This is a genomic window from Luteibacter sp. (assembly GCF_051958795.1).
GTDB lineage: Bacteria > Pseudomonadota > Gammaproteobacteria > Xanthomonadales > Rhodanobacteraceae > Luteibacter.
On sequence record NZ_JBQCFT010000249.1, the window covers coordinates 1 to 52,641 of the forward strand.

General features: G+C 66.0%; 59 protein-coding genes and 1 pseudogene (1 of these 60 only partly in view). 33 read left to right on the forward strand and 27 right to left on the reverse strand.

The window, feature by feature from the left end; translation table 11 throughout:
* The 6 genes and pseudogenes from ACTHLF_RS12545 to glmU all read left to right on the forward strand — a co-directional run.
* Nucleotides 1–535, forward strand: a pseudogene (locus ACTHLF_RS12545) (F0F1 ATP synthase subunit alpha); the annotation flags it as partial.
* A 62-nt stretch (nucleotides 536–597) separates the two neighbouring features.
* Nucleotides 598–1,506: a F0F1 ATP synthase subunit gamma gene (gene atpG / locus ACTHLF_RS12550; protein ID WP_440327683.1), complete on the forward strand. Its 909-nt coding sequence runs from the start codon at nucleotides 598–600 to the stop codon at nucleotides 1,504–1,506.
* A gap of 73 nt (nucleotides 1,507–1,579) precedes the next feature.
* A complete protein-coding gene (atpD, locus tag ACTHLF_RS12555) occupies nucleotides 1,580–2,992 on the forward strand; it encodes a F0F1 ATP synthase subunit beta (RefSeq protein ID WP_440327684.1) in 1,413 nt (470 codons plus the stop codon).
* Between the two features lie 43 nt (nucleotides 2,993–3,035).
* On the forward strand, nucleotides 3,036–3,461 hold the full coding sequence (locus ACTHLF_RS12560; RefSeq protein ID WP_440327685.1) for a F0F1 ATP synthase subunit epsilon: 426 nt from the start codon (nucleotides 3,036–3,038) through the stop codon (nucleotides 3,459–3,461).
* 102 nt (nucleotides 3,462–3,563) lie between these two features.
* Nucleotides 3,564–4,646, forward strand: a complete 1,083-nt coding sequence (locus ACTHLF_RS12565; RefSeq protein WP_440327686.1) for a hypothetical protein — start codon at nucleotides 3,564–3,566, stop codon at nucleotides 4,644–4,646.
* 88 nt (nucleotides 4,647–4,734) lie between these two features.
* The gene (glmU, locus tag ACTHLF_RS12570; protein ID WP_440327687.1) at nucleotides 4,735–6,108 is read left to right on the forward strand and encodes a bifunctional UDP-N-acetylglucosamine diphosphorylase/glucosamine-1-phosphate N-acetyltransferase GlmU; all 1,374 of its coding nucleotides are present in this window, start codon (nucleotides 4,735–4,737) and stop codon (nucleotides 6,106–6,108) included.
* 112 nt (nucleotides 6,109–6,220) lie between these two features.
* Here glmU and ACTHLF_RS12575 read toward each other — a convergent pair whose 3' ends face one another.
* The gene (locus ACTHLF_RS12575) at nucleotides 6,221–7,207 is read right to left on the reverse strand and encodes a pteridine-dependent deoxygenase (protein WP_440327688.1); all 987 of its coding nucleotides are present in this window, start codon (nucleotides 7,205–7,207) and stop codon (nucleotides 6,221–6,223) included.
* A 177-nt stretch (nucleotides 7,208–7,384) separates the two neighbouring features.
* Between ACTHLF_RS12575 and ACTHLF_RS12580 the strand changes: the two genes are divergently transcribed.
* From ACTHLF_RS12580 to ACTHLF_RS12595, 4 genes are all read left to right on the forward strand, one after another.
* On the forward strand, nucleotides 7,385–7,657 hold the full coding sequence (locus tag ACTHLF_RS12580) for a phosphopantetheine-binding protein (protein ID WP_440327689.1): 273 nt from the start codon (nucleotides 7,385–7,387) through the stop codon (nucleotides 7,655–7,657).
* Between the two features lie 63 nt (nucleotides 7,658–7,720).
* Entirely contained in the window at nucleotides 7,721–8,029 is a 309-nt protein-coding gene (locus ACTHLF_RS12585) for a hydroxymyristoyl-ACP dehydratase (RefSeq protein WP_440327690.1), read from the forward strand.
* Nucleotides 8,026–8,970, forward strand: coding sequence for an LpxL/LpxP family acyltransferase (locus ACTHLF_RS12590; protein ID WP_440327691.1), 945 nt, complete (start codon nucleotides 8,026–8,028; stop codon nucleotides 8,968–8,970). Before ACTHLF_RS12585 ends, ACTHLF_RS12590 begins: the two co-directional genes overlap by 4 nt.
* Nucleotides 8,963–9,418 carry an ApeP family dehydratase gene (locus tag ACTHLF_RS12595; protein ID WP_440327692.1) on the forward strand — a complete coding sequence of 152 codons (456 nt, stop codon included), beginning with the start codon at nucleotides 8,963–8,965 and terminating at the stop codon, nucleotides 9,416–9,418. The genes ACTHLF_RS12590 and ACTHLF_RS12595 overlap by 8 nt, the downstream gene beginning before the upstream one ends.
* 7 nt (nucleotides 9,419–9,425) lie before the next feature.
* Here the strand turns inward: ACTHLF_RS12595 and ACTHLF_RS12600 are convergent, their stop codons facing one another.
* From ACTHLF_RS12600 to ACTHLF_RS12615, 4 genes are read right to left on the reverse strand one after another with little or no spacing between them, the layout of a single operon-like run.
* On the reverse strand, nucleotides 9,426–11,021 hold the full coding sequence (locus ACTHLF_RS12600; RefSeq protein WP_440327693.1) for an NAD(P)/FAD-dependent oxidoreductase: 1,596 nt from the start codon (nucleotides 11,019–11,021) through the stop codon (nucleotides 9,426–9,428).
* 23 nt (nucleotides 11,022–11,044) lie between these two features.
* Nucleotides 11,045–11,806 (reverse strand): glycosyltransferase family 2 protein, encoded by a 762-nt coding sequence (locus tag ACTHLF_RS12605; protein WP_440327694.1) that lies wholly within the window; start codon nucleotides 11,804–11,806, stop codon nucleotides 11,045–11,047.
* Nucleotides 11,803–12,603, reverse strand: coding sequence for a beta-ketoacyl synthase chain length factor (locus ACTHLF_RS12610; protein ID WP_440327695.1), 801 nt, complete (start codon nucleotides 12,601–12,603; stop codon nucleotides 11,803–11,805). Before ACTHLF_RS12610 ends, ACTHLF_RS12605 begins: the two co-directional genes overlap by 4 nt.
* Nucleotides 12,600–13,790: a beta-ketoacyl-[acyl-carrier-protein] synthase family protein gene (locus tag ACTHLF_RS12615; protein WP_440327696.1), complete on the reverse strand. Its 1,191-nt coding sequence runs from the start codon at nucleotides 13,788–13,790 to the stop codon at nucleotides 12,600–12,602. The genes ACTHLF_RS12610 and ACTHLF_RS12615 overlap by 4 nt, the downstream gene beginning before the upstream one ends.
* Before the next feature lie 129 nt (nucleotides 13,791–13,919).
* Between ACTHLF_RS12615 and ACTHLF_RS12620 the strand changes: the two genes are divergently transcribed.
* Complete coding sequence (locus tag ACTHLF_RS12620) at nucleotides 13,920–14,621, forward strand: YdcF family protein (RefSeq protein ID WP_440327697.1); 702 nt, start codon at nucleotides 13,920–13,922, stop codon at nucleotides 14,619–14,621.
* Between the two features lie 89 nt (nucleotides 14,622–14,710).
* The gene (hemF, locus tag ACTHLF_RS12625) at nucleotides 14,711–15,613 is read left to right on the forward strand and encodes an oxygen-dependent coproporphyrinogen oxidase (RefSeq protein ID WP_440327698.1); all 903 of its coding nucleotides are present in this window, start codon (nucleotides 14,711–14,713) and stop codon (nucleotides 15,611–15,613) included.
* On the opposite strand, the gene ACTHLF_RS12630 is transcribed toward hemF, so the two are convergent.
* The gene (locus ACTHLF_RS12630; protein ID WP_440327699.1) at nucleotides 15,610–16,278 is read right to left on the reverse strand and encodes a hypothetical protein; all 669 of its coding nucleotides are present in this window, start codon (nucleotides 16,276–16,278) and stop codon (nucleotides 15,610–15,612) included. The genes hemF and ACTHLF_RS12630 overlap by 4 nt on opposite strands.
* A 144-nt stretch (nucleotides 16,279–16,422) precedes the next feature.
* On the opposite strand from ACTHLF_RS12630, the gene gpmA reads away from it, so the two are divergent.
* Both gpmA and ACTHLF_RS12640 read left to right on the forward strand, forming a co-directional pair.
* Nucleotides 16,423–17,163, forward strand: coding sequence for a 2,3-diphosphoglycerate-dependent phosphoglycerate mutase (gene gpmA / locus ACTHLF_RS12635; RefSeq protein WP_440327700.1), 741 nt, complete (start codon nucleotides 16,423–16,425; stop codon nucleotides 17,161–17,163).
* Between the two features lie 182 nt (nucleotides 17,164–17,345).
* A complete protein-coding gene (locus tag ACTHLF_RS12640; protein WP_440327701.1) occupies nucleotides 17,346–17,897 on the forward strand; it encodes a DUF1453 domain-containing protein in 552 nt (183 codons plus the stop codon).
* Between the two features lie 8 nt (nucleotides 17,898–17,905).
* Here the strand turns inward: ACTHLF_RS12640 and glnK are convergent, their stop codons facing one another.
* Nucleotides 17,906–18,244: a P-II family nitrogen regulator gene (glnK, locus tag ACTHLF_RS12645; protein WP_440327702.1), complete on the reverse strand. Its 339-nt coding sequence runs from the start codon at nucleotides 18,242–18,244 to the stop codon at nucleotides 17,906–17,908.
* A gap of 176 nt (nucleotides 18,245–18,420) precedes the next feature.
* Here glnK and ubiK point away from each other — a divergent pair, with 176 nt between their 5' ends.
* Both ubiK and ACTHLF_RS12655 read left to right on the forward strand, forming a co-directional pair.
* Nucleotides 18,421–18,675 (forward strand): ubiquinone biosynthesis accessory factor UbiK, encoded by a 255-nt coding sequence (gene ubiK / locus ACTHLF_RS12650; protein WP_440327703.1) that lies wholly within the window; start codon nucleotides 18,421–18,423, stop codon nucleotides 18,673–18,675.
* Nucleotides 18,676–18,857: 182 nt separating this feature from the next.
* Nucleotides 18,858–20,357, forward strand: a complete 1,500-nt coding sequence (locus tag ACTHLF_RS12655; protein WP_440327704.1) for a YifB family Mg chelatase-like AAA ATPase — start codon at nucleotides 18,858–18,860, stop codon at nucleotides 20,355–20,357.
* 246 nt (nucleotides 20,358–20,603) lie between these two features.
* Here the strand turns inward: ACTHLF_RS12655 and ACTHLF_RS12660 are convergent, their stop codons facing one another.
* The 3 genes from ACTHLF_RS12660 to aceB all read right to left on the reverse strand — a co-directional run bounded on the left by ACTHLF_RS12660 (nucleotide 20,604) and on the right by aceB (nucleotide 24,142).
* Nucleotides 20,604–21,002 carry a DUF6338 family protein gene (locus tag ACTHLF_RS12660; protein WP_440327749.1) on the reverse strand — a complete coding sequence of 133 codons (399 nt, stop codon included), beginning with the start codon at nucleotides 21,000–21,002 and terminating at the stop codon, nucleotides 20,604–20,606.
* A gap of 229 nt (nucleotides 21,003–21,231) precedes the next feature.
* Complete coding sequence (gene aceA, locus ACTHLF_RS12665) at nucleotides 21,232–22,521, reverse strand: isocitrate lyase (protein ID WP_440327705.1); 1,290 nt, start codon at nucleotides 22,519–22,521, stop codon at nucleotides 21,232–21,234.
* A gap of 22 nt (nucleotides 22,522–22,543) precedes the next feature.
* Complete coding sequence (aceB, locus tag ACTHLF_RS12670) at nucleotides 22,544–24,142, reverse strand: malate synthase A (RefSeq protein ID WP_440327706.1); 1,599 nt, start codon at nucleotides 24,140–24,142, stop codon at nucleotides 22,544–22,546.
* A gap of 136 nt (nucleotides 24,143–24,278) precedes the next feature.
* On the opposite strand from aceB, the gene ACTHLF_RS12675 reads away from it, so the two are divergent.
* Nucleotides 24,279–25,319, forward strand: coding sequence for a LysR family transcriptional regulator (locus tag ACTHLF_RS12675; RefSeq protein ID WP_440327707.1), 1,041 nt, complete (start codon nucleotides 24,279–24,281; stop codon nucleotides 25,317–25,319).
* Here the strand turns inward: ACTHLF_RS12675 and ACTHLF_RS12680 are convergent, their stop codons facing one another.
* The 3 genes from ACTHLF_RS12680 to arfB form a co-directional block, all read right to left on the reverse strand.
* Complete coding sequence (locus tag ACTHLF_RS12680) at nucleotides 25,320–25,766, reverse strand: hypothetical protein (RefSeq protein ID WP_440327751.1); 447 nt, start codon at nucleotides 25,764–25,766, stop codon at nucleotides 25,320–25,322.
* 190 nt (nucleotides 25,767–25,956) lie between these two features.
* On the reverse strand, nucleotides 25,957–26,547 hold the full coding sequence (locus tag ACTHLF_RS12685) for a lysophospholipid acyltransferase family protein (RefSeq protein ID WP_440327708.1): 591 nt from the start codon (nucleotides 26,545–26,547) through the stop codon (nucleotides 25,957–25,959).
* The gene (arfB, locus tag ACTHLF_RS12690) at nucleotides 26,544–26,966 is read right to left on the reverse strand and encodes an alternative ribosome rescue aminoacyl-tRNA hydrolase ArfB (RefSeq protein ID WP_440327709.1); all 423 of its coding nucleotides are present in this window, start codon (nucleotides 26,964–26,966) and stop codon (nucleotides 26,544–26,546) included. The genes ACTHLF_RS12685 and arfB overlap by 4 nt, the downstream gene beginning before the upstream one ends.
* A gap of 154 nt (nucleotides 26,967–27,120) precedes the next feature.
* Here arfB and ACTHLF_RS12695 point away from each other — a divergent pair, with 154 nt between their 5' ends.
* Both ACTHLF_RS12695 and ACTHLF_RS12700 read left to right on the forward strand, forming a co-directional pair.
* Complete coding sequence (locus tag ACTHLF_RS12695) at nucleotides 27,121–27,624, forward strand: hypothetical protein (protein WP_440327710.1); 504 nt, start codon at nucleotides 27,121–27,123, stop codon at nucleotides 27,622–27,624.
* 8 nt (nucleotides 27,625–27,632) lie between these two features.
* Complete coding sequence (locus ACTHLF_RS12700; RefSeq protein WP_440327711.1) at nucleotides 27,633–27,923, forward strand: type II toxin-antitoxin system RelE/ParE family toxin; 291 nt, start codon at nucleotides 27,633–27,635, stop codon at nucleotides 27,921–27,923.
* Between the two features lie 4 nt (nucleotides 27,924–27,927).
* Here ACTHLF_RS12700 and ACTHLF_RS12705 read toward each other — a convergent pair whose 3' ends face one another.
* From ACTHLF_RS12705 to ACTHLF_RS12725, 5 genes are read right to left on the reverse strand one after another with little or no spacing between them, the layout of a single operon-like run.
* Entirely contained in the window at nucleotides 27,928–28,641 is a 714-nt protein-coding gene (locus tag ACTHLF_RS12705; protein ID WP_440327712.1) for a pseudouridine synthase, read from the reverse strand.
* Between the two features lie 8 nt (nucleotides 28,642–28,649).
* Nucleotides 28,650–30,299 (reverse strand): ubiquinone biosynthesis regulatory protein kinase UbiB, encoded by a 1,650-nt coding sequence (ubiB, locus tag ACTHLF_RS12710; RefSeq protein WP_440327713.1) that lies wholly within the window; start codon nucleotides 30,297–30,299, stop codon nucleotides 28,650–28,652.
* On the reverse strand, nucleotides 30,296–30,964 hold the full coding sequence (locus ACTHLF_RS12715; protein ID WP_440327714.1) for a ubiquinone biosynthesis accessory factor UbiJ: 669 nt from the start codon (nucleotides 30,962–30,964) through the stop codon (nucleotides 30,296–30,298). The genes ubiB and ACTHLF_RS12715 overlap by 4 nt, the downstream gene beginning before the upstream one ends.
* 51 nt (nucleotides 30,965–31,015) lie before the next feature.
* Nucleotides 31,016–31,480, reverse strand: coding sequence for a tRNA (cytidine(34)-2'-O)-methyltransferase (locus ACTHLF_RS12720; protein WP_440327715.1), 465 nt, complete (start codon nucleotides 31,478–31,480; stop codon nucleotides 31,016–31,018).
* Between the two features lie 7 nt (nucleotides 31,481–31,487).
* Nucleotides 31,488–31,697 carry a hypothetical protein gene (locus ACTHLF_RS12725; protein ID WP_440327716.1) on the reverse strand — a complete coding sequence of 70 codons (210 nt, stop codon included), beginning with the start codon at nucleotides 31,695–31,697 and terminating at the stop codon, nucleotides 31,488–31,490.
* A 39-nt stretch (nucleotides 31,698–31,736) separates the two neighbouring features.
* On the opposite strand from ACTHLF_RS12725, the gene ACTHLF_RS12730 reads away from it, so the two are divergent.
* From ACTHLF_RS12730 to ACTHLF_RS12740, 3 genes are all read left to right on the forward strand, one after another.
* Nucleotides 31,737–31,868 (forward strand): hypothetical protein, encoded by a 132-nt coding sequence (locus tag ACTHLF_RS12730; RefSeq protein ID WP_440327717.1) that lies wholly within the window; start codon nucleotides 31,737–31,739, stop codon nucleotides 31,866–31,868.
* Nucleotides 31,869–32,082: 214 nt separating this feature from the next.
* Nucleotides 32,083–34,950 (forward strand): M16 family metallopeptidase, encoded by a 2,868-nt coding sequence (locus ACTHLF_RS12735; RefSeq protein ID WP_440327718.1) that lies wholly within the window; start codon nucleotides 32,083–32,085, stop codon nucleotides 34,948–34,950.
* 93 nt (nucleotides 34,951–35,043) lie between these two features.
* A complete protein-coding gene (locus tag ACTHLF_RS12740; protein WP_440327719.1) occupies nucleotides 35,044–35,463 on the forward strand; it encodes a DUF4156 domain-containing protein in 420 nt (139 codons plus the stop codon).
* 1 nt (nucleotide 35,464) lies between these two features.
* Here ACTHLF_RS12740 and ACTHLF_RS12745 read toward each other — a convergent pair whose 3' ends face one another.
* The gene (locus ACTHLF_RS12745; RefSeq protein WP_440327750.1) at nucleotides 35,465–36,376 is read right to left on the reverse strand and encodes a LysR family transcriptional regulator; all 912 of its coding nucleotides are present in this window, start codon (nucleotides 36,374–36,376) and stop codon (nucleotides 35,465–35,467) included.
* A gap of 116 nt (nucleotides 36,377–36,492) precedes the next feature.
* Between ACTHLF_RS12745 and ACTHLF_RS12750 the strand changes: the two genes are divergently transcribed.
* Complete coding sequence (locus tag ACTHLF_RS12750) at nucleotides 36,493–37,236, forward strand: SDR family oxidoreductase (protein WP_440327720.1); 744 nt, start codon at nucleotides 36,493–36,495, stop codon at nucleotides 37,234–37,236.
* Between the two features lie 27 nt (nucleotides 37,237–37,263).
* Complete coding sequence (locus ACTHLF_RS12755; RefSeq protein ID WP_440327721.1) at nucleotides 37,264–38,157, forward strand: SDR family oxidoreductase; 894 nt, start codon at nucleotides 37,264–37,266, stop codon at nucleotides 38,155–38,157.
* Between the two features lie 111 nt (nucleotides 38,158–38,268).
* Here ACTHLF_RS12755 and ACTHLF_RS12760 read toward each other — a convergent pair whose 3' ends face one another.
* The 3 genes from ACTHLF_RS12760 to ACTHLF_RS12770 are packed head-to-tail and all read right to left on the reverse strand — an operon-like array spanning nucleotide 38,269 to nucleotide 41,129.
* Nucleotides 38,269–38,772 carry a cytochrome P460 family protein gene (locus ACTHLF_RS12760; RefSeq protein ID WP_440327722.1) on the reverse strand — a complete coding sequence of 168 codons (504 nt, stop codon included), beginning with the start codon at nucleotides 38,770–38,772 and terminating at the stop codon, nucleotides 38,269–38,271.
* The gene (locus ACTHLF_RS12765) at nucleotides 38,769–39,845 is read right to left on the reverse strand and encodes an alpha/beta fold hydrolase (RefSeq protein ID WP_440327723.1); all 1,077 of its coding nucleotides are present in this window, start codon (nucleotides 39,843–39,845) and stop codon (nucleotides 38,769–38,771) included. The genes ACTHLF_RS12760 and ACTHLF_RS12765 overlap by 4 nt, the downstream gene beginning before the upstream one ends.
* Nucleotides 39,846–39,857: 12 nt before the next feature.
* Complete coding sequence (locus ACTHLF_RS12770; RefSeq protein ID WP_440327724.1) at nucleotides 39,858–41,129, reverse strand: epoxide hydrolase family protein; 1,272 nt, start codon at nucleotides 41,127–41,129, stop codon at nucleotides 39,858–39,860.
* Nucleotides 41,130–41,352: 223 nt separating this feature from the next.
* Between ACTHLF_RS12770 and ACTHLF_RS12775 the strand changes: the two genes are divergently transcribed.
* Nucleotides 41,353–41,997 (forward strand): dihydrofolate reductase family protein, encoded by a 645-nt coding sequence (locus ACTHLF_RS12775; protein WP_440327725.1) that lies wholly within the window; start codon nucleotides 41,353–41,355, stop codon nucleotides 41,995–41,997.
* A gap of 17 nt (nucleotides 41,998–42,014) precedes the next feature.
* Here ACTHLF_RS12775 and ACTHLF_RS12780 read toward each other — a convergent pair whose 3' ends face one another.
* From ACTHLF_RS12780 to ACTHLF_RS12790, 3 genes are read right to left on the reverse strand one after another with little or no spacing between them, the layout of a single operon-like run.
* Nucleotides 42,015–42,902 carry an alpha/beta fold hydrolase gene (locus ACTHLF_RS12780; protein ID WP_440327726.1) on the reverse strand — a complete coding sequence of 296 codons (888 nt, stop codon included), beginning with the start codon at nucleotides 42,900–42,902 and terminating at the stop codon, nucleotides 42,015–42,017.
* A gap of 40 nt (nucleotides 42,903–42,942) precedes the next feature.
* Nucleotides 42,943–43,440, reverse strand: a complete 498-nt coding sequence (locus ACTHLF_RS12785; RefSeq protein WP_440327727.1) for an SRPBCC family protein — start codon at nucleotides 43,438–43,440, stop codon at nucleotides 42,943–42,945.
* A complete protein-coding gene (locus ACTHLF_RS12790) occupies nucleotides 43,424–43,816 on the reverse strand; it encodes an ArsR/SmtB family transcription factor (protein ID WP_440327728.1) in 393 nt (130 codons plus the stop codon). The genes ACTHLF_RS12785 and ACTHLF_RS12790 overlap by 17 nt, the downstream gene beginning before the upstream one ends.
* 102 nt (nucleotides 43,817–43,918) lie before the next feature.
* On the opposite strand from ACTHLF_RS12790, the gene ACTHLF_RS12795 reads away from it, so the two are divergent.
* The 4 genes from ACTHLF_RS12795 to ACTHLF_RS12810 are packed head-to-tail and all read left to right on the forward strand — an operon-like array spanning nucleotide 43,919 to nucleotide 47,773.
* Nucleotides 43,919–44,410 carry a MarR family winged helix-turn-helix transcriptional regulator gene (locus ACTHLF_RS12795; protein ID WP_440327729.1) on the forward strand — a complete coding sequence of 164 codons (492 nt, stop codon included), beginning with the start codon at nucleotides 43,919–43,921 and terminating at the stop codon, nucleotides 44,408–44,410.
* Nucleotides 44,411–44,422: 12 nt separating this feature from the next.
* Nucleotides 44,423–46,555 (forward strand): FUSC family protein, encoded by a 2,133-nt coding sequence (locus ACTHLF_RS12800; RefSeq protein ID WP_440327730.1) that lies wholly within the window; start codon nucleotides 44,423–44,425, stop codon nucleotides 46,553–46,555.
* Entirely contained in the window at nucleotides 46,545–46,742 is a 198-nt protein-coding gene (locus ACTHLF_RS12805) for a DUF1656 domain-containing protein (RefSeq protein WP_440327731.1), read from the forward strand. The genes ACTHLF_RS12800 and ACTHLF_RS12805 overlap by 11 nt, the downstream gene beginning before the upstream one ends.
* A gap of 11 nt (nucleotides 46,743–46,753) precedes the next feature.
* Nucleotides 46,754–47,773, forward strand: coding sequence for an efflux RND transporter periplasmic adaptor subunit (locus tag ACTHLF_RS12810; protein ID WP_440327732.1), 1,020 nt, complete (start codon nucleotides 46,754–46,756; stop codon nucleotides 47,771–47,773).
* 101 nt (nucleotides 47,774–47,874) lie between these two features.
* On the opposite strand, the gene ACTHLF_RS12815 is transcribed toward ACTHLF_RS12810, so the two are convergent.
* Nucleotides 47,875–48,459 carry a GNAT family N-acetyltransferase gene (locus tag ACTHLF_RS12815; RefSeq protein ID WP_440327733.1) on the reverse strand — a complete coding sequence of 195 codons (585 nt, stop codon included), beginning with the start codon at nucleotides 48,457–48,459 and terminating at the stop codon, nucleotides 47,875–47,877.
* Nucleotides 48,460–48,473: 14 nt separating this feature from the next.
* The gene (locus ACTHLF_RS12820) at nucleotides 48,474–48,680 is read right to left on the reverse strand and encodes a YdcH family protein (RefSeq protein WP_440327734.1); all 207 of its coding nucleotides are present in this window, start codon (nucleotides 48,678–48,680) and stop codon (nucleotides 48,474–48,476) included.
* A gap of 104 nt (nucleotides 48,681–48,784) precedes the next feature.
* On the opposite strand from ACTHLF_RS12820, the gene ttcA reads away from it, so the two are divergent.
* From ttcA to ACTHLF_RS12840, 4 genes are all read left to right on the forward strand, one after another.
* Nucleotides 48,785–49,657, forward strand: coding sequence for a tRNA 2-thiocytidine(32) synthetase TtcA (ttcA, locus tag ACTHLF_RS12825; protein WP_440327735.1), 873 nt, complete (start codon nucleotides 48,785–48,787; stop codon nucleotides 49,655–49,657).
* 33 nt (nucleotides 49,658–49,690) lie between these two features.
* A complete protein-coding gene (locus ACTHLF_RS12830) occupies nucleotides 49,691–50,878 on the forward strand; it encodes an amino acid aminotransferase (RefSeq protein WP_440327736.1) in 1,188 nt (395 codons plus the stop codon).
* A 76-nt stretch (nucleotides 50,879–50,954) separates the two neighbouring features.
* Nucleotides 50,955–51,863 (forward strand): recombination-associated protein RdgC, encoded by a 909-nt coding sequence (locus ACTHLF_RS12835; protein WP_440327737.1) that lies wholly within the window; start codon nucleotides 50,955–50,957, stop codon nucleotides 51,861–51,863.
* Nucleotides 51,864–51,935: 72 nt separating this feature from the next.
* Nucleotides 51,936–52,641, forward strand: partial view of a M48 family metallopeptidase gene (locus ACTHLF_RS12840; RefSeq protein WP_440327738.1) — the 5' portion only. 62 nt of this gene lie beyond the right edge of the window; 706 of the gene's 768 nt are visible here — the first part of the coding sequence; its start codon is at nucleotides 51,936–51,938; its stop codon lies beyond the right edge, outside the window.

Consider the following 52,641-nt stretch of genomic DNA (forward strand, 5'->3'; position numbering starts at 1 on the left):
CGTCTCGGCCTTCGTGCCGACCAACGTCATCTCGATCACCGACGGCCAGATCTTCCTTGAAACCGATCTGTTCAACGCCGGTATCCGTCCGCCCGTCAACGCCGGTATCTCGGTGTCGCGCGTCGGTGGTGCCGCCCAGACCAAGATCATCAAGAAGCTCTCCGGCGGCGTGAAGCTCGCGCTCGCGCAGTACCGCGAGCTGGCTGCGTTCGCGCAGTTCGCTTCCGATCTCGATGCCGCCACCCGCGCGCAGCTGGACCGTGGCCAGCGCGTCACGGAACTGATGAAGCAGCCGCAGTACGCGCCGCTCTCCATCGGCGAGCTGGGCCTGTCGGTCTACGCTGCCGAGAAGGGCTACCTCGATGACCTGCCGGTCAACAAGGTGCTGGCGTTCGAGAAGGGCCTGCACGCGTTCTTCCGCCAGAACAACGCCGATCTGATGAAGAAGATCGACGAGACCGGCGACTGGGACAAGGACATCGAGGCCACCTTCAAGGCGGGCACCGACGAGTTCAAGAAGACCGGTAGCTGGTAAGCGATACCCACGCGGGGCGGTTCCGCCGCCCCGCTGCGTCACCCCTTAAAGACGAGTAAGCCATGGCAAGCGGCCGCGAAATCAAAACCAAGATCAAGAGCACGCAGAACATGCGCAAGGTGACGCGTGCGCTCGAAATGGTCTCGGCGTCGAAGATCCGCAAGGCGCAGGACCTGATGAAGGCCTCGCGCCCGTATGCGCGCCTGATGCGCAAGGTCATCGCCCACGTCGCCCAGGCCAGCACGGATTTCACCCATCCGTTCCTCACCGAGCGCGAGAACGTCGCGCGCGTCGCGTTCATCGTCGTCTCGACCGATCGCGGCCTGGCCGGTGGCCTCAACTCCAACCTGTTCCGCCGCATGCTCACGGCCATCCGTGAGTGGCAGGGCAAGGGTGTCGAGGTCGATGTGGTGGCCGTGGGCCAGAAGGCCGTGCAGTTCTTCCGCCGCATCAAGGGCGTGAACCTGATCGGTTCGGCCACGCACCTCGGTGAAAAGCCGAAGCTCGAAGACCTCATCGGCGTCATCAAGGTCGTCCTCGATGCCTACACCGACAACAAGCTCGATCGCGTTTTCCTGACCTACAACGATTTCGTGAACACGATCGTGCAGAAGCCGGTCATCGAGGCGCTGCTGCCGGTCTCGCTCGTCGCGAAGGAACTGGAAGACGCCAAGGGTGCGGCTGCGGAAGGCGTGAAGGTCGAGCAGACCCACGACTGGGATTACATCTACGAACCGGATGCGCGCACGGTGCTCGAGCACCTGATGACGCGTTACATCGAGTCCGTGGTGTACCAGGCGGCGCTGGAAAACCTGGCCTCCGAGCATGCCGCGCGCATGGTCGCCATGAAGGCCGCGTCCGACAACGCCACCAAGGTCATCGGCGAGCTCACGCTCAGCTACAACAAGGCCCGCCAGGCCGCGATTACCCAGGAAATCTCGGAAATCGTGGGCGGCGCCGCCGCGGTCTAACCCAACACGCCATGGCGACGCGTTCCGCGGCGCCGCTACAGAACCTACTTAAAGATTCATCCGGAGCACATCCATGAGCCAGGGTAAAGTTGTCCAGATCATCGGCGCGGTCGTCGACGTCGAATTCCCGCGTGACCAGGTCCCCGAGATCTACGACGCACTGAAGGTCGAAGGCACCGAGATCACCCTCGAAGTGCAGCAGCAGCTCGGCGACGGCATCGTCCGTTGCATCGCCCTCGGTTCCACCGATGGCCTGCGCCGCAACCTCGTCGCCGTGAACACCGGCGCCGGCATCAAGGTGCCGGTCGGCAAGGCCACCCTCGGCCGCATCATGGACGTGCTCGGCAACCCCATCGACGAAGCCGGCCCGATCGGCGCGCAGGACGCGTGGGAAATCCACCGCGAAGCCCCGTCGTACGACGACCAGGCCGCGGCCAGCGAGCTGCTCGAAACCGGCATCAAGGTCATCGACCTGATGTGCCCGTTCGCCAAGGGCGGCAAGGTCGGCCTGTTCGGCGGCGCCGGCGTCGGCAAGACCGTCAACATGATGGAGCTCATCAACAACATCGCGAAGGCGCACTCGGGTCTTTCCGTGTTCGCCGGCGTGGGTGAGCGTACCCGCGAGGGCAACGACTTCTACCACGAGATGAAGGACTCCAACGTTCTCGACAAGGTCGCGATGGTGTACGGCCAGATGAACGAGCCGCCGGGCAACCGCCTCCGCGTCGCACTGACCGGCCTGACCATGGCCGAGTACTTCCGCGACGAGAAGGATGAGTCGGGCAAGGGCAAGGACGTGCTGCTGTTCGTCGACAACATCTACCGCTACACGCTGGCCGGTACCGAAGTGTCCGCGCTGCTTGGCCGTATGCCGTCGGCCGTGGGTTACCAGCCGACCCTCGCCGAGGAAATGGGCGTCCTGCAGGAGCGCATCACCTCGACCAAGTCGGGCTCGATCACCTCGATCCAGGCCGTCTACGTGCCCGCGGATGACCTTACCGATCCGTCGCCGGCCACCACCTTCGCGCATCTTGACGCGACCGTGACCCTGAGCCGCTCGATCGCCTCGCTGGGTATCTACCCGGCCGTGGATCCGCTCGACTCGACCAGCCGCCAGCTCGATGCCAGCGTCGTCGGCGAAGAGCACTACAACACGGCCCGCCGCGTCCAGCAGACCCTGCAGCGCTACAAGGAGCTGAAGGACATCATCGCCATCCTCGGCATGGACGAGCTGTCGCAGGAAGACAAGGAAGCCGTGTCGCGCGCCCGCAAGATCGAGCGTTTCTTCTCGCAGCCGTTCCACGTGGCCGAAGTGTTCACGGGCTCGCCGGGCAAGTACGTCCCGCTCAAGGAAACCATCCGCGGCTTCAAGATGATCGTGGACGGCGACGTCGACCACCTGCCGGAGCAGGCCTTCTACATGGTTGGCGGCATCGACGAAGCCATCAAGAAGGGCGAGGAGATGGGTGCGAAGAAGGCCGCGTAAGCGCCTCCTTCGTCCCCCTCAACCAAGCACGGAATAGAAGCCCATGACCCATACCATCCGCGTCGACATCGTCAGCGCCGAAGCCGAGATCTACTCCGGCGAAGCCACGCTCGTGGTCGCCACCGGTGAGCTTGGCGAGCTGGGTATCGCGCCGCGCCACGCACCGCTCATCACCCGCCTGAAGCCGGGCCACGTGGACGTGGTCGGCACCAACGGCGAGCGCCAGCAGTTCTACGTCTCCGGCGGCATCCTCGAGGTGCAGCCGCAGGTCGTCACGATCCTCGCCGATACGGCTGCCCGCGCGGCCGACCTCGACGAGGCCGCAGCCCTGAAGGCGAAGGAAGAGGCGGAGGCCGCCCTGGCCAACCGTGGCGAGCAGCTCGACGTGGCCGAGGCCCAGGCCAAGCTGGCCGAGGCCCTGGCGCAGCTCCAGGCGCTGGAGCGCCTGCGCAAGACGCTTAAGCACTAAGCGTCGCCCGCACCGCTTCGAAAGAAACCCCGCCAGCCGGCGGGGTTTTTTTGTGCCCGGCCTTCATCCCGCGATGACCTTGCCCATTTCACACTGCCGGATATGCATGTTCGCTACCGCCGCAGCCTGTGGGTACTCCTCGCCGTCGCGATCGTCCTGGTCGTGGCGCGGATCGCGTTGCCTTACATCGTGCTCAACCAGCTGAATGCGCGACTGGCGCGGATGGGTTCGTACGCCGGGCATATCGAGGATATCGATATCCATTTGTGGCGGGGTGCCTACTCCCTCGACAGCCTGCGCATCACCAAGGTGGACGGGAAAATCCCCGTGCCGCTTTACGACGCCCGCCGCACCGACATCTCGCTAAGCTGGGTGGCCCTGACCCGTGGCCACCTGCGCGGCAAGGTCGAGTTCATCGAGCCCACCCTGAACTTCGTCGACGGCAAGGGCGAGGGCGATACCCAGACCGGTAAGGGCGTCGACTGGCGCGCCCAGCTGCGCGCGATCGTGCCCACGCGGATCGACGAGCTCCGGGTCGTCGATGGCACGGTCACGTTCCACAACTTCGTATCGAGCCCAAAGGTCGATCTGAAGATGACCGCGGTGAACGGTACGGTCACCAACCTCACCAATGTGGAACGGAAAGGTGGCTCGCGCGTCGCCCATCTCGACGCGACGGCGCGGATCCTCGGCGATGCCCCGTTGCAGACGAAGGCGGAGTTCGACCCGCTCACGGAAGCGGGCGACTTCAGCTACGAGCTCACCGTGCGCAACATCAAGCTGGTGCGCACCAACGATCTTGTGCGCGCCTATTCCGGCCTGGATTTCGCCGGCGGCGAAGGCGACTTCGTGATGGAACTCCAGGCGAAGGATCGCAAGCTCAACGGCTACGCCAAGCCCCTGTTCCACGACCTCAAGATCTTCAGCTGGAAGCAGGATGTCGTGCAGGAGAAGAAGAACCCGCTGAAGCTCGCTTACGAGGCCGTGGCCGAGGGCGTCACCAAGGTCTTCAAGAACCAGTCGAAGGACCAGTTCGCGACGCGAGTGCCCATCTCCGGCACGATCGACAGCCGCAACATGTCCGTCGGCCAGGCCATTGTCGGCATCCTGCACAACGCGTTCGTGGAAGCGTACAAGCCGAATCTCGAGCATCTCACCGAGCGTCCGAAGGACGACAAGGACTGACCTGCAACCGGTTAGTGCGGACGGCGGACTTGGCAGGGCGCCCCGAAACGCGCGACAGTGCGCCCCTGGCAAACTGGCAGGCAAGCCCATGACCCCACCGCTGCACGTCCTGATCCTCGCCGCCGGCGAGGGCAAGCGCATGAAGTCCGCATCCGCCAAGGTGTTGATGCCGCTCGCTGGCAGGCCGCTTCTTGCCCATGTCATCGAGGCTGCACGCGCACTGGGCCCGGCGGGCGTCCATGTGGTCTACGGCCACAATGGCGAGCAGGTGCGCCGCGCCTTCGCCGCGGATACCGCGCTGGGCTGGATCGAACAACGCGAGCGGCTGGGCACCGGCCACGCCGTGCGCACGGCGCTCGAAGCCCTGCAGGCCGACGGCAAGCTCGAGGGCCGCGTGCTCGTGCTCTACGGCGACGTGCCGCTCATCCGCAGCGAAGTCCTCTCTGCCCTCGTGGCGGGTGACGCGGGACTCGCGATGCTCGCCACGCGTCTGCCGAATCCGGCGGGCTATGGCCGCGTCGTGCTGGACGCCCAGGGCAAGGTGCGCCACATCGTCGAAGAGAAGGACGCGAGCGCGGCGCAGCGCGCCATCGATGTGGTGAACACCGGCATCGTGGCGGGCGACGCGGAGCGCCTGCTCGACTGGACGCAGCGTCTCGGCAACAGCAACGCGCAGGGCGAGTATTACCTCACCGATATCTTCGAGATGGCCGCCGCCGAGGGCGCGCCGGCCGCCTGCGTCGACTGCGACCCCGTCGATGCCTCGGGTGCCAACGATCCGTGGCAGCTGGCTGGCCGGGAGGCGATGTACCGCGAGCGCATGGCCCGGCGGCTGGCTGTCGCCGGGGTACGCATCGCGGATCCGTCGCGGATCGATATCCGCGGCAAGGTCACCACGGGTACCGATGTGGAGATCGATGTGAACGTCATCCTCGAGGGTGACGTGGAGCTCGGTAACGACGTGCGCATCGGGCCGTTCACGCGCGTGCGTAACGCGACGCTAGCCGCCGGCACGGTGGTGCTCGCGCATTGCGATCTGGATGGCGTGGTGACGCACGGCCCCTGCACGATCGGACCCTTCGCGCGCCTGCGCCCGGGTACTGATCTGGCGGAGGGCGTGCACATCGGCAACTTCGTCGAAACCAAGAACGCGGTGATCGCGGCGGGCTCGAAGGCTAACCACCTCTCGTACCTGGGCGACACGGTGATCGGCAGCAAGGTGAACATCGGCGCCGGCACCATTACCTGCAACTACGATGGCGTGAACAAGAGCCGCACGACCATCGAGGATGGCGTGTTCGTGGGCTCCAACAGTTCGCTCGTTGCGCCCGTCACCCTGGGGGCCGGCTCGACCATCGGCGCCGGCACGGTGGTTACCCGCGACGCCCCCGCCGGCGAACTCACGCTCGCCCGCGCACGCCAGACCACCATTGCCGGCTGGCACCGTCCGACCAAGAAATAACCAGCCCATCCTGCGAGCAGAATCTTGTGGGAGTGAGCTTGCGAGCGATGCTCTACCGCGATCCCGTCGTTCGCAAGCTCACTCCCACAGCTTGCCGGACACAGGTTTCGCGTCAGCGGTAACGCCAGCCGTCGATCTCGACGAGCAGTTCTTCGCGGCAGATGTCGCCGTGGACCACGACCAGGGGCGCATCCGGCCAGTGGGCGTCGGCAAAGGCCTTCACTTCTGCCGCATCCGCAGGATGGCGCACATACGCCTTGAGCGGCGCGCGCGCGTCGAATCCTTCGGGAATGCCGCCGTTTGCCAGCAGCGCATCGCGGTTCCGGCGCGTCTCAGCCAGCTGCGCGGCGAGATCGCCGGCGTGCGCGGAGGCATGTCCGACGACCGCGGCGGTACCCGAGATGGCAAGCAGGTCGTCCGCGGGCAGCAGCGTGCCGCGGGCGAAGCTGGGCGGCGTGCGGCCGTACTGGCGGGGATACTGCCAGGCGCTCACCTGGCGCGGGTTCTCGACGCGGGTGCCCGGGCGGTCGGTTGCCAGCAGGTAAACCTGGAGCAGGCCTTCACTCGCGTGGTGTCCGATCGCCGAGGCGGCCGGAAAGCCCTGGGCAAACGCCTCGCCCATGCCGGCGATGCGGCCGTTGCAGAACAACTTGTAGCGCTCATCGTCCCCGGCGCCCGCATTGATCGCGCCGAGGTAATTCCAGATGCGCTGCACGTGGCATTCCGGCCCGCGTGAGACGAAAGCGGACAACTGGCGATAGGCATGCGCTGCCGCGCCTTCCGGACCGCCGTGGTCCGCCTCGTCGCACTCCACGGCGGCATACAGCCAGCCGCCGCCGCGCGACCAGCGCAGGTCGCCGTCACGGCCGTAGGTAACGTCCGCATCCACGGTCCAGACTTCGACGGGCGCCTCGCCCAGCGGCTCCAGCGCGACGCCGAGCCAGCGCGGATCGTCGATCGCGCGAGCCGCGCGGCCGAAGCCAAACGCGGCCAGGGTGCGCGACGGCAGCGGGCCAGCCGGCGGCTCGCGGTAGGTGACGGTCGGTGAAGGGCGGGCGGCGAGCGGGGCTCGCTCGCGCATGTCGCTGGCTGGGCGCATCGAGGCTTCCATGTAAACGCTGGGCCCCATCATATCCTGCGACCGGCCACGCGTTCGTGGCCGCGTCTTCACGTGGCTGAATGTAGGCTCGCCAGGGCATGAAAAGCCCTGTGTTACACTCCGCCGCCGCTGCCATCCGGGGGGAGGCAGGCATGATCCGGGGACCTGGAAACACCAATGGCAACGCAGACCGAAGCACAGAAAGAACTCGCAGAACTGATCGTCACCAGCCTGAACCTGGAGAGCGTGAAGCCGGCCGATATCGACCCGGAAGCGCCTCTGTTCGGTGGCGACCTCGGGCTGGATTCCATCGACGCGCTGGAAATCGCCCTCGCGGTGTCCAAGCGTTACGGCTTCCAGCTGAAGTCGGATAACCCCGACAACCGCACCATCTTCACGAGCCTGCGCACCCTGTCCGAGCACATCGAACAGCACCGCGCGGCCGCCTGACGGCCCGTTCAGGTCACGCTGCCTCGTGCCGTGGTTTGCTCTGCGCGAACACGGCATACGACCATGACCGACACCGCCGCCTGCTACACACATGCCTTCCGCTTCGCGGCGGGCCACCCCAGCTTCGCCGGGCATTTCCCCGGGCGGCCCATCGTGGCCGGCGTGCTGATCCTCGAGCATGCCGCGCGGGCGCTCAGGGCATGGCGCGATGCGTCGGTGCGCCAGGTCGTCGATGCGAAGTTCATCGCGCCGCTCCTGCCCGACGAAGAGGCCGTGCTGGAGCTGAGCGAAGCCGGTGAGCGCCGTTACCGCGTGGTGGTGCGTCGCGGGGACGCGACCCTCCTGCGCGGCACGCTGGAGGGCAGCGCATGAGCCACTGGCAGCAGCGCGAAGGTGGTGGGTTCTTCGCCATCTGGCTTATCCGCACGATCGGGCTTCGCCTGGGCCGCCGCGTCGCGCGCCTGCTGTTATGGCCGATCGCGCTCTACTTTTTCCTGCGCCGCCCCGCGGAGCGGCTGGCCTCGCGCCTGTACCTCGCGCGCGTGCTGAACCGCCCCGTGACCCATGCGGATGTGTTCCACCACATCCACATGTTCTCGGCGACGCTGCTTGATCGCATGTTCTTCCTGGCGCGCGGCGAGCGCGACTTCATCGTCGAGGCCGAAGGCGTCGCCGAGCTGGATGCCTGCCTCGATGAAGGCAAGGGCGTTCTCCTCCTGGGGTCGCACCAGGGTAGCTTCGAGGCATTGCGCGCGCTCGGCCAGCGCCGCCCGGACGTACCGCTGCGCGTCGTCCTCGACAAGCAGAAGACCCCTGCGCTGACGGCCTTGCTGGAAGCGCTCGCCCCGGACGTGGGTGCCGCCGTGATCGACGCCTCGCTCGGCGGCACGTCGGTCGCCCTCGCCATGGCCGAGGGCGCCGCGAAAGGCGGCATGGTGGCCCTGCTCGCCGACCGTGGCAATCCGCACGAAGCCTCGCGCGTCGTGCCGTTCCTCGGTACCCCCGCATCGTTCCCGGTCGGCCCCTGGTTGCTAGCGTCGGCGCTGAAGATTCCCGTGGTGCTGTGCTTCGGCATCTATCTCGGCGGTAATCGCTACCGGCTGGTGTTCGAAACCTTCTCCGAAGGTATCGACATCCCGCGTGCGTCCCGCGCCGAAGCACTCGAGGCGATCATGGCCCGCTTCGCCTCGCGGCTCGAGCACTATTGCCGCCTGTACCCGTTCAACTGGTTCAACTTCTACGATTTCTGGCAGGAGGCCGACGGTGCAACCGCAGCCGTTGTTCCCCAGCCGGTACAGCACGCCGATGCCTGACGGACAGCCACAACCGACGCTCACCAGGGCGGACTTCGCCTACCTCGTGCCGCACGCGGGCGACATGTGCCTGCTCGATGGCGTGGTGGCGTTCGACGCCGACACGATCCACGCGGTGAGCACGGACCATGTCGCACCAACGCACCCGTTGCGCGGTGAAGACGGACTCCACGCGGTGCATCTCGCCGAATACGGTGCGCAGGCCACGGCGGTACACGGCGCACTGCGGGCCAAAGCGGCGGGCGCGACGCAGCCCCGTCCGGGCATGCTGGTGAGCCTGCGCGGCGTGAAGCTGGCGGTGGAGCGGATCGACGACCTGCCGGGTCGCCTCGATGTGTTCGCCGAATGCCTGCTTGCCGACGAGTCCGGCGCGCAATACACCTTCCGCATCGAGCACGAAGGCCGCGAGATCGCCAGCGGCCGGGCGGCGGTGATCCACCCGGCCTGAGGCTGCCTCAGGCGACGCGATCGAACAGCTTCGTCCGCACGCCTTCGATATCGACGAGATGCTCGTAGCCCTCGAGCAACAAGGGATGCTCCGCGGCCGCCTGCTCGATGGCGTTGGCTGCGAGCAAGCGCATCATCCGCACGTTGTTACGCAGGCGCTCGGCCAGTGATTCATCGTCGAGCACATCGTGCAGCGTGCGGTTCATGTCGGCGAACCAGGTCAGGTCGCGCTGGTCCATCATGTGCCGGTGGTTGCGCTTGTGCGATACCGCGTGCCAGCGCTGGAAGAACCCCTGCATCTCGATGTTGAGCTCGGCGCTGCCGGTCAGCTCGGGTGCCATGTGCGTGATGAAGTCGGCATCACCGAGCCGGTCCTGGAACACGATCTGGCAGAGCACGCCCCAGTAGTACGCGTAATCCCAGATCACCTTGGTCGGGAGTACTTCCGGGTCACCGAACAGGTTGTATTGCCCGCGATACATGCGCAGCGTGCTGTCGTAGAACGAGAAGAACAGGCGCTCGAACAGGCGGGCCCGCGACGCCAGTGCCTCGCCGCGGCGATCGATGCCAACCAGCTGGGTGATGTAGGTATTGGTGATGGCGATGAAGTCGCTGCCCGGCGAGTAGAACGGATCGAGGAACGCGCCGGCCTCGCCCGTCAGCGCCCAGCGATCCGGGGAGAACATGCGCGAGCAACCGTACGAGTAGTTGCGGAAGAAGGCGAAGTCGAGCAGTTTTTCCTTGCGCGCCTCGACCTGCTTCGCCAGCACGGGCTGGTGCTCCCAAAGCCATGCCAGGGCCTTGTCGAAGGTGTTCATCGATTCCAGCGGCTGGATCTTCGCATCGGCCACGATGCCGACCGAATGCGCCCCGGATGCGAGCGGGATCAGCCACACCCAATAGCCTGGGCCGACCATATGGTTGGTCGAGCGCCAGCGCTCGGGCGGGTGGCAGCGATCCTTCCATTCGGCATCGCCGCACCAGTCATCGATCGCCAGGCGGTCGTCGATGCGGAACCACACGGCGTTCGCGTGGTGTCCGTTGTCGCGCGTCAGGTCGAGCTTGCGGCGCATGAGCCCGGCGCGGCCACTGGCATCGAGCAGCCAGCGGGCCTGCAGTTCCGATTCGCCGGCTTCACTCTTCACGCGAATGGTGTGGGGTGCATCGCCGCTGCCGATGTCGAAGCCCCGGACGGTGACGCCTTCGCGGAAATCGATGCCACGACGCGCCGCTTCCTCGCCCATGAAGTTTTCCAGGATGCCGCGATCGATCTGGTAGCTCGGCGTAGGCAGCACGGCGCTGACGCCAAGCTCGGTCACGTCGGCCAGGTCATCCTTGCCATCGGAGAAGAAGAATCGGAAGCCGAACTTGCGGATCTGCTCGGTCTCGAGGTGGTCGAGCAGGCCGAGCGTGTCGGCGAAGTAGTGCGCGGCGATTTCGACGGTGGATTCGCCGACCTTGAAGGCGGCTTCGGGCAGGGGGCGGGTGTGCCGCTCCAGCACCACGATATCCATGTCCGGATAAGCGCGCTTCAACTGCATCGCCAGCGAAAGTCCTGCGAGTCCTCCCCCGAGGATCACTGCGTCGTGCATCTTGTGGTCCATCCCTTCCACCCTTTGGTTGCGTTTCAATGTGTTGTCGTGGCGTCGCTGATAATGGTCGGTGTTGCGCGCGAACGCCGGTAGCTGTCGACGATATGGCCATAGTGGAACACGCGGCCGATCGTGTAGGTCGTGATGCGCGTGACATCGCGCACCGGGCTGAAATGACTGATGCGGAACGCGCCTTCATAACGCGACGCGATGGGTACGGAAACGACGCCTATCCCGCGCTCGCGGCATGCGGTGATCAGCACCGCGGCTTCGAAGACGAAATTCTCGGCGGGCAGGTCGACGAGATCGAGCGCCGCGCGCGGATAAAAGCGCTGGCCGCTCTGCGTGTCGGCGATCGGCCGCCCGCAGGCCCATGAGATACCCCAGTCGGCGACCGCGTTCGCGCGGCGCCGGCCAGGCGGCTGCTGTTCCTTCTCCAGCAGGCGGGCGCCGATGACGATGGCCCCCGGATGCTGGCGGCTCGCTTCGAGCATGGCAGGGATGTCGGCGGCGAGGTGTTGCCCGTCGCCATCCATCGTGAAGACACCATCGAAACCGTGGCGCATGGCTTCGCGGAAGCCGGTGCGCAGTGCCTCACCCTTGCCGCGCCGCGTGTCATGGCGGAGCAGGGTCACGCCCATCGACGCCACGATGGAAGGCGTCCGGTCATCCGATCCGTCATCGACCACGATGACCGGCATGCCCAGCGACATCGCGTCACCGACCACGCCTGCGATAGCCTGCTCTTCATTGAGGCAGGGAATCAGCACGCAGTAACGGTGGCCGGCGACGTTCATGCCGTGGTGGTGATGTCGATATGCAGGTCGAGCCCGCGCGCTGCGGAGACGCGAAGCGCTGCGGAGCGCGCCGCGGCGAGCACGCGGAAAAACGGCACGGCATGCGCGGACGGGTTGCTCTCGGTGATGCCATCCATCCACGCATCGCCACTTGCTTCGCGCCCGCTGTTGCCGGGCTCCGGCGTGATATCCAGGCGGATCGCGGCGCCGTCGGCGCGCGGTGACAGCACCAGCGCCGAGGCAAACGGGCCCGTGGTGCTGGTCATCCCACCGAGCGGGCCGGTGCCGGCGATGTCGTAACTGGCGAGCAGCACGTCGCGGTCATCGGCCACCGCTTGGGTCGCGGCCTCGAGCAAGCCGGCGCCGAAACTTTCCTCACCGCCCGACACCGCGCTCGATGCCGCGTGGCAATGCGTGGCGATGGTCCAGTAGCCCGCGGGTGCGTTATGCACGGAGTTGTGGAACTTGGTCGGCGAGAGTTCGGCCGGCGCGGTGGCCAGCGTTTCGCACATGTAGTCGGTGATGACCTGGTCGCCATGGGTCGAGGCGAAGACGCAGGGCAGGCTGGCCGCGTCGAGCCCGCTCATCGCCACCGCCTGGCCCGCCGCGGCGGCGGCCAGCAACACGCTCTCCGGCGCGCGACGCCGTTCATTCGGCGGCAGTACCTCGGCCACCGGGCGTTCGGTCGCGCCCGGCACCGCATCGCCCGTGGCGACTTCGCGGAACGCGTGCCACGTCGGCGTGCCCGGTGCCCACAGGCCGATACCCTTCACCCATACGCTCAGCGCGGCGCTCATGCGGCGGCTCCCGGGCGGGCGAAGGCCAGGCAGGCGTTGTTACCGCCGAAGCCGAACGAATTACTCAGGGCGATATGCAGGTCGGCCTTCTCCGACTGCCATGCCATCTGCGGGCCACAGAGCGGATCGGGCGTGGTGGCGCCGAGGTTCGCGGGGACGGTGCCGTCGCGCATCGCCAGCAGCGTGAGCACGGCCTCGACGATGCCCGCCGCGCCAAGCGTGTGGCCGGTGAAGCCCTTGGTCGAACTGGCACGGGTGGTCGCAGGGAAGCTGCGCGCCACGAGTGCGGCCTCGACTTCGTCGTTCTTCTGGCTGGAGGTGCCATGCAGGTTGATGTAGTCGACATCGCCCGGTTCGATCCCGGCGCGCGCCAGCGTGTCGCGCAACGCGAGTTCGGCGCCGAGCCCTTCCGGGTGTGGCGTCGACATGTGGTGGGCGTCGCTGGCCTCGCCGTAGCCGATGAAGAGCGGTGCGGAACCTTCTTCGGTAGCACGTTCGATCAACGCAAAACCACCGGCCTCGCCGAGCGAGATGCCGTTGCGGTTCGCATCGAACGGCCGGCACGGTTCGCTGGACACGAGCTCGAGCGAGTTGAAGCCGAACAGCACGCTGTCGCACAGCGTATCGACGCCACCGACCACCGCGGCATCGATGAGGCCAAGGCGGATCATGCGTTCCGCGTTGGCGAAGACCTTGGCGCTGGAAGAGCACGCGGTCGCCACGGTGAGGCAAGGCCCTTCGAGGTCGAACGTGCGGGCGACGAACCCGGCCAGCGAATGCGGCGTATGGATGGCGGGGCGGAGCAGGTCGGCCGGCATCGCGCCGTTCTCGAGCCGGCGGTAGCCCTCCTCGGTCGCGCCGATGCTGGCGGTGGAGGTGCCGAGCAGGACGGCGACGCGCGATGCGCCATAGCGCTGGCGCGCCGCGGTCACGGCATCGATAAAGCCATCCTGCCGCAGCGCGAGCCAGGCGAGACGGTTGTTCCGGCACTCCCACTGCGCCTGCTCGCGTGGCAGCGGTTCGTCTTCCAGGCCCGCTACCCGGCCGATCCAGCAGGGCAGGGGCGCGGTGGAGAAATCGTTGGGTGCAAGGCCGCCGACCGAGTCGGCGATGGCGCGCGCGTGGGCTTCATTGCCGCGTCCAAGGGCCGACGTGGCCGTGTACGCGGTGATCGCTAAAGGAGGCATGGGATGAGGCATTCCGGGAGCCTATCCTTTTTGAGCCCTAGCGTCTCGTGAACGGCATGTCAGCGGGCCAGGCGATTGCGCCACCGCGCCCGATCCGCAAGACTGGCCGCCCCAAGGAAGCCGCATGCGATGAACGGGTTACCCAAAACCATGCGTCGTGGACCCTGGCGTTACCTGGGCGACGGCGACATCCTCGTCGCCGCAGGTATCACGCTGCTCGCGCTCGTGGGGAGCCTCGGGCTGCTGTACGTGGCGCACTTCGTGCGCGTCTGGCGCGTCGCCACCCTGAGCCCGGTCCGGTCGCGGGCACCGCAAACGTTGCTGGTGTTCGGTCGAAAGCTCGTCGGCGGCCAGCTTGAGGCCGATTTCATCAGCCGGCTGGACCGCGCCCGCGTCCAGGCGCGCGATGGCCTGGCACCGCATGTGCTCCTGTTGGGTGGCCGCAGCGATGGTGGTCCCATCAGCGAAGCCGAAGCAGGACGTCGCTGGCTGCAGGATGGCGGGTGGCCCGCTGAAGTGCCGCTCACGCTGGAACAGGAGTCGATCGATTCGCTGGAGAACCTTCGCCATGCGCGCGAAATCCTGCGTTGCGATGCAGGCCTTCCTTCCGTCGCCCTGGTGACCAGCCGCTACCACCTCGCGCGTTGCCTGTACCTCGCCCGGCGGCTGGCGTTCGAAGCCACGCCGGTCGCGGCGGAACCGGCATTCCCCGGCGGCGCCCGTTATATCCGGCGCATGGCCCTGGAGGCCGGCTACCTCATGTGGATCGACATGGGCTTTCGCTGGGCCCGCCTCACGGGCAACCAGCGGGTGGTCGAGCGTCTTTCCTGAGCATCAGCCCCACGCGGCCGCTTGCCGCAGCGGGCTGCGCTGGCGCGCTTGGTAAGCTTGTGCCATCCCTAAACGAGGCTGCGCGCCCCATGTCCGAACAAGCCGATATCGCCGAATCGTTCCTGCGCGGGCTGCAGGATCGTATCTGCGCCGCCCTCGAAGAAGCCGACGGCGAAGCGCGATTCGTAGAAGACGCATGGACCCGGCCGGCAGGTGGCGGTGGCCGCACCCGGGTGCTTCGTGAGGGCGCGGTGTTCGAACAGGCCGGCGTGAACTTCTCGCGCGTCGCGGGCTCGCCCTTGCCGCCCAGCGCCACGGCCCACCGGCCTGATCTTGTCGGTGGCAGCTTCATCGCCACGGGCGTGTCGCTGGTCATCCATCCGCGCAACCCGTACATCCCAACCACGCATGCGAACGTCCGCTACTTCGAAGCCTCGCGGGAGGGCGCGGAGCCGGTGTGGTGGTTCGGTGGCGGCTTCGACCTCACCCCGTATTACCCGTTCGATGAGGATGTGCGCCACTGGCACACGGTGGCGCGGGACCTCTGCGCGCCGTATGGCGACGATGTTTACGACCGCTACAAGAAGTGGTGCGATGAGTACTTCTACCTGAAGCATCGCGGCGAGACGCGTGGCGTCGGCGGCCTGTTCTACGACGACCTGAACGAGGGCGGGTTCGAGCGCTGCATGAACTTCACACGTGATGTCGGCCAGGGTTTCCTCGACGCGTTCCTACCCATCGTCGGGCGGCGCAGGGATACGCCGTACGGTGAGCGCGAGACGGAATTCCAGCTGTACCGGCGCGGCCGCTACGTGGAGTTCAACCTGGTTTACGACCGTGGCACGCTGTTCGGCCTGCAATCGGGCGGGCGTACGGAATCGATCCTGATGAGCCTGCCGCCGCGGGTGCGGTTTGAATATGGGTATGCCCCGGCGCCGGAGAGCGCCGAGGCTAAGCTTGTGGAGTACCTGAAGCCGCGGGATTGGCTCTAGGTCCCACGGTTCCCTGATGGGGCGCTGCCGCTGAATTTCTGCGGGGTGGCGCCTTCGATCTTGCCGACGGTGGCCGAGTCGCTGACGTAAAGCTTTACTTCGCGCTCGAAGGTCATCGTGCCGCTGACGACCGCGTGCGGCCCGATGATGATGGTCGGCGGGCGGTTGTTCTCGCTATGCCAGCCCCAGTTCGGCTTCTTGACCAGGATGCCGCCATCCACCTTCGAGCCCTCGCCGACGGTGATGCTGGCGTTGACCGTTTCGATGCCACCGCCCACATGGGCGTGATCCATCAGGATGGTGCCGTTGACGTTGCTGAGGTGGCCCTTCACATCGGCGCCGTTCTTCAGCTCGACCCGACCGTTGACGTTCTCGACCTCGCCCTTGACCTGCGCGCGCTCGCCAAGCGTGAGTGCGCCATTCACCGTCTTCACTGCCTCGGCTGAGGCGCCATCACCGAGGTCGACGGAGCCGTTCACGGTGCTGGCCGTTTCGATCACGGCCTTGTCGCCGATGCGGACGGAGCCGTTGACCGAGCTGACATCGCCCGCGTGGGCGCCGGCTTCGACGCTGGCAGTGCCGTTGACCTTGCTGACGTCGTCAGCGGCAAAGGCGGTGGCGGAGAGGGAGAGAGCGATAACGGCCGACAGCAGGGTGACGCGCATGGTGTGGTGCTCCACGGGTGGACTGGACTCGTAGGATGCGCCAACGCCGCGCAAGGTTTAGCGTGACTTGCGGCAGGGGGGCGTAGTTGACGCCCTCCACCCGCCGTTCCACCATGGGATTTTCCCCTCCCATCGTTGGATGCCATGTACAAGCTCGTCATGATCCGCCACGGCCAGTCGGCCTGGAACCTCGAGAACCGCTTCAGCGGCTGGGCCGATGTCGACCTCAGCGAACAGGGCGTCGCCGAGGCCCGCGAGGCCGGCCGCCTGCTCAAGGAAGCCGGTTTCACCTTCAACGTGGCCCACACCTCCTACCTGAAGCGCGCCGTCCGCACCCTGTGGCACGTCCAGGACGAAATGGACCTGATGTGGATCCCGGTCGTCACCGACTGGCGCCTCAACGAGCGCCACTACGGCGCCCTCACCGGCCTGAACAAGGCGGAGACGGCGGCGAAGTACGGTGATGACCAGGTCAAGGTCTGGCGCCGCAGCTACGACACGCCGCCCCCGGCGCTCAAGCCGGGCGAGATGTCGTTCGCTGGCGACGCCCGCTACGACGGCATCGCCGAGGTCCCCCTGACGGAGTGCCTTAAGGACACCGTGGCGCGCGTGCTGCCGTACTGGCATGAGGTGCTGGCCCCCGCCATCAAGGCCGGCAACAACGTGCTCATGGCCGCCCACGGCAATTCCATGCGCGCACTGGTCAAGTTCTTCGACAACATCTCGGACGACGACATCGCCGAACTCAACATCCCCAATGGCATTCCGCTCGTCTATGAGTTCGACAAGGACCTGAAGCCGACGAAGAGCTACTACCTGGGCGATGCCGACGAAATCGCCGCCAAGATGGCCGCCGTGGCCAACCAGGGCAAGGCGAAGGCCTGACGCAGGCATCCCGCGGCGCGCGCCTGGCGCGCCGCGCGGATCCGGGTCCTCCTTTGTGGGAGCGCGCTTGCGCGCGATGCCCTCCCTGACAACCGTCACCCGGAAAGGATGGCGACTGCATCTGTGGCTTCCGAACCCGCACCGCTAACGTAGTCCCACACCCGCCAACACGAGAGCCCGCCATGCTTGCCCAGGTCGCCGCCCAGCCCGCCTCCGCCTACGTCCCGGTCGCCATGGCCGCCCTGATGTGCTGGGTCGTCTACCGCCGCGTGCGCCGTAATTTCGGGCGCCAGGTCATCCATACGCGGAAGATGGCGGTGCGCGTCGGCATCTTCGCCGTGGTCGCCTGCTTGCTGATGACGAGTGGTTTTGTCAGCCTGAAGCTGGCCGAAGGGGCACTGGCAGGCCTGGTCATCGGCGGTGCGCTCGCCATGCTGGGCCTGAAGCTCACCCGGTTCGAGATCGGTACCGACCGGGCCGATGGCTATACACCGAACCCATGGCTCGGCGCCGCCCTCACGGCGTTGCTGGTCGGCCGCATGGTCTACCGGTTCGCGATCGTAGGTACCGCCCTGCATACCGGCGCGGCGCCCGCCCATGGCCCGGCGCCGGGCGACAGCCCGCTTACCATGGCCATTGTCGGCCTGACGCTGGGTTACTACCTGGCTTACTACGCGGGGATCCTGATCCACCACCGCCGGTTCAAACGGCAGGCGCTGGGCCAGGCCGCCTGAGCCCCTTCTTAAAGGGCGTCGTTGTCGAGTTCGCCGGTACGGATGCGCACGACCTGGTCGAGCGCGCTGACGAAAATCTTGCCGTCACCGATCTTCCCTGTCCGGGCCGCCTGCTGGATCGCCTCGACCACCCGCTCGAGCTGATCGTCGGCCACGGCCACCTCGAGTTTGATCTTCGGAAGGAAATCAACCACATACTCGGCGCCGCGGTATAGCTCGGTGTGGCCCTTCTGCCGGCCGAAGCCCTTCACCTCCGTCACGGTCACCCCCTGGACGCCTACATCGGCGAGGGCTTCGCGGACGTCGTCCAGCTTGAACGGCTTGATGATGGCGACCACCAGCTTCATGTAGAACTCCTTGGGGCGCACCGGCTGCGGCACGCGGACGACCATTGTGCCATAGGCCTCCGCCCCGACCGCCTTGGGTGGTTTGTAGGAAAAACCCTACACTACGTAGGGGTGAAGGCTGATAGCGCCTACAAACCATTCACCTAGAATTTATTCCACGACGTCGGGGTAGCAGGATGGATGTGCAGGGTATCGACCAACTCGCTCAGCGGTTGGCATCGTTGGTTCCGCCAGGGTTGGCGCAAGCGCGTGAGGATCTGCACGCCAACTTTAAAGATGTCCTGGCGAATGGATTACGCCGCCTCGATCTCGTAACTCGAGAGGAATTCGACGTTCAGAGCCAGGTACTCGCACGGACCCGCGAAAGGCTCGAAAGCTTGGAAAAGCGGGTCGCCAGCCTCGAGGCCGGCGCCACGCCTGGCGGCCAGTAAACAAGGACGGCCGCAAGGTCCCGGGACCGCCCCCGATCCGTCACCCTCACCCCGAGAGCGGTCGGGGGCGGTTATTTCCCCATCCCGCGCAAAGGAGTGTGCGATATGCGAACCCGGTCCGGCATGGATCACAGCCGTTCGCTGCCGCTTCCTATGCGTAAGCGGTTACGATTCCCCGCCTCATGAGCCTCGCTGTCACGCTTTCGCGCGCGCAGGAGGGTGTCGCGGCGCCCCAGGTGGTCGTCGAGGTCCACCTTTCCGGCGGCCTGCCATCCACGTCCATCGTCGGCTTGCCCGAGGCGGCCGTACGTGAGGCGCGTGATCGCGTCCGCGTGGCCATACAGAACACGGCTTTCGAATACCCGAACCGCCGGGTGACGGTGAACCTCGCCCCGGCGGAACTCCCGAAAGACGGCGGGCGCTTCGATCTCGCGATTGCCCTGGGCATCCTCGCGGCGGGCTCGCAGGTGCCGCGCGAGCGCCTGGACGTGTGTGAATTCCTCGGTGAGCTCGCGCTCTCGGGCGAACTGCGCCCGGTCCCGGGCATCCTCCCGGCACTGATCCGCGCCCGCCGTTGCGGCAGGCGCATCGTGGTGCCCCGGGCCAACGCCGCCGAGGCCGCGTTGATCGGCGAGGGCGACATCCTCCTGGCCGATAGCCTTGCCGAAGTCTGTGCGTGGTTGCGCGGCAGTGGCGAACTGGCCACGCCCGCGTCGCCGGATTTCGACGACATCCTGGCCGGCGGGCCCGACATGCGCGACGTGCGCGGCCAGCACCAGGCGCGCCGTGCGCTCGAGATCGCCGCGGCGGGTGGACACCATCTACTCCTCATCGGTCCGCCCGGCACCGGCAAGACCATGCTCGCCGAGCGGCTGCCAGGCATCCTGCCGGCCATGACCGAGTCGGAAGCGCTCGAGAGCTGCGCCATCCGTTCGCTGGCGGGCGAGGGCATCGATCCGACCGCCTGGCGGCGCCGGCCGTTCCGCGCTCCTCATCACACGGCGTCCGGCCCGGCTCTTGTCGGCGGTGGATCGTCGCCGCGCCCTGGAGAGATTTCGCTCGCGCACAACGGCGTGCTGTTTCTCGACGAGCTGCCTGAGTTCAGCCGGCATGTACTCGAGGTACTCCGCGAGCCGCTGGAATCGGGGCAGATCGTCATCTCACGCGCTGCCCGCCAGTCCACGTTCCCGGCGGAGTTCCAGCTCGTCGCCGCCATGAACCCGTGTCCCTGTGGTTACCAGGGCGATCCGCATCACGAGTGCCGTTGCACGCCTGACCAGGTCGCGCGCTACAAAGCGAAGATTTCCGGGCCGCTGCTCGATCGCATCGATCTCTGCGTCGAGGTGCCGCGCGTATCGATCGCGGAGCTATCCGCTGTACGTGGTCCCCACGACGATGACACCGCGACGGTGCGCAAGCGCGTCATCGCCGCACGAGAGAAGGCCCTGCTGCGCGCAGGCCAGCCGAACGCGGAACTCAGCGTCGTGAACCTCGAGCGCGATTGCGCGCTGCCTTCCGCCGAGCGTGACTGGCTGGAGAGTGCCCTCGACAAGCTCGGCGCATCGGCCCGCGCTTATCACCGCATCCTCCGCGTTGCGCGAACGATCGCCGATATCGAAGGCGGCAGTGGCTGTGTCGAGCAGGTGCATCTCGCCGAGGCGATGCACTACCGGCGGTTCTAGGGCGCGTGATCTCCCGAAAGCGGAAATCCACCAACTCGATGCAGGGCATTTTGCGCTGGACGAGAAGGTGGATGACATCGCGTCACTGATCCTCCGGTTCCTTGGTGGTCTCGGGCGGTGAGCGCCACTTGCGCGCGAGGTCTTCGCACCTGTCCAGCATCCAGTCAGGCGGTGGGAAGTCAGGTGGCGGGTTGTAGTTCAGGTATCGATAAGCGCGAGGGATGGGCGGGTCTTTCTTTTTTGTTTTCATGAGCGTGATCGAGAATTGAATTCAACTCGTGCCACATCGGTGACGTTGATGAGAATGTCCTTAGACGTAGTCGTTGTCGGTGAGGCATCGTCATCGTCCCAGGCGCTTTCAGTAACGAAAAAGTGACCTTTTTCCGAGCTTTCCGGCCAGACACTCGGCCATCCGCTCAAGCGTGAGCCATCTTTCAAATTCAGCGTAACGAATCGGTGCTGTTGTGAAAACACACCGAACCATTCGCTCGGATACGACGTGCGCTGCGTCGCGCCAAGTCGACGAAGCCAATCGAACAGGTAGTCGTGATTTGCTGCAACGCTCATGCCGGCACCCGCGACGACTGCAGTAACCAATCGAGCGAAGAGTGTGCTCTCGGCTGTCCACGGGCCATCCCCCGTCAGAGTTAATACTTATTTCATGTACTGCCTAGTTGACAAATGGGTGGATGGAGGCGGAGAATTCTGTACTAGGCGGTTTGATAATGACTGCCTGCCCCGTCCCGGTGCTGGATACCCTCCCTCCCCCCGCGCCAGCACCGGGACCGGCCTTTACATCCCCTTCGATACACGTTTTTAGGTCGGCCCACCCCTTTGGTGATGGCCGATTTTTTTTGCGCGTTCTCCCTGGGGATCAGGCTGCCGAGGCAGGGTGGAACTGGCTTTCCTCCGTGGAGCCGGACAGCGCCGACAGCGAGCTCAGCGAGCCCGAGATCACCTGGTTCACGCGATCGAAGTATCCCGTGCCGACCTCGCGCTGGTGCTTCGCAGCCGTGTAGCCATCCTTCTCGGCGGCGAACTCAGCCTCTTGCAACGCGACGTACGCCTCCATCTGGTGGTCACGGTAACCGCGGGCCAACTGGAACATGGAGTAGTTCAGGGCGTGGAAGCCCGCGAGCGTGATGAACTGGAACGCGTACCCGAGCTTGCCCAGGTCGTTCTGGAAGCTGGCGATCGTTTTCTCATCCAGGTTCTTCTTCCAGTTGAAGCTCGGCGAGCAGTTGTAGGCCAGCTTCTTCCCGGGGAACTCTGCATGGATCGCCTCGGCGAAGCGGCGTGCCTCATCCATGTCGGGCGTGGATGTCTCGCACCAGATCAGGTCGGCATAGGGGGCGTAGGCGAGGCCGCGGCTGATCGCCTGTTCGATGCCCTGCCGTGTTTCATAGAAGCCCTCCACGGTGCGTTTGCCCGTGAGGAAGGCCTTGTCGTTCTCGTCGATATCGGAGGTGACGAGCCCCGCGCCCATCGCGTCGGTACGCGCGACGATCAGCGTGGGAACGCCGGCGACGTCGGCGGCAAGGCGCGCGGCCACCAGCTTCTGCACGGCCTCCTGCGTCGGCACGAGGACCTTGCCGCCCATGTGTCCGCATTTCTTGGCGCTGGCGAGCTGGTCCTCGAAGTGCACGCCGGCGGCGCCCGCTTCGATCATGTGCATCATGAGCTCGTAGGCGTTGAGCACGCCGCCGAACCCGGCTTCCGCGTCGGCGACGATCGGCACCAGCCAGTCGAGGCCATCCTTGCCTTCGGCGTGGTGGATCTGGTCGGCGCGCAGCAATGTCTTGTTGATCTTGCGCACGACGTTGGGCACGGAGTCGACCGGGTACAGCGACTGGTCGGGGTACATGGTGCCCGCGGTATTCGCATCGGCCGCGACCTGCCAGCCCGAGAGATAGATGGCCTGCAGGCCGGCCTTCACCTGTTGCATGGCCTGGTTGCCGGTGAGCGCGCCGAGCGCGTTCACGTAAGGCCGTTCCTGCATGGAGCGCCACAGGCGATCGGCGCCACGTCGGGCCAGGGTGTATTCCACCTGCACGGTGCCACGCAGGCGCACCACGTCCTCGGCGGTGTAGGGGCGTTCGACGCTGTTCCAGCGTTCGTTGTTCTTCCAGTCGAGCGTGATCTGTTCGGCAGTGTGCGTCTTCATCGTCGTACTCCTTGGAGAGGTATCAGGCCAGTCGTTCGTAGGCGGGCAGGGTGAGGAAGTCGCGCAGTTCGTTTGAATGGGTAAGGGCACTGATCAGTGCAGCCGCTTCGTCGGCGCGCGCCGCACCGGGCAGCTTCGATTCGCGAAGGCGGTGGGTATGTGCTGCGAGCGCCTGGTCGAAAAGGGGCAGGGTGATGGGTGCGTGGTCGCTGAACTCCACGGGGCCGTGATGCAGCCACTGCCACAGCTGCGCGCGCGCGATTTCAGCCGTCGCGGCATCTTCCATGAGGTTGTGGATCGGCACGCAGCCTTGTCCCTCGAGCCACGCCGCGGTGTAGCGGAGGCAGACCTCCACGTTGTTGTCGAAGCCGGTGCGGGTGACGGTGCCGATGGCAGGCGCAATCAATGCATCGCGATTCGCCACGACGTCATCGCGGGTAACGTGCAACTGGTTGGGCGTGGGCATGTGGGCGTCGAAGATTTCCATCGCCACGGGGACGAGCGCGGGGTGAGCCACCCAGGTGCCGTCGTGGCCCGCCGTGACTTCGCGCAGCTTGTCCGCGCGCACCTTGGCCATGGCGGCATCGTTCGCCTCCGCATCGCCCTTGATCGGGATCTGTGCAGCCATGCCGCCCATCGCGAAGGCGCCGCGGCGGTGGCAGGTCTTGATAAGCAGTTCCGAATACGCCTTCAGGAACGGCACGGTCATCACCACCTGGCCGCGTTCGGGAAGCAGGCGATCGGCGTGTGCGCGGAAGGTCTTGAGGTAGGAAAAGATGTAGTCCCAGCGCCCGCAGTTCAGGCCGACGACACGCGTACGCAAGGCGTGCAGGATCTCGTCCATCTGGAACACCGCAGGCAGCGTCTCGATGAGCACGGTGGCCTTCATGCAGCCAGGAGGCAGCGCGAGCACGTCCTCCGCGTGGGCCATCACGTCATCCCAGAGCGCGGCTTCTTCCATCGACTGGAGCTTCGGCAGGTAGAAGTACGGGCCGCGATCCTGTGCGCGCAATGCCGCGGCGTTGTGGAAGGCGAACAGGCCGAAATCGAGCAGGGCGCCGGAGAGGACGTCGCCATCGATCTCGACATGCCGCTCCGGGAGGTGCCAGCCGCGCGGACGTACGACCAGGACGGCGGGACTGTCGATGACGGTGTAGCGCTTCCCTTCCGGGCTGGTGAATTCGATGGTGCCCTCGACCGCATCGCGCAGGTTGCGCTGGCCCTCCATCTGGTTGGCCCACGTTGGTGCGCTGGAATCCTCGAAGTCGGCCATGAAGACCTTCGCCCCCGAGTTGAGCGCGTTGATGATCATCTTGCGTTCGACCGGGCCGGTGATTTCGACGCGGCGGTCCTGCAGGGCAGAGGGGGTCGTCGCCACGGTCCAGTCGCCCGCGCGGATGGCGGCCGTGTCAGGGCGGAAATCGGGAAGGTCCCCGGCGTCATAGCGCTGCTGACGGGCGGTACGTTCGGCCAGGAGGGCGAGCCGGCGGCTGTCGAAGCGGCGGTGAAGGTCCGCCACGAAGGCCAGCGCGGCGTGGGTGAGGATGTCAGCGAAGGCCTCGTCGGTGCCGTGCAGGCTGACACCTTCCAGGGGATTCATCACGCTCTTGGGTACTGCCATGGTCGCTGCCTCCGGACTCGGGTCTGGAGGTCACGCTACGGCGCCGCCCACGCCGTTGACAAAGCATATGTTTCAATCTATAGCATTAACAGGCTTAATGTACGATCTAACTTATTGGTTGGAGTGAGAAATTCGCATGGCCGGAAAGCTGAATCCAGCTAAGAGCGCGACTGCGAAACGCCGCGCGCGGCGTAAAGCGTCCGATTCTGCCCCGGCCGCCGCCGACGCAGCCGGCCGTTTCTACTACAAGGGCAACCGGCTGAAACAACTTCGCGCGTTCGTGTACATAACGCGGCTCGGCACCCTCAGCCGTGCGGCGGAGGCGCTCTTCCTGTCTCAGCCATCAGTGAGCCTGCAGCTGCAAGCGCTGGAGCGGGAGCTGGGGATGCCGCTGGTCGAGCGCACCCGCCGCCGCGTCACGCTGACCGACGCGGGTGAGGCGCTCTACGAAATGGCCCGCCCCCTCGTCGAGGGTTTCGAGAACCTCGACCGGGAGTTCATCGCGAAGACGCGCGGCAAGCAGTCCGGCCGCCTAGTCGTGGCGGCCGGCGCCTCGACCATCCAGTACCTGCTCCCCGACCTGGTGAAGGCTTACCGCGAGCGCTACCCCGATGTGCACCTGCAACTCGCCAACGTGACCGGGAAGGACGGCATGGCATTGCTACGCGCCGACGAGGCGGACATCGCCATCGGTTCGATGCTCGACGTGCCCAACGACATCGCCTGGGCTCCGGTCTACCACTACGACCCGATGTTGATCATGCCGCCGGATCACCCGCTGGCATCGCAGGACACCATTCGTCTCGAAGACCTTTCGCCGTACGGGCTGATCCTTCCTCCACAACGGCTCACGACCTTCCGCCTGGTCGACATGGTGTTCCAGCAGAGGCGCGTGCCGTACACCGTCGCGATCGAAGTGGGTGGTTGGGACGTCATCAAGCAATACGTGGCGATGGGGCTGGGTATTTCGATCGTTACTGGTATCTGCATTACCGATGCCGACCGTGAGCGGCTCGTCGTGCGCAACCTTCGACAGTACTTCCCGCAACGAAGCTACGGCGTGGTGATGCGGAAGGGTAAGTTCCTCAGCCCGGAAGCGCGCGCGTTCATCGACCTGATCAAGCCGGGGTTGCTTACGCACCGGGATTACGATGAGTCGGGGCATTCGGAGCGGTGACTACGCGCGCACGTCGACGGCGTTGCCGGTTCGCAGCGCCTTGATCAGCGTCAACATTCCCTTCGCGCCGTAGAGGGCTCCGTCGTAGGCGCTGCGATATTTCGCGGCGGAATGCATCGGCGACATCGAACCCACTACCCTGGCAGCGCGCTCGGCTGCCTCTATCAAGTTGAACGGACGATCGTCAGCCAGGTTTCGCGCGCCAGAGTTCCTGAAGAGAATCAGTTCCGACGCCACCTCTTCGGTCAACTTGCCTTCCTCCATGAGCTGCACGGCAAGGGGATCCAGCTGACTGGGCCGGACTTTCGTAAGGTCAAGCTGTGCGAGCGCCTGCGCCGCACCTCCGGACATGCCCTGTCGCGTCCGTTTTACTTGATCATCCGTGCCGCGAGAGGCTCCGAGTTGATCGAGTCGCAGCGAAGGCAGGGGCTTTGGTCGAATTTCCATGCTTTCCTCCAGGGAGGCGTGCACGTTGCCTGACCTCGCCAGCAAAAGTCTGTCATCCGTTTCCGACCGAACGTGTCATCCGCACATCAGCTTGGGCCGCGTAGCTATCGGCTCGTGGTGGTAAATGTCACGACGGCTCCCGCTATGTACAACGTTCGCTTTCGCTTGTCCGGCGGGTGATCTGGGAGGCTTATGCGTCCCGATGCTTACCGTGGTACCCCACGAACATGGCGCGGATGCGCGCCATGTCAGCATCGGGATCATCGGTCGTGTGTACGAGCGGGCCCAGCGTGAAGGTCTTCGTCGGGTAATCGATGAAGACGGGCTGGATCGGCACGCCTGCCGCGCGCGCAATGCGCAGGAACCCGGATTTCCACTGCTTCACCGGTTTGCGCGTCCCTTCGGGCGCGATGCCAAGCCAGAGCTTGTCGTTGGCAGCGAACTGCCCAAGCATCTGCTCAACGACATTCGTCGCGGCCTTGCGATCGATCGGGACGAGCGGCATCCGGCGAAGGATGGGCCCGAAGGGGCCGTCGAACGCTTCGCGCTTGATCATCACGCGCAGGTCGAGGCGGATGGCCTGCAACATCAGCAGCCCGTAGACGCCATCCCAGTACGATGAATGCGGGGCGCCAATCAGCACCAGCTTCTTCTCATTCGGCATGGTGCCTACGATGCGCCAGCCGGTCCGCTTGATGGCCCAACGGCAGAGCCGCCTGAACCACACGTCGCGCAGGCGCGGAACGTTGGGCGCCATGTCGCTCGGGACGCCGCCGTTCAATCGCGGCTCCAGTCACGCGATCGCGTGCGCTTGGTTTCACCGCGCTGGGCCTTGCCAGCGAGGCGGCGCTCCTTCGAGGCACGCGTCGGGCGGGTCGCCACGCGCTTCTTGGCGACGATCGTCGCGGCGTGGATGATTTCGGCAAGCCGTTCGCGTGCATCGTCGCGGTTCCGGGCCTGGTCGCGGAATCGGCGCGCCTGGATGACCAGGACGCCCGCGTCGGTCATGCGGCGATCGCGGCGCGCCATAAGCCGTTCGCGCACTTCCTCAGGCAGCGACGGTGAACTGGCGACATCGAATCGCAGTTCCACGGCGCTTTCCGTGCGGTTGACGTGCTGCCCACCCGGGCCATCCGCGCGCGTGAAGCGCTCGATGAGCTCGGAGTCGGGAATCGAGATGGATGGCGTGACGATAAGCATGACGTGGCGAATTCTAGCAGCGCGGCGCCGCAGGTCATGATGCGGCGCGATCCCGCAAGCGAGGACTACAGGCTGGCGAGCCGTTCCCTGACAGAGCTCCCGGCGGGCGATATCCGAGCATAGCGATCCTTCCCGAGTCGATGGAGTCTCGCACATGTTTAACGTTAAACTTGCCGCTGCGCTGGTCCTTGCGCCTGCCATCGGGTTCGACATGGAAGACACTATCAAGCTCCCCAAGCTGCGGCGACTCATCGCTGCTGATCTCATCGGCGATGTTGATGTCGTCGGTCGGCGGGGCGGTTGGGTCGTTCGCGTGCATACGGGCGATCAGGTTCCACCGGTGCTTGCGGCGGCCAATGGCGCCGTGCGCGTATTCACCACGGCAGACAGCGCGGTCCATCAATTGATCCGGCTGGGCGTCACGCGCTTCCATTTCGTAGCGGACGAATACGAATCGGGGACGTTGCGCGCGCCGAGGCCCGATCGTGCCGCGGTCCTCAAGCAACAATCCGAGTACGAGGCGTGGCTCAAGGCCAAGCTTGATGCGGTGGATGCGCGCCTTGAAGCCGGGACGGAGCCGTTGTACACGCCGGAAGAGGCTTGGGCACGCGTCCAGGAGAGACTTGCATTACACGAAAAGGGTGGCGAGAAAGGCTGAGGCGCTGCATGGCGTCTTGGCTTCTCACCCAGTCCGCCGAGCGTGACCTGGATGCTCTGCTGTCCTATCTCGCGCAGCATCGCGCAACATCGGCGTCACGCAATATTGCTCTCGTGATCTTTAATCAGATTGAGTTGATCGCAGCGCACCCACTTGCTTTCCCCGAGGATTCTGCCGGCAGGCGCCACAGCATCGTTCCTCGATTGGCACATCGAATTACCTATCGGTACATTGCCGAGGCGGATTGCGTCCGGGTGACGGCAATCACCCACGCGCGTCGACAGTGGGTGCGCTCGTAGCACCTCAGCCGTGCCGCAACCGAAGAGCGTCTTCCCATCCGAAGCGGATGCCCAGGGACTGCCACGTACCGTCCAGCCCGGCCTCGATCGACAAGGGCGCGCCCGTCGCCGGGTGTTCGAACGTCAGCCGCTCGGCATGCAGCAACAGCCGGTGGGAACTGAAGTGCTGCTTGAACAGCCGGTTGTGGTCGCCCCTGCCGTGCTGGCTGTCGCCGACGATCGGGTGGTGGATGTGGGCGAAGTGCTTGCGGATCTGGCGGAAGCGGCCCGTCCGTGGCTCGGCCACGACCAGTGCGTAGCGCTGCTTGTCGTAGCGGCCCAGCGGGATATCCACCTCCACGGTCGCCAGGCGGCGATAGTCGGTGGTGGCTTCGCGGCGCGGTCCGGTATCGCGGGAACCGGGCAACGGGTAATCGACCGTTCCCTCGGCGGGCTCGGGCCAGCCGCGTACGACGGCGAGGTAGCGCTTGCTCACGGTGCGGCCCATGAACTGCTCGCCCAGCGCGCTCGCCATCTCGGGCGAACGGGCGACGAGCAGCACGCCCGAGGTGGCCCGGTCGAGCCGGTGGGCCAGGTGCAGGCGTCCTTCGACCTGCTCGCGGAGCAGGTCGATCAGGAAGGCATCATCCGGCCCGACGAACTTGGAGCGGTGCACCGCCAGGTTGGCGGGCTTGTTGACGGCGACGATCTCGTCGTCCTGGTACAGGATCTCTAGCACGGCAGCGCTCAGGCGTTGCGACGCGGCCAGCCCGCGCTGAAGGACACCACGCCCAGCACGGCGGCGACCACCGCCGGCCACATGCCGCGCGGCGCGAGCGTGCCGACCAGCGCAGCGCAGATGAACAGCGACGAGCCAAGCATGCCGAAGGCGAGCAGGCGCCGCGTACGTCGCGCCTCGTCCTGCGCCAGCAGCAGGGCGCGCGGATCCGCCACCTCGCGTCGCTCGCCGCTGGCCACCTGGCGCAACGCATCGCGCACCAGCTCCGGCACGCGCGGCGCGGTGTGGATCCACTCGGGCAGGCGTCGGCGTACATCGCGCAGCGTGGCGCGCACGCTGTAGCGCTCGCGCAGGATCCGGCGCAGTACCGGATGGGCCACCGCCCAGATATCGATCTCGGGGTCGAGCATGCGGCCGACGCCTTCGATATTGAGCAGCGTCTTCTGCAACAGGATCAGCTGAGGCTGCAAGGTGAGTTCGAAGCGGCGCGCGGTCTGGAACAGCTTCACCACCAGCTCGGCAATGGAGATCTGCGACAGCGGGCGCGTGAAGTACGGCTCGCACACCGTGCGGACGGCGGCCTCGAGCTCGTCCAGGCGGATCGTGGAAGGCATCCAGCCAGCGGCGACATGCAGTTGCGCGATACGCGCATAGTCCCGCTCGAACAGCGCGATGAAGTTCTCGGCCAGCCAGTACTGGTCGGCTTCCGGCAGCGAACCCATGATGCCGAAATCCAGCGCGATGAAGCGCGGCTCGTCGATCCGTGCGGTGTCTACCCAGATGTTTCCGGGGTGCGCGTCGGCGTGGAAGAAGTTATCGCGGAACACCTGTTCGTAGAACAGCCGCACGCCCTTTTCGGCAAGATGCTTGCGATCGAGGCCGGCGGCGTCGATCGCCGCGATGTCGTCGGCGCTCACGCCACGCACGCGTTCCAGGGTCAGTGCACGCTCGGTGCTGAGCTCCCAGATCACCTCGGGCACGTAGAGGTCGATGCCGCTGGCGAAATTCCGGCGGAGCAGGCTGGCGCTCGCGCCTTCGCGCTGCAGGTCCAGCTCGTTGTCGAGCATCTTTTCCACTTCCGCCACGACTTCCAGCGGGCGGATCTTGTCGGCATTCGGGTGCCAGCGCTGGGCGAGCTCGCCCAGCGAGTGCAGCAGGTCGATATCGCGTGCGATCCGCTTGTCGATACCCGGGCGCAGCACCTTCACCACGACCTCGCGGCCATCGTGCAGCGTGGCCGCGTGCACCTGCGCGATGGACGCGGAGGCGAGCGGCACTTCATCGAACGAACCGAACAGCGTGGTGACCGGCGCCTTGAGCTCGCGCTCGATGATCGCGCGTGCCTCGCCCCCCGGGAAGGGAGGTACCTGGTCCTGCAACAGGGCGAGCTCGTCGGCGACATCGGCCGGCACGAGGTCGCGCCGTGTCGACAGCACCTGGCCGGCCTTGACGAAGATCGGGCCGAGCTCGGTCATCGCCAGGCGCAGCCGGGCCCCGCGGGGCAGGCCACGCGCATCCGCCGGAAGCTTCGGGAAGAACGGCCGGACCAGCTTCAGCGGACGGAAAAGATGCGCACCATCGACGAGTTCGTCGAGATGGTACTTCAACAGGATGGCGGCGACGCGCAGCAGGCGCGGTGCAAGGCGCAGCGGCGTCATGCGCCGCTCCCCTTGCGTGCCCGTTCCAGCCGGGCCAGTCGCGCTTCCAGGCGTTCGGTGCGTTCGCGCAGTGCATCCACGCCGTCGAGGAAGGCTTCGGCTTCGCCCGGTGCCACGGCGACACGACCCTCGTCACGCAGCCAATCGGCACCGTCCTCAACGAGGTGCCTGCCGGATTCGCGCGCGTGGGCGAGGCCTTCGCGCAGCGCCTTCGCCAGGGCCACGCCCAGCGTGTCGCCGAAGGTCTTGGCGAAGGCTTCTTCGACATCCGGCGCGTACTGGCGGGCCAGCCGTTCCAGGCGACGCGCGAGCTCGGCGTCACCGGCGATATCCACCTTGCCCGGTGCGACGCCATCATCGTCGCCGCGCAACGCCATCGCCAACAGGCTGCCCGGCGAGGCCGTGACGCGCAGGCTGCCGCCGTCTTCCGGCGGGCCGACGCGCAGGCGGCCCTTCTCGACCGAGATGCGCAGTGCCAGCTCCGGACCGCTCAGGTGCACCTGCACGCTGCGGCCATCGAGTGCATCGAGGCGCGCGCGGGTATCCGGATCCAGGTCGACTGCGCGGTTGAGCGCGGCCTCCATGGCGCGGCCGGCCAGGGCACGCAGGGGGCGGGGCAGGAAGCGATTCGGGCCAGCGTCGGCCGGGGAGCGATCAGGGGTCATGCCGCGATTGTAGCCCGTGGCCCCGTGGACGACGTATCCACGATGTCGCGGTCAGCCCGCGCCGTCGAACCCGGCCTGGCGCCACGCCTCGAACACCGCTACCGCGACGGCATTGGAGAGGTTGAGGCTGCGGTTGCCTGGACGCATCGGCAGGCGGATGCGTTGCGGCTCGGGGATCGCGTCCAGTACGTCATCGGGCAGGCCCGCGGTTTCGCAACCGAACAGCAGGGCGTCGTCTTCCGCGTACGTCACGTCGGTGTGCAGGTGCCTTCCGCGCGTGGAGAAGGCAAAGACACGTGGCTGGCCAAGGACCGCGAGGCAGCTGGCGAGATCATCGTGCACGCTGACCGGGGCGAACTCGTGGTAGTCCAGGCCCGCGCGGCGCAGCCGGGTGTCGTCCAGTTCGAAGCCCAGCGGGCGGATCAGGTGAAGGCTCGCGCCGGTGTTGGCGCAGAGGCGGATCACATTGCCCGTGTTGGGCGGAATCTCGGGTCGGAACAGGATGACGTGGGGCATGCCCCCATTATGACGCCACGCGCGGGCAAACGATGCCATCCGGGGGAAGGGCGCAGCTCGGTGCCGTCAGCATGCTGATGGCGCCAGGCGCTGGCTTCGCCGCCTTGGCCAGCTGCACCGGGGCACCCTGGTAAGTGAGCATGTTGCCCAGGATCAGGCCGCAGACCAGCAGCGAGGCGACCAGCAGGCCACGGAGGACGAGTAGTTCGTGTTTCATGACATCGGTTCCCTTGATGAGCGGATGAGGGGTCAGGCCATGCCGGCCAGGGTGAGGGCGCAGATCAGCATCGTCGTGGCGAGCAGGGCGGCGAGCATCGGCAGTTCGTACTTCATGGCGTTCTCCTCGAAGGATTCGGTGGGCCGGGTGGAAGTCCCGGGGCGTGCTTAGTAACGCAAACGCCGTGCCAGCCCTTTAGAGTCGGCAATCAACTGATTCGCATGAGGTTTGTCAGGTCGTGGGAAATCGCGACGGTGTCCGCGGACACGACCGGCAGCCAGGCGGACACCGTCCGCGTACGTGCCGTGCGACCGATTGCGCGACATGGACCGCAACGGCTAGCCTCAGGGGAGAAACGGGCCACGGAGGCCTGGAGGAGCCGTGCATGAAGAAACGTCTCGCCCTGCTGGCCGCAGGCATGATGACCGTCGTGGGTGCCGCCGCCGCGGCCGCTCCCACCGCCGACACCATTCCCGATATCCCCTTCACCCGCTTCCAGCTGCCGAATGGCCTGACGGTGGTCGTCCACGAGGACCACAAGGCGCCTGTCGTTGCAGTCAGCATCTGGTACCACGTGGGTTCGGCGGATGAGCCGGCCGGCAAGACCGGTTTCGCGCACCTTTTCGAGCACCTGATGTTCTCCGGCTCGGAGAATCACAAGGGCACGTACTTCCAGCCGTTCGAGCTGGCTGGTGCGACCGACATGAACGGCACCACGTGGTTCGACCGCACCAATTACTTTGAAACGGTGCCCACCACTGCCGTCGACATGGCGCTGTGGATGGAATCCGACCGCATGGGCCACCTGCTCGGTGCCATCGGCCAGAAGGAGCTGGATACCCAGCGTGGCGTCGTCCAGAACGAAAAGCGCCAGGGTGAGAACCAGCCCTACGGCCGCGTGGACGAGAACATCCTGGTCAACACGTATCCGGCCAACCACGCCTATCACCACGACACCATCGGCTCCATGGCCGACCTGGATGCAGCGTCGCTGGCGGACGTGAAGAAGTGGTTCCACGATTACTACGGCGCGGCCAACACGACGCTCGTGCTCGCCGGCGACATCACCGTCGCCCAGGCGAAGGAGAAGGCCGCGAAGTACTTCGGTGACATCCCGTCCGGGCCGCCGGTACCGCGCCAGCAGGCGTGGATCACCCCGCTCGACAAGGACACCCGCGGCATCCAGCACGACCAGGTGGCGCAGCCGCGCATCCTGCGCACGTGGATCGCGCCGCAGCTGGGCAGCGACGATGCCATCGGCCTCGATCTCGCCACCACCGTCCTCGGCGGCGGCAAGACCTCGCGTCTTTACCAGCGCCTCGTCTACCAGGACAAGCTGGCTGACGATGTCAGCATCGGCATCTCCCCGTTTGCGCTCGCGAGCCAGGTCCAGCTCTCGGTCGACGTGAAGAAGGGCGTCGACCAGAAGAAGGTCGAGGCCGCGGTCGCCGATGTACTGAAGGAATTCCTTGCCAAGGGTCCGACGGATGACGAGCTCGAGCGGGCGAAGACCATCATCCGGGCCGGTTTCGTGCGCGGGCTGGAAAAGGTCGGCGGCCGTGGGGGCGGCAAGGCCACCATCCTCGCCGAAGGCCAGGTGTATCGGAACGATCCGGGCGCCTACAAGAAGGACCTCGAGCGTGCGGAGGCGGCCACGCCGGCATCCGTGCTCGCCGCGTCCAAGGCATGGCTGGGCAAGGGCAGCTACACGCTGACCGTGCTTCCGGCCGCACCCGGCTTCGATCCGGCGGCGGAAGACAAGGCAGTAAAGGGCCTGGGCGATGCCGCGGGCCGTCCTGCCGCGGTGATGCCGCCTGAGAAAACGTACGCGGTCGAAAAGTCGGCCGTGGATCGCGCGACCGGCGTACCGTCGGTCACGACGTTCCCTGATCTCACGTTCCCGAAGCTCCAGCGCGGGAAGCTCAAGAACGGTATCGAAGTCGTGCTGGCCGAACGCCACACCATCCCGGTGACCCAGGTGCAGTTGCTCTTCAGTGGCGGCTACGCTGCCGACCAGGGCCGCAAGCTCGGTACCGCGAGCTTCACCTCGCAGCTGCTCGAAGAAAGCACGAAGTCACTGGACTCGGTCGAGGTCGCGCGTCGTAAGCAGCGGCTGGGTGCGATCGTCGCTTCCGGGTGCTCGCTGGATACCTGCAGCATCTCGCTCAACGCGCTGAATTCCGACCTGCGCCCGTCGCTGGAGCTGTTCGCGGATGTCGCGCGGAATCCCGCATTCAAGGCGGAAGACATCGAGCGCGTGCGCGGCCAGTGGATCGCTGGCATCGCGCAGGAGAAGACCGAGCCGGAGGGCCTGGCGCTGCGCACGCTCCCGCCGCTGCTGTTCGGCAAGGACCACGCCTACGGCATCCCGTTCACCGGCAGCGGCACGGAAAAGGCGATCGCCTCGCTCACCGCCGCGGACCTGGCGAACTTCCAGCGCGACTACCTGCGCCCGGATAACGCACGCATCCTCGTCGCGGGCGACACCACCCTGGCCGAGATCCTGCCGCAGCTCGACGCAGTGTTCGGTGACTGGACCCCGCCGGCCACGCCGGTGCCGAAGCGGAACGTCGGCGAAGTCGCCGTGCAGCCGAAGCCGCGCGTGTACCTGGTGAATCGCACGGACGCGCCGCAGTCGCTGATCCTCGCCGGGCTTATCGCGCCGTCGACGAAGGCGAAGGACGCGCTTGACCTCGGCATCGCCAACGGTGCCTTCGGCGGCAGCTTCACCTCGCGCCTGAACATGAACCTGCGCGAGGACAAGCGCTGGGCCTACGGCGCCGGCAGCTTCCTCCTCGATGCGCAGGGCCAGCGTCCGGTGCTGTTCTACGCGCCGGTGCAGACCGACAAGACCGCGGAGTCGGCTGCGGAAATCCTCAGGGAGTCGCGCGACGTCATCGGGGCAAAGCCGCTGACGGCTGACGAAATCGCCAAGATCCGCTCGCAGCGCGTGCGTGCCCTCCCGGGCAGCTTCGAGACGACCTCGGCCGTGCTCGGCGCGATGAACGGCATCCTGATCTACGACCGCCCGGATGATTACGTGCAGACGTTGAAGTCACGTGTCGATGCGGTCAACCAGGGCTCCGCGGAGACCGCCCTCAAGGCGGTATTGAAGCCGGATGCGTTCACCTGGGTGATCATCGGCGACCTGCGCAAAATCGAGGCGCCCGTGCGTGCCCTGAACCTTGGCGAGGTCCACGTCATCGATGCCGACGGCAACCCGGTCAAGGCCGCGAAACCGGCTGGCAAGTGACTGATGGCGAAGGCGCGGGGAGAATTCTCATCGCGCCTTCGCTTCCATCGGGCTAGCATTGCCCCCGAACGCGACATGCCACCGGAGCCACCCATGCGTAAAGCCGTCCTTATCCTCATCCCCCTTGCCACGCTCGCGCTGAGCGCGTGTGACTGGGGCATCAAGCTCGATGACAAGGCGCGCAACGTGCGCACCGCGTGGAACGGCGATGTCAGCCAGTGCAAGGAGCAGGGCAAGGTCAGCGTTTCCGTCACCAGCCGCGTCGGCCCTGTCGACCGCAGCGACCTGAAGGTGCGCGACGAACTCGAAGTCCTTGCCCGCAACGAAGCCGCGAAGCTCGGCGCCGATACCGTGAAGCCGATTGGCGAGCCGCGCGATGGCTCGCAGGACTGGGGCGCCTACACCTGCGGTAGCCGCGTGGTCGGCCCGCAGGGCAACAGCGCGCCGCCTCCGCCCGCGCAGAACAGCGCGCCGCAGCAGGGCGGCTTCGAAACTGTCCCGCTGAAGAACTGATTCAAAGCATGCGCACGCCTTCGCCCGCACGCGCGGCGAAGGTCGTGGCCACCCAATCGATGAACACACGCACGCGCGGCGAAAGTTGCCGGTTGTGCGGGTAGAGCAGCGATACCGGGGTTTCGGTCGGCGGGTACTCGGGTAAGACCTCGACCAGCCGACCTTCGGCGATGTCCGCCGCAACGTTGTAGTAGGGGACCTGGATCAGGCCCAGGCCCAGCCGGGCCAGCGTCTTGTTCGTCTCGGCCCCCGTCACGGTGACCACCGAGGGCAGGTGCACCGTGCGCACCTGGCCCTCCACCACGAACTCCAGCGGCAGCGTGCCGCTCGTCGCCGTCGAGAAGAAGCCGATCGCCGTGTGGCCCTCGAGGTCGTCGGGCGTGCGTGGCATGCCGTGCCGTTCCAGGTACTCCGGGCTGGCGAGCGTCACCTCGCGCAGCATCGCGATCCGGCGGCCGGCCATGCTGCTGTCGGCGAGGTCGCCAGCGCGTAGCACGCAGTCCACGCCTTCCCGCACCAGGTCGACCCAGCGGTCGCCCTCGCCGACATGCACCCGGAGCCCCGGGTAACGCGCCAGGAATTCCGGCAGGGCGGGCAGCACGAACGTCCGCGCCAGGATGCCGTGCATGTCGACCCTGAGCAGCCCGGTCGGGCGTGCGTCGGTGAACGCGGCCTCGGCGTCTTCGACGTCGGCAAGGATCGCGACACAGCGCCGATGGTAGGCCTCCCCATCCAGCGTGGGACTGACCTGGCGGGTGGTGCGCTGGAGCAGACGCACGCCGAGGCGGGCCTCCAGCCGCTTGATCGCCTGGGTTACCGTGGACCGGGGCAGGTCCAGGTCGGCGGCGGCCGCGGTGAAGCTCCGCCGCTCCACGATCCGGACGAACAGCCGCATGGTGTCGAACCGGTCCATGCTCATGGTTTGTTCCACCGTGTGGAATAGTGATGCCCAATTTAACCTGATTATCCGCAGGCCGCCAACGCGCATCCTTTCCCTGCCCGGCAATCACGCCGGATCCGGAGATCGAGATGAACGAGCAAGCGAACAACAAGGTTGCCATCGTCACGGGCGCCTCGCGGGGTATCGGTGCAGCGGTGGCGAAGCGCCTGGCGGCAGATGGATTCACGGTCGTCGTGAACTACGCCGGCAGCGCGCAGGCGGCCGAAGCCGTGGTGAACGAGATCGTCGCTGCCGGTGGCAATGCCATCAGCGCCCAGGCCGACGTGGCGAACGCGGCGGATACGAAGCGCCTGTTCGATCGGACTGAAGAGGTCTACGGCGGTGTCGACGTGCTGGTGAACAACGCCGGCGTGATGAGCCTGGCCCCGATCGCCGAACTGAAGGACGAAGATTTCGATCGCCTCTTCGACATCAACGTGAAGGGCAGCTACAACACGATGCGCCAGGCCGCGAAGCGCCTGCGCCGCGGTGGCCGCACCATCAACTTCTCATCCAGCGTCGTCGGCCTGCTCCAGCCGACCTACGGCCCTTATGCGGCCACCAAGGCCGCGATCGAAGCCACGACGATGGTGCTGGCGCGTGAGCTGCGCGGCCGCGAGATCACGGTGAACGCCGTCGCCCCTGGCCCGACCGCGACGGAGCTGTTCCTCAACGGGAAGTCCGACGAGCTGGTGAGCCACCTCGCGAAGCTCTCGCCGCTCGAGCGCCTCGGCACGCCCGAAGACATCGCTGCAGCGGTCGCCTTCCTCGCCGGTCCCGACGGTGCCTGGATCAATGGCCAGGTGCTGCGTTCCAACGGCGGCATCATCTGACCCGCGCCGCGACCAGGAGACCTCCCCATGAAGCAGATCATCCTCATCACGGGCGCTTCCAGTGGCTTCGGCCTGCTCACCGCGCGCGCCCTCGCCGATGCCGGCCACACCGTCTACGCAAGCATGCGTGACATCACCGGCCGCAACCACGCGCAGGCCGAGGCCGTGCTCGCCGAAGCGCGCGAGCGCAAGGTCGACCTCCGCGTCGTCGAGCTGGACGTGACCTCCGACGACTCGGCGAAGGCCGCCATCGCGACCGTCGTGCAGGAAGCCGGCCGCCTCGATGTCCTCGTGCACAATGCCGGCCACATGGTCTTCGGCCCGGCCGAAGCCTTCACCGCCGAACAGTACGCCCAGCTCTACGACGTGAACGTACTCGGCACGCAGCGGGTGAACCGCGCGGCGCTGCCCGTGATGCGCAAGCAGGGCAAGGGCCTGCTGCTCTGGGTGTCGTCCAGCAGCACGCGCGGTGGTACCCCGCCGTTCCTCGCGCCATATTTCGCGGCGAAGGCGGCCATGGATTCGCTCGCGGTCAGCTATGCCGGCGAACTCACGAAGTGGGGCATCGAAACCTCAATCATGGTGCCCGGCGCCTTCACCAAGGGCACCAACCACTTCGCCCATTCGGGCAAGCCTTCCGATACCGCGATTGAAGCGGAGTACATGGATGGCCCGTACGCCGGCATGCCCGATCGCATCCTCAAGGGCCTGGCTTCGCTCGAACCCGCCGATGCGGACGCTGGCGTGGTTGCCACGAAGATCGTGGAAGTGGTCGACATGCCGTTCGGCAAGCGTCCGTTCCGCGTGCATGTGGATCCCTCGCAGGATGGCGCGGAAATCGTCAACGGCGTGGCCGACCGCGTGCGCCGCGAGTTGTTCTACCGCGCGGGCATTGATGAGTTGCTGACGCCGGTGGGGTGAGTTCCGGGGGTTGGTTGTGGGCGCGGGTTGGCGGGCGATGGGGTCCCCCGCACCCCCCAATCGGGTGCAACCACGCTCCCACAACAAGCTCCCACAACACGCTCCCCAGGCTTACGGCGCGTAACGCGTAAACACCAGGTCGTGGTCTTTCACATTGGCCTTGTGGCACCCAAGACAGGTCTGGTGCTGGGCCAGGTCGACCGGCTTGCCATCGACGAAGCGGCCAAAGCCCCAGCCGCCCGACGCGGCGTACTTCTTCGAGTCCTTCACCATCACCTGCACCGTCGTCGCCGCCCCGGGCACGAAGGCCGGGGCAAACTCCTTCGACTGCACGTGCTTCCAGGCCAGCTTCACCAGGATCGAACCATCGGGGAACGGCAGCGTCCCCTCGCGATACGCCTTGATGGCAATGTCGTTGCCGACCACGACGCGCAGCTCATCCAGTGGCGGGGTTTCATGCGCGGGCGCGATGAACTCCCAGTGCCGGTAGCCCTCAGGGACGGTCACCCCATAGAGCGGTGATTTCGCCGGCGTATCCGCCGTAGCCGCCAGCGTCACCGCCGTCGCGAAGGAGCCGGCGGCGATGGCGAACAGCGCGACGAGCGAACGCGTCACGAGAGCTTGTCCACGTCGATGATCGCCTGGGCAAAGGCCTGCGGAGCTTCCTGCGGCAGGTTGTGGCCAATGCCGCCAGTGATCGTGCGGTGCGCATACTTGCCGGTGAACTTCGCCGCGTACTGGGCCGGTTCCGGATGCGGTGCGCCATTCGCATCGCCTTCCATGGTGATGGTGGGCACACCGATGGTCGGCCCCTGCGCGAGCTTGGCCTCCAGCGCGTCGTACTTCGCCTCGCCCTCGGCCAGGCCCATGCGCCAGCGGTAGTTGTGGATCACGAGCGCGACATGGTCCGGGTTATCGAACGCGGCCGCGCTGCGGTCGTACGTCGCGTCATCGAAATCCCATTTCGGCGAGGCAAGCTTCCAGATCAGCTTGTTGAAATCGTGGCGGTTCTTGTCGTAACCCTCGCGACCACGCTCGGTCGCGAAATAGAACTGGTACCACCACTGCAGCTCGGCCTTCGGCGGCAGCGGCTTCTTGCCGGCTTCCTGGCTGCCGATGAGATAGCCGCTGACCGAGACCAGCGCCTTGACCCGCTCGGGCCACAGCGCGGCGACGATATCGGCGGTGCGTGCGCCCCAGTCAAAGCCGGCGATCGTTGCCTTCTTGATCTTCAACGCGTCCATCAGGTCGATGATGTCCGTGGCGAGCGCCGCCGGCTGCGCATTGCGCGGGGTGGAAGCGTCGATGATGTGCGTGCTGCCGTAACCACGCAGGTACGGGATGATGACGCGATAGCCTTTCGCGACGAGGACCGGCGCCACGTCGACGAAGCTATAGATGTCGTACGGCCAGCCATGCAGAAGGATCGCGACCGGGCCCTTCGCCGGGCCCATGTCAACGTAACCGACATCGAGCGCTCCGGCGCGGATCTGCTTTAGGGGCGGGAAGCTGTTGGTGCCGCCAGATGGCTGCGCAGCGCCCATGCCGGTCGCGGCACCACCACCACCGATGGCGGGCGACGAGGGCGTAGCGTCGGCGAGGGCGGCAAAGCCCAACGGGCCGGCGGCCATGGCCATCGCGCTTACGCCGAGGAACCGGCGGCGGGAAAAGGTATGTTCTGAAGACATGGTGATTCTCCGTTAACGCAGTGACTTGAAGGCGGCGCGGAGCTCTTCGACGAAGAGCTGGGGCTGTTCCCACGCGGCGAAATGGCCGCCCTTGTCGGCTTCATGGAAGTAATAGAGCGACGGGTAGGCGCGCTGTGCCCAGCTCTTCGGCGCGCGGTAGATCTCGTAGGGGAAGACGGTGATCGCGACCGGTACCTTGATCTCGCGGGTCTTCTGCGCCTCGGAACTGAAGTTGTTGTTATTGTTTTCCCAGTAGAAGCGCGAGGCCGATGCGCTCGTATTGGTCAGCCAGTAGAGGCTGATGTCGTCGAGCATTTCATCGCGGCTGAGCACGCCATCGGGGTGGCCGCGGTTATCGGCCCACTGCACGAACTTCTCGTACATCCATGCCGCCTCGCCCGCGGGTGAATCGGCAAGCGGGTAACCGATGGTCTGCGGACGCGTCACCATCATCGCGCCATACGCAGCGTTGCGCCCGAAGAACATGCTGAGTGAATCGAAGGCGCGCTTCTCGTCCGGTGCCAGGCCGGCCGGTGCCGGGTCGCCACCAAAGATCGGCTTCACCAGTTCCGGCGGAATCGTGGCCGGCATGTTCAGGTGGATGCCGAGCAGGCCGGCAGGCGCCTGGCGGGCGAGCGCATCGGAGATCACCGAGCCATGGTCGCCGCCCTGCGAGACGTAACGCGTATAGCCCAGGCGATGCATCAGCGTGTCCCATGCCTTCGCGACACGATCCGGACCCCAGCCGGTTCCCTTCGGCTTGCCGGAGAACCCATAACCCGGGATCGCGGGAATCACCACGTCAAACGCATCTTCCGCCTTGCCGCCGTGTGCCGTGGGATTTACGAGCGGATCGATGGTCTTCAGGAATTCGATCGGCGACCCGGGCCAGCCGTGGGTGAGGATCAGCGGGAGTGCATTCGGGTTCTTCGAGCGGACATGGATGAAATAAATGTCCACGCCGTCGATCGTCGTAACGAATTGCGGGAGCTTGTTGAGCTGGGCCTCGAACTTGCGCCAGTCATAGCCCTTGCCCCAGTACTGCACCAGCGCCTGCACCTTCGCAAGCTGGGTACCCTGGGAATCATCGTCCACCGTCTCCTTGTCGGGCCAACGCGTATCGGCGATGCGCCGCTTCAGGTCGGCCAGCGCCTTGTCAGGCACGTGCGCGTGGTAAGGGCGGATCGAGGTGTCGTCCGTGGCGGACGCGCGGGTGTCCTGGGCATGGGATAGCCCGGAGGCTCCCAGCAGGGCAAGGCCCAGCGCGAGGGTGGCTGCACGCATCGGTGTTCTCCATGAATGATGAAGCACGGATCACAGCAGACCCCATGAAGGTAGGCGATTGCACCTTGGTATCGACACATACCAACGTATGGACGTGGCGTGTAACGAGCCTGCGGAGCCTGGGTTAGGCGATTCCTATCGTGTATGGCACGACGCACGCGTATGTGCGTGGGCGTCTATACTCGTGGCACGGTTGCACTCTCGCGGCCATCAGGGAGATTCCATGTCGAAGGTGCGCATCGCAGGGTTCAATGTTTCGATGGATGGCTATTCGGCCGGACCGAACCAGAGCCTCGAAAATCCGCTGGGCGTAAACGGCCCGGACATCTTCCAGTGGTTTTTCCCGACCCGCATGTTCAGCGAAATGATCGGAAAGGATGGCGGCGAAGCCGGGCCGGACAACGATTTCGCATATCGCGCGATGGACGGCTTCGGCGCGTTCATCCTGGGCCGCAATATGTTCGGTCCGATCCGTGGTGAATGGCCGGACGACGAGTGGAAAGGCTGGTGGGGCGATAACCCGCCGTACCACGCGCCGACCTTTATCCTCACCCGCTATCCGCGCGAGTCGATCGAAATGGAAGGCGGCACGACCTTCCATTTCATCACGGGTGGTATCGAGGAAGCCTTGCGGCGCGCGCGTGAGGCGGCAGGCAGCAAGGACATCAAGATTGGCGGCGGCGTGTCCACCGCCAGGCAGTACATCGAAGCCGGCCACGTCGACGAAATGCACCTCGCCATCGCACCCGTCGTCATGGGGCAGGGCGAGGCGCTGTTTGCTGGCCTCGACCTGCGTGCCATGGGCTACAAGACCATCGAGCACGTGCCAACGGCGCGCGCGATGCACGTGGTGCTGGCGCGCGACTGAAGCCCGCCTATGCGCGTTTACCCCGCGGGCTTCACCGCGGGGTCGAGGAAGCGCCCGACGACCTCGGGCAGCATCGGGTCGACAGCGAGCGTGTAATGCGTCGTATCGGGCAGGATAGCGAGCGCATTGGCAGGTCGCTTCGATCCATCGAGGCCGGCATCGCGCTGGCCGCCTCCCAGGGCCTTCCAGAATGCGACCATGTGTTCCGGGCGGATCGCGTCGGCGTCGGCATACACCAGGAGTGTGCGCATCCGAAGCTTTGCGACGTCCGCGCTCCAGTCGAAGGGGCGGCTGGTCATGTCACCGACCTTCATGAACAGCCGGGTCCAGTCGACGTCGGGATACGCCTTGCCTAAAGGCGAGGCCTTGACGCCGGGGCCGATCGTGGCGGCATTGCCTTCCATCTGTTTGAACGCCGCCACGGCTTCCGGATAAAAGCCGTCCTGGCTCATCGTCACCGACACCAGCACCAGCCGGTCAACGACGTCAGGATGGCGGATGGCGGTCTGTAGGGCGACGGAGCCGCCGAGCGAATAGCCCATCACGTCGGCCTTGCCGAGCTTCAGCTGACGGATGAGCGCCGCGATGTCATCAGCCATCGTTTCGCTGCGCAGCGGCCGGTCCGTATCCGGCGTACGCCCGTGTCCCTGGAGATGGACGGCGATGACCTGGCGATGCCTGGCCAGCTCGTCCAGGTTGCTTCCGAAACTGCCCGGGTCGATACCGCCGTGCAGCAGGATGAGCGGCTTGCCGATGCCATGCACGCTGTAAAAAAGATGCTGGCCATTGACGTCGGCAAAGTGCTCGCCGCCCGCAACGGCAGGAGCCGTCGTAGCGCGGACGGGGAGAACGGCAGCCAACACAGCGGTCGCCGCGGCAGTCTTCATGAAATCACGTCTCAGCATGGCTTCGTTGTCCCTTCCCTATGCCGCGGCAGCGGTGTGACTAGTGGCGTGAAGCGAGCAACGCATCCAGCTGCGCGAACTGCTCGGGCAGGCCTTCCGCCGAACCGGCGAGGGCTTCTTCAAGCGCTGCCGTGGTGGGGTAAAGCTCGTGCAGGGTGACCAGCGTCTTGTCGCCCTGGGCTTCGAACGTCACCGTGGTCACAGCGCCGTCGGGGCTTTCTTCGTTCGTCCAGACCATACGCTTGTTCGGCGTCACGTCGCTGTATGTGCCGAAGAACGTCATCGGCTGGTCGAAGTTGGGGTGGCGGAATGTAAGGCGATACTTGCCACCCGTGCGGATGTCCATGTCGCATGACTCAAGCGACATACCCACCGACTTCGGCACCCACCACGTCTTGAACAGGTCGGGCGTACTCCATGCCTCGAACACGATGTGCACCGGCGCATCGAACGTCCGCGTCACGAGCATCTCGCGGTCGCCCCTGCGTTGGACATCGGTGCGGTTCGTGGCGCGGCCACCTTCATTCATCACGCTCATCTGCCCTCTCCTCGCGTTTCAGCTGGTCAACGATCTGGTCGAGCGCATCGAAACGAGCGCTCCAAAGCTGGCGGTGCTGCTCGATCCAGCCGGCTTCCTCTTCCAGCCGACGTGGCCCGAGCTTGCAGGTACGGACGCGCCCCACCTTCTCCGTGGTGACCAGCCCCGCCTGCTCCAGGACGCTCACGTGCTTTTTCATGCCCGTGATCGTCATCCGGAACCGCTGGGCGAGATCGCTGATCGACGCGTGTGAATCCCCGAGCTGTTCCAGGACGCCCCGCCGGGTGACATCGGACAGGGCGGCGAACGTGGCATCGAGGCGAGCTTGATACTGAACCATATGGTTCACTGTATGCCGCCGATCGAGGCTCTGCAAGTGGCTCCGCACCCGGAAACCTGAACTCTGGAAAATTCTGCATATTGATAATACAGAAATGAACTATATACTTATGTTGTAACCACGCCACAGGCCGTTCCCATGAGTGACTTCGCCCCCACCGAAGCGCGGATCCACAACACCATCAAGAAGTACCCCGCCTTCCCCCGGGAGCCGGCGGTGCTCGTTCGCCTGGTGAAGCACCTCTATAAGGAGGTGCACGACGAGGCCAATGGTGTGATGAAGCCGTACGGCCTGAATCACCCCGAGTACAACATCCTGATGATGCTGTACGGGGCGGCGGGCAACGCGCTCAATCCTTCGCAGCTGGCTGATGCGGCCGGCGAGAAGCTGGCGAACGTCACCCGCCTGACGACGCGCCTGTGCGACATGGGCTACATCGCCCGTGCCGCCAGCGAGGATGACCGCCGCAAGATCGAGCTCACGCTCACCCCGGCCGGCGTGGACCTTATCGAGAGCTTCCTGCCCGACATCGTCACGCTGCTACACCGGCAGACGCGCAACCTTAGCCGTGACGAGCAGAACCTCCTCGAGGGCCTGCTGAAGAAGATGCTTGCCGGGTTCGGGGAGTAAGCGGGCGCCGCCATGTCTGCCGTGAATCCCACCGCCACCGCTACCACGCCGGCCACTCGCCAGGTCGTGGTGGAGACCCTGCGCGAGGAGGCCTCGATCTGGCTCTTCGTGGTGAAGACGCTGGTCGCGTTCTTCGCCGCGGGCTGGCTGGCCATGCGCTTCGACCTGCCGGCGCCATCCACCGCGATGCTGACCACGATCATCGTGGCCAACCGGCAGTCGGGCATGGTGCTGGCGAAGAGCTTCTACCGTGCGATCGGCACGGTGGGCGGCGCGACGGCGGCTATCGCGATCGTCGCGTCGTTCCCCCAACAGCGGGATCTGTTCCTCGTCGCGCTCTCGATGTGGATCGGTGTCTGCGCCGGTGGCGCCACGCTTTACCGCAACTTCAAATCCTATGCCTTCGTGCTGGGCGGCTACACCGCGGCCATCGTCGCCATCCCCGTCATCGACAACCCGCCGGGCGTGTTCGACTCCGCCGTGGCGCGCCTCTCCGAAGTGCTGCTCGGGCTGCTGGTCAGCGGCGTGGTGAACGACGTGGTCTTCCCGAGCCGCATGCGCGACGTGCTGCGCCGCTCGGCGCGCGAACAGTTCGCACACTTCCTCAACTTCGTCCGCGGCGCCACGGAAGGGTCGATCCCGCGCGAAGCCATGGAAAACGCGCACCTTCGCTTCGTGCGCGATGCGGTGACGCTGGAAGACCTGCGCAGCTCCGTGATTTTCGAGGACGCGGAAGCGCGTGCGCGCAGCAACCACCTGCGCCTGTTCAACCAGCGCTTCATGGCGGCTTCCACCAGCTTCCAGTCGTTGCACCACCTCGTGAACCGGTTGAAGCGTGCGAAGCGCGATCTCGCCGCCGATACGCTGGTCCGCTTGTACGCGCCGATCGGTGATGCCCTGCATGTGCCCATCGAAGCGGGCATGGCGGCGCGCGTTCTGTTGCCCCGCCTGGCCGATGCGCGTACGGCCATGCGTACGCAGCGCCCGCTGCTTCGTGCCTCGCTCAGCGACGTCCAGGACATCCGCGACTACGATACCGGTGCCTCGCTGCTGATGCGCTTTGCCGACGAGCTACATGCCTACGTCGACGCGGCTGCCTCGCTCCAGGCACCCCGCATCGTCGGTGGCACGGCCGAGCGCGTGCGCTTCGATCGCGGCAATGACTGGCTCGGCGCAGGGCTGGCCACGTTCCGCACCACGCTGACCATGCTGGTGCTCGGCCTGTTCTGGATCGCGAGCGCGTGGCCGATGGGGTCGAGCGCGATGCTCCTGGCCACCATCTTCGCCGGTCTCTTTGCGACGACACCCAATCCCACCCGCGTCACGTGGATCGTCATGCTCGGCTACCTCAGCGGCATGGCCATGGGCTTCATCTGCGAGTTCTTCGTGCTTACCCAGGTGGATGGCTATCCGCTGCTCGTCGCCGGCATCGCCCCGTTCCTTGCGGTGGGACTGGTCATGATGATGAGCCGGAAGCTGGGGTCGTTCGGTCTCGGCTGGTCGATGGGCCTGGCCTACATCCTTGCGCTGAAAAATGTGCAGACCTACGACCCGGCGCATTTCATCAACGATGCCATCGCCCAGGTCGTCGGGCTTGGCGCCGCGGCCGTCTCGTTCGTGGTGATCCCGCCGGCGATCGGCAGTGCGTGGCTGCGCCGCCGCCAGCTGACGCGGTTGCGCGGGCAGGTGGCGCTGGCCGCCGAGGCACCGTTGCCGGGTCTGCGCCACCGCTTCGAGAGCGTGAACCACGATCTCTTCAGCCAGGTCGTCGCGCAGACGCAGCCCGGTAGCGCGGATTCCCGTGCGCTGGTGGCGTGGGCACTGGCGGTACACGAAACCGGCCGTGCGCTCATCGAGTTGCGCCACGACATGGCCCGGCGCGACATACCCTCGACGCTGCTGCCCTATCTGCAGGAAGCCCTGCGCGCGCTGGCGCGCTTCTATGAGAAGCCGGACCCGGCGGGCTACCTGCTGGCGCGCGACGCCGTGGCCACGGCCATCGCAAGCGTCGGCGAACACGACGGGCAGGCCCACCTGCTCGAACACCTGCACCTTGTCCGCATGGCGCTGCTCGATGGCGAATCCGTCCTCGCCGCGTACATGCCTTCCGCTCCGCTTGCCAAGGAAATCGTCCATGCCTCGTGAGATTGCGCTCGGCGACGCCCTCGTACCGGGGTTGCTCGTCCTTTTCGTCCTGGCCCTGCTGGCCCTGTGGATCCTGGATTCGCTGGCGGGCCGCTTCGGCCTCTACCGCCTTGTGTGGCACCCGCCGCTGTTCCGCCTTGGCGTGTTCGTCTGTGTCTTCGGCGCGTTTGCGCTGTTCCTTATCTGAGTGATGCCGTCATGAAACTCACCACGATCCTCCGCTTCGCCATCACCGCCGCCGTCATCGTCGTCGCGGCGTTCGTCGGGCACGCGTTGTGGAAGCACTACATGTATTCGCCCTGGACCCGCGATGGCCGCGTGCGCGCGGAAATCGTGCGCATCGCCCCCGACGTGGCGGGCCTGGTCACCGATGTGCAGGTCATCGACAACCAGACGGTGAAGAAGGGTGACCTGCTGTTCGTCGTGGACAAGGCGCGTTACATCAACGCGCTGAACCAGGCGAAGGCCAACCTCCACGCGGCCGAGGCTGCCGCACGCGCGTCGGGCGCCAACATCAACGCGGCCGCTGCGAGCGCGCAGCAGAGTCGCTCGAACTTCGAGATGTATGCCGCGCAGTCCGATCGCCGGCAGAAGCTGATCAACAACGTTATCTCGGCGGAAGACAAGGCCAATGCGCTTGCCGCGGCGAATGCCGCCAAGGCGGGCTGGCAGGCTGCACAGGCGAGCACGAAGCAGGCCTCGGCCGCGCAGGAGCAGGCGCTCGCCGCCGTCGCCCAGGCCGAGGTGGAAGTGGCCGCCGCGCAGCTCAACCTCGATCGCACCGACGTACGCGCGCCGGTGGATGGCTATGTCACCAACCTGGATGTCCGCGTCGGCGATTACGCCAGTGCCGGCACGGCGCGCCTTGCGCTGATCGACAGCCACTCGTACTGGATCTACGGCTATTTCGAAGAAACCAAGCTGCCTGGCCTGCGCATCGGCGATCCGGTCGACATCCGCCTCATGAGCGGTGGCGTGCGCCTGCAGGGCAAGGTCGAGAGCATCGCCCGCGGTATCACCGATGCGGATAACCCGACCGGCAGCGACATGCTGGCCGACGTGAACCCGACCTTCAACTGGGTGCGCCTGGCCCAGCGCGTGCCGGTGCGCGTGCGCATAGATGCGACCCACCTGCCGCAGGGTACGGTGCTGGCGGCCGGCATGACGGCGACGCTGGTGGTGCATCCGTCGCAAGCCGAGCAGGTTGCCGTTCGCTAACGTCTATTCGTAGGAGCCCACCCTGTGGGCGACATCTTTCGCGATGACGCCGCAGGGCCCTGTGACTCTCCCGCGAACGGCGTCGCCCACAGGGTGGGCTCCTACGGGGCGAGGCGCTTGAGCCGCAGCTGAAGCCACTTGTCCACGTCAGCCCATTCGGTGGCGAGGATGCTGTAGCAGACGGTGTCGCGGAGGGAACCGTCCTCGCGGCGCTTGTGGGCGCGCAGCACGCCTTCCTTGCGCGCGCCAAGCCGCTCGATGGCTTTTTGGGAATCCTGGTTGTAAGCGTCGGTGTGGAACTCGACCGCGACCACGCCAAGGTTCTGGAAGGCGTTATCCAGCAGCAGGTGCTTGCAGGCCGTGTTCAGGTGGCTGCGCTGCCAGCGCTTCGCGTACCAGGTGTAGCCGATGGCCAGCCGGTACGGGTCGGGCGTGATGTCGTAGTAGCGGCTGGTGCCGACGATGTCGCCGCTCGAGCGCTCGCGGACCACCCAGGGGGCCATGCGGCCCTCGACCTGGCCGCGCAGGGCCTTTTCCACGTAGGCGGTCATCTCGCCCGGGCGGGGGACCGTGGTGAACCAGAGGTCCCAGAGCTCGCCATCGGCCGCGGCCTCTTCCAGCGCGGGGACGTGCTCGAGGGTCATGGGCTCCAGGATGACCCAGGCGTTTTCCAGGCGGTCGGCCATGCGTAGGGCTCCTCTCAGGCGTCCAGGTCGGGGATGAGGCTGCTCTCGATCCGGGCGATCGCGTCTTTTAGCAGCAGTTTGCGCTTCTTGAGGCGGGTGAGCTGGAGCTCGTCCCGGCTGATGGCCTGGGCAAGGTGCTCGATGGCGGCGTCGAGGTCCCGGTGCTCCACCTTGAGCTCCGCGAGACGCTGGGATAGCTGGGTCGGATCCTGAACCTGCATGGCGGCGGCCGGCGGCTTTGGGGGAAGCGGGAAGTTTACCCCCCGGCGTGCCGCGCCGCAGCAGCTACAATAGGAGGCTCGTCCCCTCCGAAGCACCCAGCGACATGTCCGCGAACCCCGACGCCACCCGTAAGCAGAGCTACGAAGCCGGCAAGCTGGCCAAGCGCCTGCGCCGCCAGGTCGGCCAGGCGATCGCCGACTACGCGATGATCGAGGATGGCGACAAGGTCATGGTGTGCCTGTCCGGTGGCAAGGACTCCTACACGATGCTAGATATCCTGCTCTCGCTGCAGGCCAAGGCACCGGTGCGGTTCGAGATCATCGCGGTGAACCTCGACCAGAAGCAGCCCGATTTCCCGGAGCACATCCTCCCGGAATACCTCAGCGAGCGCGGCATCCCGTTCCACATCATCGAGCAGGACACCTACAGCGTCGTCACCCGCGTGATTCCGCAGGGCAAGACGATGTGCAGCCTGTGCTCGCGCATGCGCCGCGGCGCGCTCTACCAGTGGGCCGCCGACAACGGAGTCACCAAGATCGCGCTCGGCCACCACCGCGACGACATCCTCGGCACCTTCTTCCTGAACATGTTCTACCAGGGCAGCCTGAAGGCGATGCCGCCCAAGCTGCAGTCCGACGATGGAAAGCACGTGGTCATCCGCCCGCTCGCGTATTGCCGCGAGGACGATATCGCCGAGTACGCGGAGGCCAGGGCCTTCCCGATCATCCCCTGCAACCTTTGCGGGTCGCAGGAGAACATGCAGCGCAAGGTCGTGAAGCGCATGCTCGCGGATTGGGAAAAGAGCCATCCGGGCCGCAGTGAAACGATGTTCCGCGCGCTGGGCAACATCGCCCCTTCGCAACTGATGGATCGCAACCTGTTCGACTTCGCGGGCCTGGGCGCCCGCGAAGGCGCGGTGCGCGCCGATACCCATGCCTGGCTTGGCGGCAGTGACGCCGCCGGCGACAACGACTGACAACCCCTTCCACCGCTTCAAGGCCTTCCGATCATGACCCTGTTCTCCGCTGTCGAACTCGCGCCGCGCGATCCGATCCTCGGCCTCAACGAAGCCTTTGGCGCCGATACGCGCGCCGACAAGGTGAACCTTGGCGTGGGCGTCTACTACGATGCCAATGGCCACGTTCCGCTGCTGCGCGCCGTGCGCGAAGCGGAAAAGGCGCGGGTGGAAGCCCAGCTGCCGCGCGGCTACCTACCGATCGACGGCATCGCGCTCTACGACAGCGCGGTGCAGAAGCTGCTGTTCGGCGCCTCGTCGCCGCTGCTGGCCGATCGCCGCGTGGTCACCGCGCAGGCGCTCGGCGGCACCGGCGCGCTCAAGGTCGGCGCCGATTTCCTCAAGCGCCTGAACCCCGATGTCCCGGTCGCCATCAGCAACCCGAGCTGGGAGAACCACCGGGCACTGTTCGAGAACGCCGGCTTCAAGGTCGTCGATTACCCTTACTACGACGCGGCCACCCACGGCGTGGATGTCGACGGCATGCTCGCTGGCCTGGCGAAGCTGCCGAAGGGCGCCGTCGTTGTGCTGCACGCCTGCTGCCACAACCCGACCGGTGTTGACCTGACCGAAGGCGACTGGAAGCGGGTGATCGATACCGTGCGCACGCAGGGTCTCGTGCCGTTCCTCGACATCGCCTACCAGGGCTTCGGCGATGGCATCGAAGCCGACGCCGTGGCGGTACGCCTGTTCGCCCAGGCCGAGGTGCCGTTCTTCGTCGCCAGCTCGTTCTCGAAGTCGTTCTCGCTGTATGGCGAACGCGTCGGCGCGCTGTCGATCGTCACTGGTTCGCACGACGAAGCGGTGCGCGTGCAGTCGCAGCTGAAGCGGATCATTCGCACGAACTATTCGAACCCGCCGACCCACGGTGCCGCCATCGTCTCCGCCGTGCTCAACCACGATGACCTGCGCGCGACGTGGGAAACGGAACTGGGCGAGATGCGCGAACGGATCCGTGCAATGCGTCGCGGCCTCGTCGAGCGCCTCGCGAAGGCCGGCGATTTCAGCTTCATTCAACAGCAGCGCGGCATGTTCTCGTACTCCGGCCTCAGCAGCGCACAGGTCGATCGCCTGCGCGAAGAGTTCGGCATCTACGCCGTGGGCACGGGCCGCATCTGCGTCGCCGCGCTGAACGACAGGAATATCGACCGCGTCGCCGAGGCGATCGCGAAGGTGGTCTGAGCCACCGCCACACTCATTCGCCGGCGGGCGCACTGCGCCCGCCACGGCCAACCCTTTGCATGAGAATCACCGATACATGTTCTTTCGCAACCTGACGCTGTTCCGTTTTTCTGAATCCGTTGCCGCCGACCTCGATCGCCTGGACGAAGCCCTGCCGGAACACCGCCTGCGTCCGGTGGGCCCCATGGAGCTTTCCGCGCGGGGTTTCGTCTCGCCGCTGGGCCGCAACGAAGAAGGCCTGACCCATAACGTGGCCCGCAACACCATGGTCACCGTGGGCAGCGAAGATAAGCTCCTGCCGTCCTCCGTCATCAACGATGAGGTGGCCAACCGTGTGCAGAAGATCGCCGAGGAAGAAGGCCGCAAGGTCGGCGGGCGTGAACGCAAGAAGATCAAGGATGACGTGCTGAACGAGCTCGTGCCGCGCGCCTTCGTGCGCAGCTCGCGCATGAAGGCCTACGCCGACAAGAAGAACGGCTGGTTCGTCCTGGATACCTCCAGTCGCAAGTCCGCCGAGAACACCTTGAGCCAGGTCCGCGAGGCCCTGGGCAGCTTCCCCGCCGTGCCCCTGGCACCGGAGGAGTCGCCGCGGATCCTCATGACCCACTGGGTGGCGACGGGCGAGCTGCCGGGTGGCCTGGCGCTGGGCGACGAGTGCGAGCTGCGCGATCCGGCCACGGCCTCGGGCGCGATTGCCCGTTGCCGCAGGCAGGATCTCGACACCGATGAGATTCGGGAGCACCTGCGCACGGGAAAACAGGTGTTCCAGCTTGGTTTGGTCTTCGATGACCGCATCTCTTTCGTGCTTGGCGAGGACCTCATCCTGCGTAAAATCAAGTTCACGGACGTGGTGCTGGACGAACAGGCCGACAGCCACGAGAACGCCGCCGCGGAAATGGACGCCACCTTCGCCCTGATGGCGCTCGAATACGAGCGTCTCCTGGGGAAGATGGAAGAGTGGTTCAAGCTGCCGCGCCCGGAGTGATCCGCCGGGCCGGTCGCAGTGGCTGATACACCGGGATGGGATGTTTGTCGGGATCGGTTCGGGACTGGCAACATGGCATCAGAACAAGGCGAGTGGCTGGAACTTTCCACCCCGACCGGGGGCACGATCCGCGTGCTGAAGTCGGCGCACCCGCGTGCGCGCCGGCTCCGCCTGACGGTGACGCCCAAGGGCGCGCGCCTCACCTATCCCAACGGCACGCACGTGGCGCAGATGACCGCGTTCCTGCGCCACCACGCCGACTGGCTGGAACAGAAGCTCGGCGAGTTCCACATGGATGCCGAGCCTTTGCCGGCGTTGCGCGTGGGCGTGCCGACCACGTTCCCGTTCCGTGGCGAGGAAGTCCGGCTCGACTGGGCCGAGGGTCCGTACCCGCGCGTGCAGCACGACGAGAGCGGCATCACCCTGGTGATCCCGGGCCCGCACCATCGTGAACTGCTGGTCGCGCGCGGGCTGCTCGCTACGTTCTTCGAAGCGCAAATTCGCCGCGATGTGTCACGCTGGCTGCCGGGTTATATCCCGCAGATCAACGCGGCACCCACGGCATTGCGTATCCGCCCGCTGAAGAGCCTGTGGGGCAGCCTGGATACGCGCGACCGCATCAATCTCGATCTTGCGCTCGCGCTGGCGCCGCCTGCGGCGTTGCGCTACGTGCTGGTGCACGAACTCTGCCACCTCAAGGTGCGCAACCATTCGCCGCGCTTCTGGAGCTGGGTGGAGAGCATCCTGCCTGAGCACCGGGAGCAGCGCACGTGGTTGC

What these genes read in the sequence shown, in the direction of transcription:
- ACTHLF_RS12675 (WP_440327707.1), top strand. Translation starts at nt 24,279, where the DNA reads ATGGCCGGAAAGCTGAATCCAGCTAAGAGCGCGACTGCGAAACGCCGC.
- ACTHLF_RS12560 (WP_440327685.1), top strand. Translation starts at nt 3,036, where the DNA reads ATGACCCATACCATCCGCGTCGACATCGTCAGCGCCGAAGCCGAGATC.
- ACTHLF_RS12605 (WP_440327694.1), bottom strand. Translation starts at nt 11,806, where the DNA reads ATGAACGTCGCCGGCCACCGTTACTGCGTGCTGATTCCCTGCCTCAAT.
- ACTHLF_RS12740 (WP_440327719.1), top strand. Translation starts at nt 35,044, where the DNA reads ATGCGTAAAGCCGTCCTTATCCTCATCCCCCTTGCCACGCTCGCGCTG.
- ACTHLF_RS12630 (WP_440327699.1), bottom strand. Translation starts at nt 16,278, where the DNA reads ATGCGCGTCACCCTGCTGTCGGCCGTTATCGCTCTCTCCCTCTCCGCC.
- ACTHLF_RS12795 (WP_440327729.1), top strand. Translation starts at nt 43,919, where the DNA reads ATGAGTGACTTCGCCCCCACCGAAGCGCGGATCCACAACACCATCAAG.
- gpmA (WP_440327700.1), top strand. Translation starts at nt 16,423, where the DNA reads ATGTACAAGCTCGTCATGATCCGCCACGGCCAGTCGGCCTGGAACCTC.
- ACTHLF_RS12820 (WP_440327734.1), bottom strand. Translation starts at nt 48,680, where the DNA reads ATGCAGGTTCAGGATCCGACCCAGCTATCCCAGCGTCTCGCGGAGCTC.
- ACTHLF_RS12750 (WP_440327720.1), top strand. Translation starts at nt 36,493, where the DNA reads ATGAACGAGCAAGCGAACAACAAGGTTGCCATCGTCACGGGCGCCTCG.
- arfB (WP_440327709.1), bottom strand. Translation starts at nt 26,966, where the DNA reads ATGCTTATCGTCACGCCATCCATCTCGATTCCCGACTCCGAGCTCATC.
- ACTHLF_RS12725 (WP_440327716.1), bottom strand. Translation starts at nt 31,697, where the DNA reads ATGAAACACGAACTACTCGTCCTCCGTGGCCTGCTGGTCGCCTCGCTG.
- atpG (WP_440327683.1), top strand. Translation starts at nt 598, where the DNA reads ATGGCAAGCGGCCGCGAAATCAAAACCAAGATCAAGAGCACGCAGAAC.
- ACTHLF_RS12715 (WP_440327714.1), bottom strand. Translation starts at nt 30,964, where the DNA reads ATGACCCCTGATCGCTCCCCGGCCGACGCTGGCCCGAATCGCTTCCTG.
- ubiB (WP_440327713.1), bottom strand. Translation starts at nt 30,299, where the DNA reads ATGACGCCGCTGCGCCTTGCACCGCGCCTGCTGCGCGTCGCCGCCATC.
- ACTHLF_RS12595 (WP_440327692.1), top strand. Translation starts at nt 8,963, where the DNA reads ATGCCTGACGGACAGCCACAACCGACGCTCACCAGGGCGGACTTCGCC.
- ACTHLF_RS12610 (WP_440327695.1), bottom strand. Translation starts at nt 12,603, where the DNA reads ATGAGCGCCGCGCTGAGCGTATGGGTGAAGGGTATCGGCCTGTGGGCA.
- ACTHLF_RS12600 (WP_440327693.1), bottom strand. Translation starts at nt 11,021, where the DNA reads ATGGACCACAAGATGCACGACGCAGTGATCCTCGGGGGAGGACTCGCA.
- hemF (WP_440327698.1), top strand. Translation starts at nt 14,711, where the DNA reads ATGTCCGAACAAGCCGATATCGCCGAATCGTTCCTGCGCGGGCTGCAG.
- ACTHLF_RS12615 (WP_440327696.1), bottom strand. Translation starts at nt 13,790, where the DNA reads ATGCCTCCTTTAGCGATCACCGCGTACACGGCCACGTCGGCCCTTGGA.
- ACTHLF_RS12730 (WP_440327717.1), top strand. Translation starts at nt 31,737, where the DNA reads ATGCCGGCCAGGGTGAGGGCGCAGATCAGCATCGTCGTGGCGAGCAGG.
- ACTHLF_RS12800 (WP_440327730.1), top strand. Translation starts at nt 44,423, where the DNA reads ATGTCTGCCGTGAATCCCACCGCCACCGCTACCACGCCGGCCACTCGC.
- ACTHLF_RS12565 (WP_440327686.1), top strand. Translation starts at nt 3,564, where the DNA reads ATGCATGTTCGCTACCGCCGCAGCCTGTGGGTACTCCTCGCCGTCGCG.
- glmU (WP_440327687.1), top strand. Translation starts at nt 4,735, where the DNA reads ATGACCCCACCGCTGCACGTCCTGATCCTCGCCGCCGGCGAGGGCAAG.
- ACTHLF_RS12735 (WP_440327718.1), top strand. Translation starts at nt 32,083, where the DNA reads ATGAAGAAACGTCTCGCCCTGCTGGCCGCAGGCATGATGACCGTCGTG.
- ACTHLF_RS12775 (WP_440327725.1), top strand. Translation starts at nt 41,353, where the DNA reads ATGTCGAAGGTGCGCATCGCAGGGTTCAATGTTTCGATGGATGGCTAT.
- ACTHLF_RS12575 (WP_440327688.1), bottom strand. Translation starts at nt 7,207, where the DNA reads ATGCGCCCAGCCAGCGACATGCGCGAGCGAGCCCCGCTCGCCGCCCGC.
- ACTHLF_RS12780 (WP_440327726.1), bottom strand. Translation starts at nt 42,902, where the DNA reads ATGCTGAGACGTGATTTCATGAAGACTGCCGCGGCGACCGCTGTGTTG.
- ttcA (WP_440327735.1), top strand. Translation starts at nt 48,785, where the DNA reads ATGTCCGCGAACCCCGACGCCACCCGTAAGCAGAGCTACGAAGCCGGC.
- ACTHLF_RS12620 (WP_440327697.1), top strand. Translation starts at nt 13,920, where the DNA reads ATGAACGGGTTACCCAAAACCATGCGTCGTGGACCCTGGCGTTACCTG.
- ACTHLF_RS12695 (WP_440327710.1), top strand. Translation starts at nt 27,121, where the DNA reads ATGTTTAACGTTAAACTTGCCGCTGCGCTGGTCCTTGCGCCTGCCATC.
- ACTHLF_RS12815 (WP_440327733.1), bottom strand. Translation starts at nt 48,459, where the DNA reads ATGGCCGACCGCCTGGAAAACGCCTGGGTCATCCTGGAGCCCATGACC.
- ACTHLF_RS12640 (WP_440327701.1), top strand. Translation starts at nt 17,346, where the DNA reads ATGCTTGCCCAGGTCGCCGCCCAGCCCGCCTCCGCCTACGTCCCGGTC.
- ACTHLF_RS12745 (WP_440327750.1), bottom strand. Translation starts at nt 36,376, where the DNA reads ATGGACCGGTTCGACACCATGCGGCTGTTCGTCCGGATCGTGGAGCGG.
- ACTHLF_RS12785 (WP_440327727.1), bottom strand. Translation starts at nt 43,440, where the DNA reads ATGAGCGTGATGAATGAAGGTGGCCGCGCCACGAACCGCACCGATGTC.
- ACTHLF_RS12655 (WP_440327704.1), top strand. Translation starts at nt 18,858, where the DNA reads ATGAGCCTCGCTGTCACGCTTTCGCGCGCGCAGGAGGGTGTCGCGGCG.
- ubiK (WP_440327703.1), top strand. Translation starts at nt 18,421, where the DNA reads ATGGATGTGCAGGGTATCGACCAACTCGCTCAGCGGTTGGCATCGTTG.
- ACTHLF_RS12770 (WP_440327724.1), bottom strand. Translation starts at nt 41,129, where the DNA reads ATGCGTGCAGCCACCCTCGCGCTGGGCCTTGCCCTGCTGGGAGCCTCC.
- ACTHLF_RS12585 (WP_440327690.1), top strand. Translation starts at nt 7,721, where the DNA reads ATGACCGACACCGCCGCCTGCTACACACATGCCTTCCGCTTCGCGGCG.
- ACTHLF_RS12755 (WP_440327721.1), top strand. Translation starts at nt 37,264, where the DNA reads ATGAAGCAGATCATCCTCATCACGGGCGCTTCCAGTGGCTTCGGCCTG.
- ACTHLF_RS12720 (WP_440327715.1), bottom strand. Translation starts at nt 31,480, where the DNA reads ATGCCCCACGTCATCCTGTTCCGACCCGAGATTCCGCCCAACACGGGC.
- ACTHLF_RS12580 (WP_440327689.1), top strand. Translation starts at nt 7,385, where the DNA reads ATGGCAACGCAGACCGAAGCACAGAAAGAACTCGCAGAACTGATCGTC.
- atpD (WP_440327684.1), top strand. Translation starts at nt 1,580, where the DNA reads ATGAGCCAGGGTAAAGTTGTCCAGATCATCGGCGCGGTCGTCGACGTC.
- ACTHLF_RS12765 (WP_440327723.1), bottom strand. Translation starts at nt 39,845, where the DNA reads ATGTCTTCAGAACATACCTTTTCCCGCCGCCGGTTCCTCGGCGTAAGC.
- aceB (WP_440327706.1), bottom strand. Translation starts at nt 24,142, where the DNA reads ATGGCAGTACCCAAGAGCGTGATGAATCCCCTGGAAGGTGTCAGCCTG.
- ACTHLF_RS12805 (WP_440327731.1), top strand. Translation starts at nt 46,545, where the DNA reads ATGCCTCGTGAGATTGCGCTCGGCGACGCCCTCGTACCGGGGTTGCTC.
- ACTHLF_RS12835 (WP_440327737.1), top strand. Translation starts at nt 50,955, where the DNA reads ATGTTCTTTCGCAACCTGACGCTGTTCCGTTTTTCTGAATCCGTTGCC.
- ACTHLF_RS12700 (WP_440327711.1), top strand. Translation starts at nt 27,633, where the DNA reads ATGGCGTCTTGGCTTCTCACCCAGTCCGCCGAGCGTGACCTGGATGCT.
- ACTHLF_RS12830 (WP_440327736.1), top strand. Translation starts at nt 49,691, where the DNA reads ATGACCCTGTTCTCCGCTGTCGAACTCGCGCCGCGCGATCCGATCCTC.
- ACTHLF_RS12810 (WP_440327732.1), top strand. Translation starts at nt 46,754, where the DNA reads ATGAAACTCACCACGATCCTCCGCTTCGCCATCACCGCCGCCGTCATC.
- ACTHLF_RS12680 (WP_440327751.1), bottom strand. Translation starts at nt 25,766, where the DNA reads ATGGAAATTCGACCAAAGCCCCTGCCTTCGCTGCGACTCGATCAACTC.
- glnK (WP_440327702.1), bottom strand. Translation starts at nt 18,244, where the DNA reads ATGAAGCTGGTGGTCGCCATCATCAAGCCGTTCAAGCTGGACGACGTC.
- aceA (WP_440327705.1), bottom strand. Translation starts at nt 22,521, where the DNA reads ATGAAGACGCACACTGCCGAACAGATCACGCTCGACTGGAAGAACAAC.
- ACTHLF_RS12590 (WP_440327691.1), top strand. Translation starts at nt 8,026, where the DNA reads ATGAGCCACTGGCAGCAGCGCGAAGGTGGTGGGTTCTTCGCCATCTGG.